We start from the raw sequence: 55203 nt of genomic DNA, 5'->3' as shown, positions 1-55203 counted from the left end.
ATCAAGAGCAGCACGGACCGCATCCTGTCGGTCATCGGCCTGATCGAGGACGTAGCGTTGCAGACCAATCTCTTGGCACTCAATGCCGGGGTGGAGGCCGCGCGGGCCGGCGAGGCCGGCCAGGGCTTCGCCGTGGTCGCGACGGAGGTGCGCGCGCTCGCCGGTCGCTCCTCCGATGCGGCGCAGGAGATCAGCGGCTTGATCAGCGACAGCGCCCGGCACGTGAAGGCCGGCGTGGACTTGATGGACAATGCCGGAGCGGTGCTGCGCGACGTGCTCGAGGCGGTGCGCAGGGCCTCCGACGCGATGGAGGGCATCGCCGCGAGCGTGGGCACGCAGTCCGGGGACATCGCCGATCTGAAATCGACCATGGGAGATCTCGACCGGCTGACGCAGGAGAATGCCGCCATGTTCGAGGAGACATCCGCCGCGACGACGGCCCTGACCGACGCCACCGACCTGCTGAGCCAGGTTGTCGCGGAGTTCAGGAACGGTCTTGGGCACGGGGAGACGGAGGGGGTCCGTCAAAACGCTGCCTAGAGACCGGACACCGCATCGAGGCGATCCCGGATGATGCGCTCACGATCGGGGAGCCATCTACCAAGGCTGCAAACAGAGAATGGGCGAACAGTCGGCTTGTTGAACCGACCAGTGACCTGAGCCCCGTATCGTCCCCCAGTTTGAGGTAGTGTCCGCTCCAACCTGACCTGCCACGGGATTTTTCCTCCACCGCCGATTAGAGTCCGCCCCAACTTGAGGACGGACAATGAAGCGAACGAGATTCACGGACGAGCAGATCATCGGCATCCTTGGCGAGCACGAGGCAGGCGCGAAGTGCGGCGATCTGTGCCGCAAGCACGGCATGTCGGAAGGCATCTTCTACAACTGGAAGGCCAAGTTCGGCGGTATGACGGTGTCGGAGGCCAAGCGGCTGAAGACACTCCAGGATGAGAACGCGAAGCTAAAGAAGCTGCTGGCCGAGCAGATGCTGGATCTGGCTGCGATGAAGGATCTTGTGGCAAAAAATGGTAGGGCCCGCCGTGAAACGCGGAGCGGTCGCATACCTTCGGACAGCCTGCGGTCTGTCGGAGCGGCGGGCCTGTCGGATCGTCGGAGCGGATCGCAAGATGGTCCGTTACCAGGCGCAGCGTGCGCCGGACACGGTGCTGCGCGGGCGGCTGCGGGAGCTGGCCAACGAACGCCGGCGGTTCGGCTACCGGCGGCTCTTCGTGCTGCTGCGCCGTGAGGGCGAGCCTTCCGGCATCAACCGGATCTATCGGCTCTACCGCGAGGAGGGGCTGACGGAGCGTAAGCGGAAGGCCCGGCGCAAGGCTGTCGGGACGCGAGCCCCGATCTTGGTCGAGGCGCGGCCCAATGCGCGCTGGTCGCTGGATTTCGTTCATGACCAGCTCGCCAACGGCCAGCGCTTCCGGGTGCTCAACGTGGTCGACGATGTCACCCGTGAATGTCTCGCGGCGATCCCCGACACCTCGATATCAGGGCGTCGTGTCGCCCGTGAACTGTCGGCCTTGATCGAGCGACGCGGCAAACCCGGCATGATTGTCAGCGACAACGGGACTGAACTGACCAATAACGCGGTCCTGCGATGGTGCTCCGAGCACCGGATCGAAAGGCACTACATCGCGCCGGGAAAGCCCATGCAGAACGGTTTCGTAGAGAGCTTCAACGGTCGGATGCGGGATGAACTGCTCAATGAGACCATGTTCCGGAACCTGGCTCACGCCCGTGCCGTTGTTGCGGCCTGGGCTGCCGACTACAACACCGAGCGCCCGCATTCGGCTTTGGACTACCAGACCCCGGCTGACTACGCGCGAGCCCTGACCACCGCAATCGCCCGCCCCGCTGCGCGAGATGAAAGCTCCGCGCGTCGGGCGATTGCTAACCCTGCGCCGAACGGCGTAAACAATAACCGGGCTCCGGTCGCGACCGGATGAAAGTCCCGTGGCAGGTCACGACCGCACGACCTTGGCGCTGGCTGGGCCGGTTTACCACGGACCGCTTCCTGCGCAGAGCCGCCGCTCGTCCAGCCGTCATCTGGCTTTAGGGATTGAGACGAGCCCTTGCTTGGACCATCCGTAGATCGTTGCGCGTGACACGCCCATCGTCTTTGCGATGTCTTCGGCACGGGTCCCTTGATCCAGTGCCGCCTGTGCCTTCCGGATATTCTCAGGCGTCGCGAAGCTTGGAGCGCTGACACCCGGGCGTTCGGACTTCGCGGAAATACGCAACCGGGCCGGGCCCTTGGCGTTTGTCGGATCAACAAGGTGAGGCTCAAGCCATACTGCCCACCTACGCAAGGCGTTCCCCACCCGAAGCTTCGAAGCTTCACTGTTGTAGTTACGACTGAAACGCATGCCGATCTCCTCGCCGATTTCGACACCTGTCCTGTGCGGGTCTTCGAGTAGAATTTCCCGCGTGGATTGCAAGGTAGGAGCTTTCATGGCTGCGTGCCGAAGTGTGTCTTCAGCAGATGCGTTGTCAGATACAAGCGAGTGAACTTTACCGTCACGGACCTCGATCAGCCCCAGTGCCACCAAGTCTGTGCGGCTTCGATTCTTGTTCTCAGCGTCCCAATCCGACGTGGGAACAGCCTCACGGGACATGGTGAATTCGAGCGATGCAAGAGCTGATGGCGGGGCGGTGCCAGCGATGAAGAGGCGTTCCGAGCGCGGACTTTGACCACCGTTCTCGCTAAGGATCCTCTGTAGCTCTTCTGAGGGCGCCCACCTGCTTCAACACAGCAAGGCGCCCCTGGCTGTCTGAATTAAGGAAATTGTCGATTACTGCTGAATCTACGCCAATTGAGCGAAGGGGAGTCCCTGCGGGGACCGCCATAGGGCGAGCACCACTTAGCCCATCGAGGGCAACGGGCTTGCGCAATACGTGGGGATAGACCGCAAGCGTCGCATCCCGACTCAAAGCGTTCTGCAGCCCCCGTGCTGCGAGGGTCCGGAGCAAAAGGCAGAACAGGTCCTTGTCGCGTGACTTCTTACCTTTCAAAAACCGGGCGGCTCGCTTTCCAATACCGCCGCTTGGTTCGACATCGTCGACCCGACCGAATTGGATCCATTCGGCGCGGGTCGTGAGTGTGGCGACTACCGCTGAAGCATCACAGGACGGGTTTGGCTGAACGAACCATCCTTTCTCTCTATCGACTAGCTGACCTTCCAGAATGCGCCCCGCATCCTCCACCACAATGGTCTGGGGTCCCATTTGCTTCCATCGACGCGTTCGCCTTCGAGTTTCGGTAGTAGAAGAGTCGCCACCATAGCTTGCCTCAATCTTGGCCGCGCCATGGACGTCTGGAATAGGCACACTCGTCGATGCGGCCGCTTCTAATTACGAACCGATACCAAACCCTCGCCGTGTTCGGTCGATTTCCTCTCTGGCATAAGTGTAGCTCGATCTTTCGAAAATAGAGTCAGGCTGGCAGTTTATGAATTGCAGGCCAATCGAAGCTTTCTTGATGGAGAATGACACCGACAGGGAAAAATCGTCACCTTCAAGTGGAATCATTTCCTCTCCGAAAGAGGCTGAAACCTCCAATTCGTATCCATCCACGAAATGGTTTGAAGTGGCGCGAAGCCAGACATTGGCAATATGCGGGTCCAAAGGTGGCGGTGCTTTGGCATCGTAATCGACTATAAAATCCGGTTCTTCCATGGGTAACGCGCTCACTGCTACAGTAGCTCAGTATCATCCTAACCAATGCAGCGGATCAAGGCTCCAACTCCGCCAAGCTCCGCGCGCACCTAATCGCAGGTTTGACTGGGCGCAAAGTAGCGCGCTCCTGCCTATGAATAGATACCTCGTTCGAGAAGCGCGACGGTTGCGTTCATACCGCCACAACGAAGTGCCAGCTTGATGCTCTTAGCAGTCATTCGAACGAAGCGCGGCGAATGTCCGCTCCCCGCCCTTCAGGGACCTTTGTGCATGACGCAGCGAACACTCTCCCCCCCTTTTCATGTCGGTAGTATCCCTATTGGGCCCCGACTTTGCGCATGTTTCATCCGCGTTTGCGGCGGATGACGACTTCGCTTCCAATCCCGAAACCGCTATCGAACCGCGTATCAAAACACGTTGGGCGTTTGAGCACACAGGAGGAGTACTTGCTGCGGAAACTCGCACTTTCAGTGGAGCCCGTTGACCGCGAAGCGCTCCCGTCGCTGTTTTCGCGCACGGCAACCCAGAACGGAACCGACACTCTCAACTTCGCCCTCGACCTCGGCACCACCTTTCGACGTATCCTGGAGCAGGACGAAGAGGCTGTCGGCCATGCAACTCGCCGAGCTGCTCTTCTGGACAGGTGAACGCATCGGAGACGTCCGGATGCGGTTTCGGGAGGAAGTCTTCGTCTCGCGGGCCCTACGAAATCCGATCATTCGGGGCTGTCCACACTGCATGCTTGAGCATGCAGCTGATCAACCTCATCCATTGCGGCACGTTGCCTTGCGGGGCGATTGGCTTTGCAGAGGTGTTGATATCTGTCACCAGCACCTCCATCCGCTGGTTCCCTTGTGATCCAGCTCGCGCCCCGTCGAACGGGATGATATTGGAGCGAGAGTGGCGAAAAATCCTGCCAGACCTGCGAGCAGGATCATTCGACTGCGTGCGCATTGATCCTATCGACTATGACCTTTGGCTTGATAGGCGTCTATCGCAGGGTATCGTTGCGGACGACACATGGCTGGCCTCACAGCCGGTTTTTCCGGCGATCACGCTCTGTGAGTTCATCGGTGCAGCCTTGCTGCGCAAACAGCGCGAGGCCCCGGACGATCGGTGCGCCAAGGCCACGGGCTTTGCGCCTTGGTCAGCGTCCTGATGTGTTCGGCTACCACGGGCTTGTGGTGGAAATCACCGAGGTTGCTGAGTACAAAGCGCAGTCCACCCCGCAGCGCAAGCCGTCGATCAACCAGGGAGAGATGACAGCAGCGGCCTTCGCCCGGTCGGCGGGCATTCGGGGGAAAGGTCAGTTCCTGGCTCTGATCGAAGGTGGTTACACGCCTGCGATGTTGGTTTTTGAATCCTACGACCAAGCGTCGGTAATGGCGCATGAGCCGCGACGACATCGCTACGTTTGAGGCCAACTATGCGACACCATCGATGCTGTCGGCCGAAACCGGTGCGCATTTGAACACGATTCGGGCCGTTCTGCAGAGCGAGAGGGTCCAGCCGTTCCGACCGAACGGCTTGGACGCCGGACCGGTCTATCTTCGAAACGCTGTTGAGCCGGTTGTGGCGCTCCTGAAACCTCAGGAAGGAAAGTGACCACTAGCCACGCGCTATTCTGAAATACCGTTCTATCCCAGTGCGCTAGAAGAAACCTTCGACACGGCACCCCAAGCCTCTTGACAGGGGGTGTGCTTGAAAATCGCCAAATCGTGCAAGCTTATGGTGCATTGGCATTTCTGAATGCTGCCTGGCGGTCCCACGAGGACTCGAACCCCGAACCTGCCGATTAGAAGTCGGCTGCTCTATCCAGTTGAGCTATGGGACCGCTCCTGCCGCTTTTCCCCCAAACGGGGCGGGCGCCGCAAGGGCGAAGCGTGATCGATCGCGCGGGAACGCCCCGCTCCCGGCCTTGTTGACCTAGCGACAAACCAAGGAGGACTTCCCATGCGTACCCTCGCGACAGCCGCCGGCATTGCCCTTCTGGCCACCGGTCCCACCCTCGCGCAGGACAGCGGCGACGAGATGACCGAACGCGCCATCGCCGCCGCCGAAGTGAGTAACCCGGACGGGGAGAATATCGGCTCCGTCTACGTTCAGGAGACCGAGTCGGGCACCGCCCACGTCACCATCGCCCTGACGTCCATTCCGGAAGGTGTCCACGGCGTGCACTTCCACGAAACCGGGGATTGCTCCGCGGAGGACTTCGGTTCGGCCGGCGGGCATATCGCGGGGGATGCCGAGCACGGAGTGCGCTCCGCGGGCGGTCCGCATCCGGGCGATATGCCCAATGTCACGGTCCAGTCGGATGGCATCGTGAACGTCGAGTACTTCAACGAGCGGCTCGATGTCATGGAGCACCTCATGGATGACGACGGTGCCGCCTTCATCGTCCACTCCGGCCCCGACGATTATGTGAGCCAGCCGAGCGGCGACGCCGGCGACCGCATCGCCTGCGGCGTGATCGAAACGGCGACCGTGGAAGACATGCCCCCCGAATGAACGAGGACAGATGTGCCGCTGACTGCCGGTCGCGGACGCTGCCTCGGCAATGGCCGGTCCGGACGCGCCGTATCCGGGCCGGCCATTTTCTTGCGGGCGCGGGGTGTTGCACCCGCCTGTCAGGCCGCGGGCGGTTGCACGTGGAACAGTCAGGGTCCGGCATTCCCTCGGTCATCTGCGGCCCCGGCGACTTGGCGAGGGCTCGCAAGGCCGACGAGTATGTCCTGCGCGCCGAACGCGGTCTTCCCCCCCGCCGGCCGCCTCCGATGCGGGGAAGGAGGCTGCGGGGTGCCCCAACGTTGTTCTCCGGCCGAAGCTGGACTACGGCTGGACCACATGGGGAATACGGACGCCTCCCGGCTGCCCCCCGCCCGCGATGAGGCGGGGGGAGACGACGACGCCCCCTGCCGGACGGACGAACTGATGGAAGGATCACGAAGATGAGCTCAGGACAGGACTTTTACATCGACGGAGCCTGGCAAGCTTTTCAGGGGTCCGAACGACTGACGGCGATCAACCCCGCCACCGAAGCGCCGGTGGCCGAGGTCGCCTCCGGACGCGCCGAGGACGTCGACGCCGCTGTCGCCGCGGCCCGCCGCGCGTTTCCGGAGTTCTCCCGCACCCCGGTCGAGGAACGCATCGCCCTGATCGAGCGCATCGCGGGTCTCATCGAGGAGCGGATGGACCAGTTCGTGGACGCGATCATCGCCGAGATGGGCGCCGCTCGTCCCTTTGCCGAAGCCTCGCAGGGGCCGAACGGCCTGGCGCACGTGAAGGTGCAGGCCGAGGTGCTGAAAAGCTACGAGTTCCTGAAGATGCAGGGCACCACGGCCATCGCCCGGCAGGCCATCGGGGTCTGCGCGCTGATTACCCCGTGGAACTGGCCGCTCTACCAGATCACCGCCAAGGTCGCCCCGGCGCTCGCCGCCGGCTGCACCATGGTGCTGAAGCCGAGCGAGCTGTCCCCGCTCAGCGCCGCGCTGTTCGCGCAGGTCGTGCACGATGCGGGCGTGCCGGAGGGTGTCTTCAACATGGTGACAGGCCGGGGGGAGGTCGTGGGCGCGGCGCTCTCCGAACATCCCGAGGTCGACATGGTCTCCATCACCGGCTCGACCCGCGCCGGCGTGCTCGTCGCCCAGGCGGCGGCCCCGACGGTGAAGCGCGTCGTGCAGGAGCTGGGCGGCAAGTCCCCGAACATTCTCCTCGATGATGCCGACTTCGAGACCGCGGTCTCGAAGGGCGTGGTCACGGGCTACCGCAATTGCGGCCAGTCATGCAGCGCGCCGACGCGGATGATCGTGCCGCGCGCCCGGCTGGGCGAGGTGGAGGAGATCGCGAAGCGCACCGCAACGGGCCTGAAGGTCGGCGATCCGACGGCTTCGGACACCGATCTCGGCCCCATCGCCAACAAGGCGCAATACGGCAAGGTTCTCGACCTGATCCAGGCGGGGATCGATGAGGGCGCCAAGCTCGTCTGCGGCGGCACCGAGCGGCCCGAGGGACTGAACAACGGGTACTTCGTGGCCCCGACGGTCTTCTCGAACGTCGACATGTCGATGCGGATCGCGCGCGAGGAGATCTTCGGGCCTGTACTCTCGATCCTTGCCTATGACAGCGAGGAAGAGGCGATCGCCATCGCCAACGACACCCGCTACGGCCTCGGCGCGCATGTCCAGTCAGGCGATCAGGAGCGCGCCCGCCGCGTCGCCGCCCAGATCCGCGCGGGCCAGGTGCACCTCAATTACCCCGCCTGGGACGGCCATGCCCCCTTCGGCGGCTACAAGCAGTCCGGCAACGGCCGCGAATACGGCGTGTTCGGCCTGGAGGAGTATCTCGAGGTGAAGTCCATCGTCGGCTACTGACGCGCCGCTGCGACGGGCCGGGCGAGGGCGCTGCCTCCGCCCCTCCCCCGGGATATCTTGCGGAACAACAAAGAAAGGCGGCGGGCCGGCGGGCGCGCCGCCTTTTTTCATGTGCCCCTTTTCCGATCCTGATTGGCCTTGACCCTCCAGTCGCTGGAACCCCTATGTCGGCCTCGCCATGATTTGGGAGACGAGCCATGACTACCTCTGGGACGATCCGCTTCGGCGTCGACGGGATGTCCTGCGGCTCCTGCGTCGGCCGCGTCGAGAAGCGCCTTCTCGCCCTGCCGGGCGTCACCGGTGCAGAGGTCAACCTCGCGACCGAAAGCGCGGCCCTGCACCACGATGGCAGCATCGACACGCACGAGGTGGAGGCCGCGCTCGCCGAGGCGGGGTATCCGATGCGGCTGACGGAGACGGTCCTGTCGGTCGAGGGGATGAGCTGCGCCTCCTGTGTCGGCCGCGTGGAGCGCATGCTCGTCGGCTTGCCGGGCGTTGCGTCCGCCGAGGTCGATCTTCCGGGGGGCCGGGCGGTCGTCCGCCATACGGAAGATAGCGGCGCGCCGGACATTGCCCGGAGCCTGACCGCCGCCGGCTACCCCGCCACCGTCCGGGCGGATGCCGAGGCGGCGCGCACGCACGGTGAAGAGCGGCTGGCGGAGGAGGGACGCGCGCTCAGACGGCAGTTCATCATCGCCGCGGCGCTTGCCCTCCCCGTCGTCCTGCTCGAGATGGGCGGACACCTCGTCCCCGCCTTTCACGACATCATCGAGGGGACGATCGGGATGCGCGCCTCATGGCTCGTGCAATTCGTCCTCACGACGGGGATCCTCGTCGGGCCGGGGCGGCACTTCTACGTCAAAGGATATCCCGCCCTCTTCCGGGCGGCGCCGGACATGAACTCCCTCGTCGCGCTCGGAACGACGGCGGCCTATCTCTTCTCCTGCATCTGCCTCTTCGTCCCCGAGGCGATCCCGGCGCAGAGCCGGGCGGTCTATTTCGAAGCGGCCGCGGTGATCGTCGTGCTGATCCTGCTGGGCCGCGTCCTCGAGGCGCGGGCCAGGGGCCGCACGGGCGACGCGATCGCGCGCCTTGCGGGGCTGCGTGCGCGTACGGCGATCGTGGAGCGAGACGGCCGCGAGAGCGTGCGGCCCGTGGACGAGATCGTGCCGGGCGACATCGTACGCGTGCGCCCCGGGGAGACCGTCGCCACCGATGGGGACGTCGTCTCCGGCCGATCCTTCGTCGATGAGAGCATGATCACGGGCGAGCCTCTTCCGGTAGAGAAGGACGTCGGCGCCGCGGTCACCGGCGGAACCGTGAACGGCACCGGCGCCCTCCGGGTGCGCGCCAGCCGGGTGGGGTCGGACACGGTGCTGTCGCAGATCATCCGCATGGTCGAGGCGGCGCAGGGCGCGCGTCTGCCGATCCAGGGCCTCGTGAACCGCATCACGCTCTACTTCGTCCCGGCGATCCTTTCCGTCGCCGTCCTGACCGTTGCGCTCTGGCTCATCTTCGGCCCCGAGCCGCGGCTCGCCCATGCGCTCGTCGCCGGTGTCGCGGTGCTGATCATCGCCTGCCCCTGCGCCATGGGTCTTGCCACGCCGACGTCGATCACCGTGGGCGCGGGACGCGCGGCGGAGCTGGGCGTTCTCTTCCGCAAGGGGGACGCATTGCAGAGCCTGCAGTCCGCGTCGGTGGTCGCCTTCGACAAGACCGGAACGCTGACCGAAGGGCGCCCGACGCTGACCGCCTTCGAGGTGGCGCCCGGGCATGATCGCGCCGATCTGCTCGCCCGCATCGCGGGGATCGAGGCGCTGTCAGAGCATCCCGTCGCGCGGGCCATCGCCGGCGGGGCGGAGCGGGAGGGGCTGTCGCCGGTTCGGCCTGACGACTTCGCCTCCCTGACCGGTCTCGGCGTCTCAGGCACCTCGGGCGGGCACCGGATCCTGATCGGCGCGGGCCGCCTGATGGCACAGGAGGGGATCGACGTGTCGGCCTTCTCCGCCGCCGCGGACGCCATGGCCGAGGAGGGCCGGACAGTGCTCTTCGCCGCTAAGGACGGAGAGGCCGCGGCCCTTGTCGCCGTTTCGGATCCAATCAGGGATAGCGCCAGGCGGGCGGTGGCGGAGCTGCAGGCCCAGGGCCTCAGGGTGGCGATGATCACCGGCGATGGCCGCGCGACGGCAGATGCGGTCGCCGGGCGCCTCGGGATCGACGAGGTCGTGGCCGAGGTCATGCCGGACGGCAAGGTCGCGGCGGTCGAGGATCTGAGGCGGTTCGGACCCGTCGCCTTCGTCGGCGACGGGATCAATGATGCGCCGGCTTTGGCGACGGCAGATGTCGGCATCGCCATCGGCACGGGAACGGACGTCGCCATCGAAAGCGCGGACGTTGTGTTGATGGGCTCGGGCCTCTCCGCCGTCCCGAGCGCATTCGCGATCTCCCGCGCGACGATACGGAACATCCGGCAGAACCTGTTCTGGGCCTTCGCCTACAACATTGCCCTCGTTCCGATTGCGGCCGGCGTTCTCTACCCCGTCAGCGGCACCCTGCTGTCCCCCGTTCTGGCGGCGGGCGCGATGGCGCTGTCCTCGGTGTTCGTCCTGTCCAACGCGCTGCGCCTGAAGGGCGCGGTCAGGGAAAGGCCGACGGCACGAAGCGGTCGCCCGTCGGCCGGAGCGCATCGCCCCGCAGCGACGTAAGGGGCAGAAACGGCTCGGCAGTCGCCGGCCCGCCCCACATCCGGGCGCGGGCCGGGCTGTGACGTCACGGGCGGAGCATCACCTTTCCGGCGCGGCCCGGCGTCAGCGCGGCATCGAGGGCAACGCCGAGATCGTCCAGGCCGAACGTGCCGCCGGTTTCCAGCTTGAGCTCGCCCTTCACTGCCAGTTCAACCAGCTCCCCGGTCAGAGCTCTGCGGCGCGCATCGTCCATTTCCTTGCTGACGCGCGCGCCCCAGAAGCCCTTCACCGTGATATGCTTCATGATGAGGGCGCCGGAGGAGAGCGGCATGGGAGCGCCGGTCGCCGTCCCGAAGACGACCAGTTCGCCGTCCTGCGAGAGAAGGTCGACGAGGTGCGCCGAGATGTCGCCTCCGACGCTGTCGATCGCCGAGAGGGCGGCACCGTCGCCGATCACGGCGCGGGCCTTGTCCGTCCAGTCCTCGTCCGACGTGGAGATGACGTTCGTGAGCCCCGCCTCCCGCAACTCATCGGCCGCTTCGGTGCGGCGCACGAGATTGAGAAGGTTGATCCCGCGCGCCTTGGCCAGAACCGCCATGATCCGACCGACGGCCCCGTTCGCGGCGGTCTGGATGATCCAGTCGCCCTTCCCGGCCTTCAGCGTCTCCAGAAGCGAGATGGCGGAGAACGGCATCGCGATGAGCTGCGCGCCGAGTTCGTCCGAGATCGCGTCCGGCAGAGGCAGGAGCCCTCCGGCCGGCGCTATGAAGAACTCCGCCCAGGATCCATGGACGCCGGCAACACTTACGCGCCGGCCGAGGAGCCCCTCGTCTACGCCATCGCCCACCGCATCGACCACACCGGCAGCTTCGGAGCCGCCGATCGCGCCGGGCAGCGGCGGCTTGTAGCCGTAATTGCCGCGGATCGTCCAAAGATCGTGGTTGTGGATCGGGGACAGGATCGTCCGGATGCGGACCTCGCCCTGCCCCGGCTCCGGTGTCTCGACGTCGCGCGTTTTCAGAACGTCGGCGGGCTCGCCGAATGTGTCGTGTACAGCAGCTTTCATGGTGGTCCTCGCAATGTGTCGCGCCCGGTCCGGGGCGAATGTCCAGTGCGTGCCGGGCCGCTTCGAAGGCCGGGCACCGTTCGGGGGGAGAACGCGACGCATCCCGCCCTCCTTTATCTGAGGGTCAGATAAGATGGGCTGCGGGGCTCTTCCATGGCGAGCGCCGCAACGGAAGATGCGGCGCAAGATGCGAGGGCGGCAGTGGCGAGCTCAGCTTGCCGCGGCGACCGCAAGGTCGGCGAGCCGTCGCACCGCGCCATGCGTGGCGGCAACCGCGATGAAGCGCGCGTTGTGGCAGAACTTCGCGCCCTCGACGCCGGAGGCCTCCTCGAGCGCCGCATCGGTCAGGCCGGCCCATGCTTCCGGCAGGTCCGCGCGGGATTCGAAGGTATCGCCGCTCTTGCGGATCGTGGTCAGCACCCAGTCGTCGCCCCGGGGATGGACGACAAAGAGCAGGTGGTCCGCGCCGGCAGTTTCGATGGCGGAGCGGAACGGCATTCCCATCGGCAGCTCCAGCACGCGGGACTCCCCCGCCGCCTCGATCGCCGCCCTGACGATGCCCTCGGCGCGCCGTTTCGCCGCGCGCCCCTCGATGGCCGCCTCGACGAAGGCCCGCGCCACGGGAAGCGCTGCGAGGAAAGCGCGGTCGTCGGCGCTTTCGCTGCGGTCGTCGAAGACCGGCTTCAGGGATTCCAGGAGGACGGGCAGCGTCAGCCCGGCCAGGGGACCCGCAGCCGAGGGCTCCATCGCGCCGTTGTCCATCAGGTCGATGGGAACGACGAAGCTGTCGTCGAAGCCCGCGTGGATGACCTCGATATCGCCTTCGGGGACGCCAAGGGCGCTCAGGTAGTCCCGCCCGTAGCTGGCCCAGATCAGGCCGAAGGAGCTGTAGGGCCGCCCGTCCTCACGCAAGGGGGCGGGGCGCTGGTGGTGATCGAAGATCCGGGCCTCTGCGTCGAACGCCCGGCCGACGTCGTAGACGATCCGCCCCTCCCCCGGCGCGATCCATGCAGGGTCCCGCGTTCGAACGAGCTCCGCCTCCGGAAACAGCCGCGTCAGGATGACCGAGGACAGAAGCTCGTCGGCGTGGAAGCTGCCCGAATGGGTCACGAGATGTGTAATGGTCATGGCGCCCCCAAAGCGTATGCGCGAGCCGTCCCGGGGCGAGCACGCAGGAAAACGAGACAGACGCCTCGCACGCAGACGATACGCGCTACGGGCAAGGTTCGCCACCGGCAGGTGCCGCGCGGCTTCGCGCGAGAGAGCGGTTTTTTTAAACCCCGCGGGGCGCGCCGAGGACCGCTCGCTCCCCCCTCCCCTCGCCCCGTCAGCTTCCGCGGCGCTTCGAGCGCTTGTTGCCACCGCGGGAGCCGGCGCGGCCGGCGGTGGACCGACCCGACGCCTTGCGGGCCTCTTCCATCGCCTCTTCCACGGCGGTCTGGCGCGCGAGGGGATCCTCGCCCACGACGAGATCCACCGTTTCCAGCCGCTTGACCTCGTCGCGGAGGCGGGCGGCCTCCTCGAACTCGAGATTTTCGGCCGCCTTGCGCATCTTCTCCCTCAGGCCATCGAGATGGGCCTGCAGGTTCGCCCCGACCAGCGGCTTGTCCACCTTGGCGGTCACCCGGTTCATGTCAGTGTCGCCCTGATAGAGGCCGGACAGCACGTCCTCGACGTTCTTGCGGATCGTGGCGGGCGTAATGCCATGTTCCTCGTTGTAGGCGACCTGCTTCTCGCGGCGGCGGTCGGTCTCCCGCATCGCCCGTTCCATGGAGCCCGTGATCCGGTCGGCATACATGATGACGCGCCCGTCCGCGTTCCGCGCCGCCCGCCCGATGGTCTGGATGAGGGACGTCTCCGAGCGGAGGAACCCTTCCTTGTCCGCGTCGAGGATGGCGACGAGACCGCATTCGGGGATGTCGAGACCCTCGCGGAGCAGGTTGATCCCGACGAGAACGTCAAAGGCGCCGAGACGCAGGTCCCGCAGGATCTCGATCCGCTCGATCGTGTCGATATCGCTGTGCATGTACCGCACGCGGATGCCCTGCTCGTGGAGATACTCCGTCAGATCCTCCGCCATGCGCTTGGTCAGGACCGTCGCCAGCGTCCTGTAGCCGGCCTGGGAGACCCGGCGGATCTCGTCGAGCAGATCGTCCACCTGCATCTCGACCGGGCGCACCTCGACGGGCGGGTCCAGAAGGCCGGTCGGGCGAATGACCTGCTCGGCGAAGACCCCGCCCGACTGCTCGAGCTCCCAGGCTGCCGGGGTCGCCGAGACGAAGACCGATTGCGGGCGCATCGCATCCCATTCCTCGAACTTGAGCGGGCGGTTGTCCATGCAGGAGGGCAGCCGGAAACCATGCTCGGCGAGGGTGAACTTGCGCCGGTAGTCGCCTTTGTACATCGCGCCGATCTGGGGCACCGAGACATGGCTCTCGTCGCAGAAGACGATGGCGTTGTCCGGAATGAACTCGAACAGCGTCGGAGGCGGCTCGCCGGGGGCGCGGCCCGTCAGGTACCTGGAGTAGTTCTCGATGCCGTTGCACGAGCCCGTCGCCTCCAGCATCTCCAGATCGAAGTTCGTGCGCTGCTCCAGCCGCTGCGCCTCGAGCAGCTTGCCCTCGGCCACGAGCTGGTCGAGCCGCATCCGCAGCTCCTTCTTGATCGAGATCGCCGCCTGCCTGAGCGTCGGGCGGGGGGTGACGTAGTGGCTGTTGGCGTAGATGCGGACCCGCTCGAAAGTGTCGGTCTTGGCGCCGGTCAGGGGGTCGAACTCGGTGATCGCCTCCAGCTCCTCCCCGAAGAAGGAGAGCCGCCACGCGCTGTCCTCGAGGTGCGCCGGCCAGATCTCGACCACGTCCCCGCGAACCCTGAAGGAGCCGCGCTGGAAGGCCTGGTCGTTGCGCCGGTACTGCTGCGCGATCAGGTCCGCCATGATCTTGCGCTGATCGTATTCGCGGCCCGTGTAGAGATCGAGCGTCATCGCCCCGTAGGTCTCCACCGACCCGATACCGTAGATGCAGGACACCGAGGAGACGATGATCACGTCATCACGCTCCAGAAGCGCACGGGTCGCCGAGTGGCGCATCCGGTCGATCTGCTCGTTGATCTGCGATTCCTTCTCGATATACGTGTCCGAGCGCGGGACGTAGGCCTCCGGCTGGTAGTAATCGTAGTACGACACGAAGTACTCGACCGCGTTGTCCGGGAAGAACTGCTTGAATTCGCCGTAGAGCTGCGCCGCCAGTGTCTTGTTGTGCGCCATGATGATGGCGGGACGCTGGGTCTCCTCGATCACCTTGGCCATCGTGAAGGTCTTGCCGGTCCCGGTCGCACCGAGGAGGACCTGATCCCGCTCGCCGCCCGTCACGCCGCCCGCCAGTTCCTTGATCGCCGCGGGCTGATCCCCCGCCGCGGCGAACTCGGTGTGCATCGTGAAGCGCTTGCCGCCCTCGAGTTTCTCGCGCGCCCGGACATCGGCCGGGGCGGCATGGGTCAGAACGGGCATCTGTTCGGGGGAATTGTTATGCATCTGTCACTCCGGGCCGGTGCCTGACATGTGCACCCGCACGCGTCCGGTTCAAGGGAAGAGCGGGCGACGAAGAGTGCACGCGACGCGGGGTGCGGCGCGCGACTGCGTTGCAAAAGCCTTTCGAGATTGGCAGAGAAGGAAAGCGAGTCAGCCCAAGGATACAGTCCCATGCGCGCCCGGATCTACCAGCCTTCCCGCACCGCCACCCAATCGGGCACCGCCCGCGCCAGGGGCTGGGTCCTCGATTTCGGCAGCGAGGAGCGCGACATCGACCCGCTGATGGGCTGGACGTCGTCCTCCGACACGCAGAGCCAGGTTCGTCTGCACTTCGACACCAAGGAAGCGGCGATGGAGTATGCCCGCGAGAAAGGCATCGATTTTGCCGTGGTCGACCCCAAGAAGCGCCGCACCAACGTCCGCGCCCGCGGCTACGGCGAAAACTTCGCCACCGACCGCCGCGGCGCCTGGACGCACTGAGGGTGTAAGACACACTGAAGTTTTTCCCGTGGAAGACCAAGTTTTTCCCGTGATCTACATGTAGGGCGCCCACCGGGCGCTCTTTCCATATTTAGACCGCGTTAGGTCAGGTCTTTTGCAGTGCGTGATCCCGCCCGCCCCGATCAAACGAGCAGCTGCGATGGCACGTAAGGCTTTTGACTAGGCGAACCTCGTGGAGCTCGGCACGAACACGCTCGCGGATCTGCTGCTCGAAACAGTCAAGTGCGATGCCGCCCGCCAGCGCCGGGTGCCCTGTCCGCCATCATTGGCGGAGCTTACCCAGCCGCTTGAAGCCCGCATCGCACCGGACGATCCGAGCAGCGCTTCAAGCGGCACCTCTGCCCCACCGCCCTGCGATGCCATCTCAGGCTCTTGCCGGACTTCGAGGACATCGAGGCCGAATAGGTCGCGCGCCGGCTCGTACTTGCACACGAGCCGATCGAACAGCCTCTGGTCTATTGCCTGAAGGCGCCCGGCCTGCCGCTCGCAGCCGAGCTCACCAACACCCGCAGCGACGAAATCGACGGCGACGCCTATGGAATTTTCACCCCGCTCGCCGAGACCTTGGCGACAGGCCATCCGCATGCCGCCGTCCTGATGTGGCGCTCGATGATCGACTTCGCCCTCGTTCGAGCCCGATCGGGACCCTACGGCCGCGCCGCGCGGCACCTGGCCTTCTGGCAGTGGGTTCGCGCGGAATGATCTATCGCTGCGAAAACATGGCGAACCAACTCTAGCTTTGAAGCTCATCTGGGCCCGGCCGTCGGCCGCTTTGCGCAGGAAGTGAACCTTGCAAGTTCCGTCCTCTGCAGCGCTCAAGATGCCTTCGATGCTGCGGCGCCGAGTGCAGCAGCTGACATTAGCCGCAGATGCATCATCCGCGACGGCCTGACGGGCACCAGCGCGGTCAAAGCTGCCGGCTACGGGCGCCCGATCTACGCCGCTCTAGCAACGGAAAGAGGCAGGAAGGGCGGGAAGCGGAAGTTTGCTGCGGTCGCGAAGGCACCCAGTTGCATGGTGGAAGCGGACATTCAGCCGGGAACCGAGGCCGAAACCCGCCTGAGAGACACAAAGGGCGGGAGCGACGACCGCTGGCGTCTGCCGAGTGTTCGGCTCGTTGCACTGCCGCAGGTCCGCTTCGAGCCGATTCCGTTTCAGGCGATGGCACTTGCGGCGCGTATGTCCTTGCCAGGAGGCGCGTCGAAAAGGCGGCCGTACTCCCGGGTGAACTGGGTCACGCTGGCGTAGCCGACTGTGTGGGCTGCCTGTGCGATTTTCGCGCCCTCGGCCAGCATGAGCCGCCGCGCTTCGATCAGGCGGAGCTGTTTCTGGAACTGGAGCGGCGACAGAGTCGTGATGGCGCGAAAGTGCTTGTGAAACGCGGGTTCACTCATTGCGGCGGCCTCCGCGAGTTCCTCGACCCTGATCGGACGGGCGTACTCCCGCCGCAGGATATCGACCGCGCGCGCAATCCGCCCTGCATGGCTGTCCGGCACACCGAGCGCAGCGATGGCCGGGCCATGAACCCCCATGAGAAGCCAGTAATGCAGCTCACGCAGCAGGCCGTCGGCAAGCACTGACAGGGCCTCGGGCCGATCCAGCAGCCGCGCAAGGCGAAGGGAGGCATCGATGACCCCTGTGTCGATCGGCTCCACCCTCACGGGCGGCGCGTCACCGGGCCGCACGGAGACGGCCGGGCGCAACGCACGTAGGATCGCCGGATCGAGTTCGAGCACCAGCGCATAGTAGGGTGCCGCGATACTGGCGCGGGTAATCCGGCTGACCGTCGGAATATCCGCCGCGACGACCATCGCCTCCCCCGGCGCGTATTCGAAGCTCGCTCCCAGCGTGGTCACGCGCTTCCTCCCCTGCAGCAGCATTGCGATCACCGGCTTCTGGACGGCAACCATCAGATCTCCCGGGTGCAGGGCGCGCACCACGGACAGGCCCCGGGCCGGGGTCGGCGCCGACCCGTCGGTCCCGGAACTGGCGTCAGCGAACCGGCGGCAATGGGTGAGCAACTGAGCAAAGGGGGAACTGCTTTGGGCAATTGTCATGTCGTAAAATATGGCTGAGACTGGACCCTCGGGGAAGGGTGAAATGGGAACAGGCAAGAGGCAGCGAGGTTCAGGCAACCACGAGCGTCGGCGCTCTTCTATTTCAGAGTGACACCATGACACCCTGAAAGGACAGTCTCATGAGCAATATCGCTCTCGTCACCGGCGCCAATCGCGGCCTCGGTCGCACCACCGCTCTCGCCATCGCCGAAAGAGGCGGCGACGTCATCGTCACCTATCGATCGAACGCCGGGCAAGCAGAGGAGATCGTGACCCTCATCCTGGAGATGGGGCGCCGGGCCGTGGCGCTGCCCCTCGACGTTGCCGACACCGCAAGCTTTCCAGCCTTCGCCGAGAGTTTGCGCGCGGAGCTGCTCAGCACCTGGGGCCGCGACAGCTTCGATCACCTCGTCAACAATGCCGGGCATGGCGAGTTCGCCCTGATCGAGGAGACCACCGAAGCACAGTTCGATGGCCTGTTCGCGGTCCATGTGAAAGGCGTCTTCTTTCTCGCCCAGGCGCTTCTGCCGCTGCTGGCCGACGGCGGGCGGATCGTGAACGTCTCGTCCGGCCTGACGCGGGTCTCCTTCCCCGGCTTCGCGGCCTATTCGGCGGCAAAGGCGGCGGTCGAGATGCTCACGGTTTACATGGCGCGGGAGTTCGGTGCGCGGGGCATTGCGGTGAACACGGTCGCGCCAGGCGCCATCGAAACGGATTTCGGTGGCGGGCTGGTCCGCGACAGCGCCGAGGTGAACGCTCAGTTCGCGGGGATGACGGCGCTCGGCCGGGTCGGGCTGCCGGATGACATCGGACCGATGATCGCCAGCCTTCTGCGCGACGATAACCGCTGGGTGACCGCACAGCGCATCGAGGTGTCGGGCGGCCAGACGATTTGATCGCGCAAGGTGATGAGCGACGCGCCAGTTCCATTGGCGCGCCGCCTCACCGATCGATCCGGAGCGCAGGAGTGGATTGAGATGCGCTGCGTTTTGTCTGGTTCGTCTCACAGCAGACGTGCGACGACGCGGTGGAGGCTCCCGAGGTTCTGCGGGGCCTCCCGTCGCTGACGAGGGCTCAGAGCTGACTTTGATTTCGTCAGCCAGGTTGCCCCCTCCGGCGTCGACCTGCCTTTCGTGCCTGGCGCAAAGGATGACCGGGGCCATCCCTTCCGCGACTTTCAGGCCCTTAACCAGCACTCAATCCTGAGCAGGCTTCGCGTACTACGCAGTAGTAACACGCCCCAAAGCAGAGGCAGGGCCATCCAGCACGTCGCTGGCTGTCCGCCATGCCCCCTCTTCAAGACCGAGCGCGTCGCGCAGCCAGGCGAGCGTCATGCGCTTGGTGGCTTCGAGGACGTCGGGCATCTCGGCCTCGGTTTCCTTCGCGTCGAGCGAGGCAATGCCGCCCAGCCCGTGGCCGACACCATGCATCGTCAAGAGCGCCTTGGCGCCGGGACCATCGTGGAAGGAATCGGCGAACCAGTCGGGCCCGCGGGTGGTGAAATGCGGCTGATCGGCATCGCCGCAGACCACGAGGGTACGCGTTGTGAGGGTCGAAAAATCAACCTCGAAGAAGGGCAAACGCTCTGCGCTCTCTGGAGTCAGTTCGCTCCCGCCACGGCCGGGCGCGGTCAACAGGATACCCGCAGAGATGCGCGGATCGCGGAAGTCCTCTCCCTTCACGCTGGTGCCCAGCAACAGGCTGACCGTGTGGCCGCCAAGCGAATGGCCTACGGCCGCGACCCGAGCCGGATCCAGCCGCCCCGAGAGTGCCGGTGCCTGCTGCATGATCTCGTCCAGGCGGTCGAGGATGGTCTTCATCTCGGCCACCCGCTCGCGCCAGAAGAAAGGCGCCCCCTCGGCGTCCGAGGGCAAGCCGGCAACATGGGAGCTGGCATGGGTGGGCTGGATCACCGCAAAACCGCGCTCGGCCCAAAACTGCGCAAGATGGGCGTATCCATCCTTCGATGCGATGTAGTTCGACGGACCGTGCCCGTGCGACAGCAGGACGATCGGGATGTCCGCGCCCCTCCCCGGCGCCGTGATGCGCAGTTCAAGCGGTTGGCGCCCCTCCATCGGAAGGGTGACGGGGGTATAGGCCACGGTCGGCGTCGCATCGGGCGCGGGAATATGGCGGGAAAGATCGATCAGATTGTTCATGGGACACAAACTCCTCGTCAAAAAGGGAGGGCGCCGCCCCGGTTCGGGATCACGGCGTCTGAACTCCGATTGACGAGAAGATGGACGGCTTGGTCTGGATTTTCTATAATTGTTTATCCAGTAATAATTAGCGTATGTCCGAAACGATGAGCGATCCACTCACAGATGTCGTCAGCCTGCTGAAACCCGTCCCGTCGATCTCCAAGCGGGTGACGGGGGGCGGAGGCTGGAGGGTGGAACGCACGGAAATGGGCACCCCCTTCTACTGCGCCATCGTTTCGGGCGGGTGCCTGCTGACGCCATCGGCACGTGATCCGATCCGGCTGGAGGCTGGTGATTTCGTGCTGGTGCCCGAGATCTTCGATTTCGTGATGACGGGCCTCGTGCCGCCCGAGCCGCAGGCAACGCCCCGGTGGCAGGAGATCAGCCCCGGCGTCATACGGCAGGGTGATCCCGAAGCCCCCACAGACGTGATCATGCTGGTCGGCCACTGTTCCTTTGCCTCGCGCGATCGGTCGCTGCTCGTGTCGCTGCTGCCTGATATCGTGCATGTCCAGGGCCAGCCCCGGCTGATGCAGCTGGTGCAGATGATCGATGAGGAGACGCGCAGCGGCCGGGTGGCTCGCGACATGGTCCTTGGGCGCCTGCTGGAGCTGCTGCTGATCGAGGCGCTTCGCTCGACCGGCGACACCATCGCATCGCCCGGAATGCTGCGTGGACTGGCCGATCCCCAGCTTTCGATCGCATTGCGTGAGATCCATACGGATCCCGGACGACCGCATTCGGTCGCCGCATTGGCAAAATCCGCCGCGATGTCGCGATCGACGTTCTACGAGAGGTTTCATCGCGAACTCGGCGCGGCCCCCATGGAGTATGTCACCAATTGGCGCATGGCCTTGGCGAGGGACATGTTGACAAGGAAGACGGCCCCGATCGCCGAGATCGCACGCGAAGTCGGCTACGGGTCAGCGAGTGCATTCAGCGTGGCATTCGCCCGTCATACAGGGAGGCCACCGGGAGCCTTCGCCAACGCCCAAGGGTGACCTGCCAAATCGCTCCGCAGGGCAACCCACTTCGGCCACCATTCATGGGCGGCATATCCTGGCCGGCCAAGCTTACGGCCTCTCAAGCCGTCTCAAGATGCCCGCTTTTCCGGTCGGCGACCAGGGTACAGACCCTTTCGGGGTCGAGGCGCTTGAGGCTGTCGCGGCGCCTCGCGCCTGTCCTTGAGCTCGTGGGCTACCCGGCGTCTCCCGCCTTCAGCCCCTCGATCGCACTGCGCATGGTGGACACGAAAAGATCGAGGTCGTCGTTGTTCAAATGACCGAGGGCCATCGCATTGACGTCTCGAGCAGCGGCCTGCGCCGGGCCGCGTAGGTCGCGAGCCTGCGCCGTAAGGTGAATTGTCCTGGCCCTTGCGTCCGTCGCGTGGGCGCGGCGTTCGATAAGCCCGTCCCGCTCCATCCTCGCGAGAGTGTTGGCCATGGTCGCCTGCTCGACATCGAGACGTTCGAACAAGTCGCGCTGCGTCAGACCGTCCTCCTCCCACAGCACGAGCAACGTCATGAACTGCGCAGGCGCGAGACCCAGCGGACGGATACGTTCATGCAGGCGCTGCGCAAAGAGCCGAGCCATATGGTTGGCGAGATAGCCCGCGGAACGGGCGCGATCGAAAGTGTCGGTGGCCATGGCGGACGAATAGATCTTGCATAGCATGCTGTCCATATCTAACTCATAACATAGTATGCTATTCAAATGGAGGCCAGCATGTCCCGTACCTCTCTCGTCGCACTGCACGGCATTTCCGGCGCCGTGGCTCTTCTCACCATCGCAACCTTTTGGGTGTCGGCGCTGACTGCGGAATTCGTCCTTGCCACCCCTGGCGTCGTGGCCGTTCGGACGGCGATCCTCTATGCGCTACCGGTGCTCGTGGTCGCCATGATGGCCGCAGGTGCCACCGGCACGCGCCTCGCCGGGCGGTCCAAGGCGCCCGTCATCCGCGCCAAGCGCAGACGCACCATCATCACGGCGGCCAACGGCCTTCTCATCCTCGTCCCCTCGGCGGTGTTCCTGGGGCTGCGGGCACGAGCCGGACTTTTTGACGCGACTTTTGCTACCGTGCAGATCGTCGAGCTGGCCGCCGGCGCAGTGAACATCGCCCTGCTTTCGCTGAACATGAAGGCCGGAATGGCGATGCGGGCGCGACGTGTCCGGGCCGGAAAGACCACGGCATGAGAGCAGTTTTCGCCTATCTGGCCGTCCTCGGATCGGCCTCGTTCACAGGCACGATGCTTTGCATCGCCATCGCCTTCGGCGGCTACTGGACCAGTTTGCAGCCGGACGACTTCCTCGCGTGGTTCGCCGCGAACAGCGGATTTATCGCGCGGACCATACCGGTCGTGGCGGGACCCGCGTTGCTGGGACTTGTCGGGTCGCTCTGGCTGGCGCGGCGGGAACGGGGGGCGCAGGGTGCATGGGCGATCGCCACCGCCGCAATGCTCGGACTGGCGCTCGTCACAGGGCTCTACCACTTGCCAGCGAACGCGGCACTCGCCAACGGAGAGATCCCGCCAGAAGCCGTGTCGGCGACGTTGCGGACATGGCTGACCCTCCATGCCCTCCGCATCGCGCTCGGTCTCACGGCGAGCGCCTTCGCGCTTGGCGCGGCTCGGCTTGAGTAAGGCGTTCACGATGAGCGGTGCGCAGTCTTGCTCTGCCCCGAATGCGGACCTTAGAACAATTGTCGCGAAAAGCAGCTTTGCCCCGCAGAGCGGACCTTGGCCTCCCAGCATATGCAGCAGGTCATGGAAGACCGCTTCGGGGAAGCTTCATCGCAGCGCTGATCGTGTCCCGTCCAAGGTCCGAAAAGGGCCGCCCCAGACGTGGCCAGCGCTTGGCGTGAGGGTCGGCCCTGGGCCGTTCGCTGCGTCCCTGACGGACGTCAGTGGTGCGCAGTCAGTGGATGTTCGGAACGTGGGCCAGACCGCGCAAGCGGCGCCATGCGCGGCGCGCTCTCAGTTTCCATGAGCAAAGCAGTAGCTATTGAGACAGCTGAAGTCAGCTTTATGCTCTCTGCCAGCACCTTGCCACTCACCTAGGTGACCGGACCGTTTGCCCTGCCAACACCCAGGATCGGACCTGTTGGAAGATTGGTGGGCGAGCCCCCGGCGGGTTCCAGCGTGATCTCGTAGAGTTGCTGCGCTTCCGGTGCCGTGAGGCCTTGGGTTGCCAACGTGCCCGAGGTCCCGTCGGACAGCAGACCAAGGGACACCGGTGGGCCGGCATCGTCGGGTTTCGTCCAAACCTGCATGACCTGTCCGCCGGGCACGTCGGGCTTCTCCAGAAGCGTGATCCGGGTCGTATTGTCCGGCGCGCTTTCGACCAGCGCGACGGCATCGCCGCTGGGGTTCAGGAGCAGTGTCACAACCACGGGGTTCGCAGGCGTAATCAGGGACCAGCCCGCAACAAAGGCCATGAGCACGGTGGCCGCGACAGCGCCATAGGTCGCCCGGCGCCAGCGTGTCAGCCGCGCCCGCGCCTCACCAAAGTCCACGACACCTGACGATCCTTCTCCGCCCGACATGGCTCCGTCAGATGCGGTCGCTCGGCTCGCGCCTGTGCTGTCAGGTGTATCGAGGCGATCGAAGAGACGGCTCCAGAAACCGTCGGGCAAGGGTATTGGTGCCGCTGTGTCATCCAGGGGGGCGAACCTCTGGCGTACGTGCTCCAGCCGGGCGGCGAGTTCGGGATCTTCAGCGGCCATGCGGTCAAGTCGTGCGCGATCGCTGTCCGAGGCAAGCCCGAGCACGACCTCGTCAATCAGGGTCTCCAGAGAACGCTCCGTCATGACAGACACTCCCTCAGCTTGATCAGTCCGCGCCGCACGCGCGCCTTCACGGTCCCCAATGGGCTGTCGAGGCGACCGGCAATCTCGCCGTGGCTGTGACCCATCACATAGGACGCCAGGATCGCATCCCGAGTCGGCGGGTCCAGACGATCGAGGCACTGGCGCAGGCCGGTGGTCTCGTCCAGCCCGCCGTAGGCGCTAGCGAGAACTTGGGGCAATGGCGTCGTGTCGACGTCGGCGGCGTCGGTGCTCACTTCGCGCTCTTCGCGACGCAACATGGTCAGGCAACGATTGCGCAGGATCGTGTAGAGCCATCCTCTGGCGCTGCCGCGGTCGGGGTCGAACTGGCCGGCACGACGCCACACCAGGACGAACGCATCCTGCACCGCGTCCTCGGCCAGGTCGGCGCGCCGCAACATGCGACGAGCAACCCCCTGCATGCGGCCACCCTCGGCATCGACCAATGTCTTCAATGCCGTGCGATCCCCGGACGCACAGGCGACGATCAGCGCAGCGTAGTCCATTTCGATGATCGTCTCTCCCCTGCAGCAGGCGCTGCTTTGCACGCTCACCGGGCAAAGCGCTAGAGATAAGGGGCAGGCGCTGTCAAACCGGATGGCCGGATCAGGGGCCGCCGTCCCTTGATCGGGACGGCGGGTGATGAGGCACAGTCGTTTACATCTTGTCTGTGGTCATGAAGGTGATGTCGCGGATCACGTTGTCGCCCGCCCCTTCGATGTCCCAGCTTTCGGTGATCGCGCCATCTTCCAGCGACACGGTGTGCAGCTGACCGGCGGCAACCAGCCAAGCGGTGTTGGTGCCTTCCGCATCGGTCGCGATGTCGAAGGCATAGGTGTCGGAGCCGTCGATACCCAGCTTGCCCACGGCGGCCAGCGTGCCGTCGTTCGGCGAGGTCTGCTGGATCAGCGCGACGATGGTGCTGTCGATGTCGTACATCGCAGTCGCCTCGGGCTTGCCGTAGCTGTTGATATAGGCGGCAGCGACAATCGCAGGCGCTTCGCCGGCGTGCATGTCCTGTTCTTCGAAGGCCAGCGAACCGTCCACGGTCACGGCGCCGCTTTCGATATCGACGCGGTGGTTGGTAGTGCCCGACATGAAGCGCAGCTTGTCCGCCATCGGGTTGAAGTCCACGATCACCGGGGCGCCGTCCATCACCGGAAGCTCGGTATCCATCGTGGAAATCACGGTGGCCGCGCCGGTCATCGGGTCGATCTCGACAATGTCGAAGGTGTCGGTCACGCCGATCAGTTGACCGTTGGAGGGACGCAAGTCGATGCCCAGCAGGCGCTCGACGCCGGTGACTTCCATGCTGTCGCCCACGGTGGCCGTGCCCGCATCGATCATGTGCAGCATCTTGTCGCCGCTCAGGGCAACGGCCTTAAGACCGTGGTCGTCCGCCTGGGCAACGGTTGCGGTCAGGGCCAGCAGGCCGAGGGTCGCGGTTGCAGTCTTCATCATCTTCAATCTCCTCATCGGGCTCCGGCGCGGGGTATTCCGCGGCCTCGCTACCCCCCATGACTTTCGTCGGAGGCCATTTGGATGCATAAGGTCGACAATTTTTTCATTTTTCTTTTAAGGCCCGCACAGTGCGATGGCAGAGCGGCCCACACCGCTCTGCCACATGGATCATTCGACCGCTGGATCAGCTTGCGACAAGGCGCCTGCGGCCGAGGTAAAGGGCGATCTCGACGGCGGCGAGGATCAGCATCGACAGGCCGACCAGCGGGAAGAAGATCCCCGCCGCCACGGCCATCACCAGCAAGGTGCGGGGAATGCGCCAGTCTACGGGAACAGGCGGTACGCCCAAAGCGCCTTGCGGACGGCGCTTCCACCACATCAGGGCAGCCGAGATGCAGAGCATGACCATCGCCGCGCACGCCAGGAGCAGAACGATCTGGTTCACCAGCCCCCATTCCTGCCCCATGTGGACGCTGATCCCCCATTCGGCCCAACGACCCAGGGTGCCGAGGTCTTCGAGCCCGGCATCATAGAGCACAGCGCCGCTGTATTGATCGATGTGGATCACCCGTTCGTAGGTTATGTCGTCAGGATAGACAGAGGCCGTGAAAACCCCGGTCGGCCCGCCCGGCATGGAAATCGCGTAGCCGGGCACGATGCCGCGCGCCTCGGCCTCGGCCACGGCGGTATCGAGGAGATCCGGCACCCCGGAAGGCCCTGCGCCCATGTCGCCGTGATGGCCCGCGTGGGTGCCGTCCGATTCCGGGACCGGCTGGCGTTCCATGATCCACGGTGCGCGGTCCACGACATCCTCCGTCGGCACGGTGGAAAGCGGCACGCCGGACCAGTAGCCGTCGGGCATCCCCAGCCCCAGGTCATAGGCGGTGTCATAAAACTTGGCGCCCCAGATGCCCGACCAAGGCAGGCCGGTCAGCGCTAGGAAGACGATGAAGACGCCGGTGTAGATGCCCGTCACCGCGTGCAGATCGCGCCACCAGGGCCGGCCCCGCCGTCCCTTCGCACGGGCGGCCTTGATCCGCGTCGTGCCCACGTTCTTGCGACCGCGCGGCAGCCAAAGGTAGATGCCGGTCCCGACAAGCAGGATCATCCAGCCAGCAGCGGCCTCGATCAGGCGGTTGCCCAGCCAGCCGACGTATTCCAGCGAATGAAGCTTGCGCACCACGTACATCGCCGGGCTGCCGGCCGCACCACTATCCCAAAGCGTGCCGAGCACTGTGCCGTCATGGGGGTCCACGTAGATCGTGTTGCGCAGCCCGTCCGCGCCGAGGATGTCGACTTCGGCACTGCGGTCCAGCGCGGGGGCCGGCGTGTAGGCCTTGGCAGAGCCCGGATGCGCAACGAGTGCTGCCGCGACGATCTGAGACGGCTGGAGTGTCGTTTCACTCGGCTCGACGAAACGAACTGCGTGGTGCGCGGTGTTGTTGATCTCATCCTTGAAGAGATAGATCCCACCGGTCACGGCAAGGATCAGGACAAATGGCAGGACCACCAGCCCTGCGATGAAATGCCAGCGCCAGACAGCGCGATAAAGTGCGGCCTCCGCCGCACGGGAAGAAGTTTCAGTCACTGGGTCATGTCTACTTTGCCCGCCGCCCATGTCATGAGAGGCATGTCCGGCATGACGGGCATGAAAAGGCGCCCCGCACAGCCTTGTGCAGGGAATGGAATGTCAGGTTTTCATGCCAGCTGCGGCGGCGCCCGCGTGGAATGGCCCACATTGCGCCCCTGCGCCGCCCGTTGCAGCGCCTCTCCCGCCAGCCAGTTATCCTGGGGAAGGAAGGCGCGTTCCAGCAGGGCGAAGGCTGCGCGCGGTAAATTGGGTAGCCCATGACAGAGGGGACAGTGATGTTCGTGCCCGTGGTGGCTTTCACTGCACAGCTCGCCGATCGGCGCGCCATAGGTAATTTCGTGAACCACACGCGCATGGCTGGCGCCATCCGGCGCCATCATGGCCGCCGAAACAATGCTCGAACATGCAAGGCACAGGCCCAGCAGGAGAGCGAAGACTGTCGGAACCCGCACGGTCATCAGTGCCGTTTGACATGGTTTCATGGCTGCCGACATAGGCAAGTGTGACGCATCTCTCTCGCATGAGGGACGGCTGACGGGGACTAAATGCGCGGCAGAGGTGCTGCGCAGCTGTGGCGTGCGACACCGGTGTCTGTTTGCCCGCTATAGGTCGGAACCGGTCATCCGCCGCGCCCGGCACGAAGGTCCGCGAAGGGCCGTTCGCGATGGTCGGGCAGTCAGAGATTCCGGAAGTTCGCCGCGGATGCGACGGTTGCGCGTCATTCGGGCAAGAGCGGACATTCAGGCCGTAGCAGACCGAAGCTCACATAAAGCGCAGCATCGCTCACTTGCTTATGTCGACCCAATCAACCTCTTTGGCTTCTTTCGAAGCCTGGAATGCCAACAGGCTCGGCAGAACCAGTGTAGGAATCTTGGCTTCCCGGCTCTCGGTGTAGTAGCCGGGCTTGTGGAGCAAATTAACTGTGCCCACGAACTCGCCACGGTAGAATATCGGAAGATTCACGACCGACCCAAGGCCCAAACTTTCAATCTTTGCGTGGTCGGCCAGGACGTCAGCGAATTCCGCGACCGAATTGGCAACGAAGGTCTTGCGCTCGGCGATGACCAGTTCGGTCCAGCGTGTCGGTAGGATCTCTTTCAAGCCGGAGGTCGGGTAGTTTTCCTCGTCGTTGGAATAGACCCGCGCGGCGACCCAAGTGGTGCCGGAAGCTTTCTGGAAAACCGAGCAGGAAAAGAGGATGTGCCCGATCTTGGCCTGAGAGAACTCTTCCAGGGCTGGAAAGAGGCTGGTCCAGCCTTCCGCGGCGACGACATCTGTGAACTGGTTCAGGGGGTCGGCGGCATCAAGCAAAGGTCAGAAGCTCCCTAGGATAGGATGTCAGGCAGTCGTAGCCGTCATCGGTGATGAGGATGTCGTCCTCGATCCGGATGCCGATCTCGCCTTCGCGGTAAAGGCCAGGTTCGACCGTGAAGACCATGCCTGGCTTCTGCGGGGCGCCGTTCATCCGCGCGACCTGCGGCGCTTCGTGGACCTCCCGGCCAAGGCCGTGGCCCGTCTTGTGAAGGATCAGCTCGGAATGGCCCGCGGCGGACAGAGCATCGCTCGCCGCGGCATCCACGTCGCCTATCGTGTTCCCGGGCCGTGCGGCCGCCTTGCCGGCAGCATTTGCTGCCAGAACGGCTTCGTAGATCCGGGCATGCTCGTCCGACGCATGCTCGCAGAAAACGGTGCGGGTGATATCGGCATGCATGTCTCCGAAGCTCGCCCCGAAATCGATCAGAAGGACTTCGCCGGGCCGCACGACGCGATCGCTCGGGGTCCCGTGGGGGTTAGCCGCTTCGCCTCCGGAAAGGACAATGGGGTCAAATGCGAAGCCGGTGGCGCCATGGTCCAGCATTACCGATTTGAGGCGGACGGCGATATCGACCTCGCTGCGGCCACCGATGCCGCCGTCATGGACTTCGGCCAAGGCAGTTTCGCTGATCCGAATGGCGCGGCGCAGCTCCGAAATCTCGGCGGCGTCCTTGAGGAGCCGAAGGTCCGTCAGGGCGGGATCGGCATCGAGGATCGCTTCCGCGTCCCAGTGGCGCCGCAGGGCGAAATACTCGGCTGCGCGCATTCTCAGTCCCTCGACCCCCAGTGGCACGTCCATGCCGACTGCCTTGGCAAGCGCCGCGATCGCGTTCGAGGGGCCCTCCGCATCGTTCCAGTAAAAGGTCTCGGCCTCCGGCATGGCGGCGGCCCATTTCTGGCGTTCGAGCGAGGGCATGACGGCAAGTCTGCGGCCCTCCCGCGTCAGCACGAAAAGCGTCGTCCGTTCCATGAGGTGCAGATGAACGCCGGTCAGGTAGGCGAAATTCGGTCCGGGCACGAAGGCCAGCGCTCCGAGACCGGCATCGGCGATGATCGACCTGGCGCGCATCGTACGAGCCGAAAGGTGCGTCATCCGCTGTCCCCTTCTCGCACGGTGTCCGGACCAAGCGTCATCTCGTGCCCGAAGCGCGGACCGAGGCCACGCTGGATCACCTCGACTTCGAACAGGATTGCGTCGCGGGTCGCGGCATCGCTTGCGTCCGGCTCACCCGCCAGCACGGCGTCCGCGATTGACCGGAGACGGCGGATCGCCTCAGACCGGTCTTCGCTGGAGAGATGCGGGAAAAAATAGAGGAGCTTCGTGCGGACGGAGGCGTCTTGGGCTTCCAGGAAATACTTCGCGAGGAAGCGGTTCCGCGCCAGGGATGCAACCGTGCGGAAGAAGTCCAGCTGCACGTGGAACGCGGCCTCGTCCTCGCCCTTTTCCAAGGCGGCCGAATAGTTGGCGACATAAGCGTCGAAGGTGCTTCTGTCCGCCTGCCGCTGCAGTGTGGCCGCCCGAACTATCCCGCGTGCCAGCAGGATTAGCGTGTCGGTGAAGGCTGCCATGTTGTGCAGGGAAAGCGGCGCAACGATGGTCGTCCGGTTTTGTAGAAACTGGACGAACCCTTCGTTCGACAAAAGCAGCAAGGCCTCCCGAATCGGGGTGCGCGACACCTCGAACTGCTGCGCCAGAGCAACCTCGTCGAGGGCGGAACCTGGCTCGATGCGGAGCCACTGGATGTCGTCGCGCAGCCTCTCGTGCACGAGCAATGCCCCCCGCTTCTTTTTGGCGGGCGCCTGTTCCTGCGCTGCTTTTTTTGCCGTTGGCTGAGCCATCTCGCATCCTGCATTAAGTTTGCATAATTTTATGTTGCATTAAGTTTGCATAATCTGCAACGTCGGAGTCGAACCGAATAGCCAAAAAAAGATCAGGGAGACCCACAATGACGTTCTTGAGGACGACTCTTCTCGCCGGCGCAGCCACTGCCGCACTCGCGGGCTCCGCTTGTGCCGAGGGCACGATCGCCTATTTCGCCTCGACCTCTCAGAATGGTTTCAACCTGGCGACCTTCGAGGGCGTGCAGGAGGTGGCGGCCGCTCGTGGATACGAGGCCGAAATGATCGATGGTCAGTTCGACGCGACAGTCCAATACGGCCAGATCGAAGACGCCCTTGCCTCTGGCAAGTATGTCGGGATGATCGTCGCGCCCAACGACTCTGTTGGGGTCGCGGGTGCCTTCGAACAGGTTGTCGCCGAAGGCATCCCTGTCGGTGCAGTCCTTTTCCCCATCGGCCCGGACCTCAACACGCTGGAGCCGCAGGTCGACGGCATCACGGTGACCGCCGCCTCCCTGCCCGTGCCGGGTGCCACTTCGCAGGCCGAGGACGTGGTCGAGCATTGCGCTGACAAGGACCCCTGCAACGTCGTCATCATCATCGGCGCAAAGATTTTCCCCTTCGACAACCTGCGCCTCGAAACGTTCCAACAGGTCCTTGGTGAAGAAGAGAACATCGACGTCGTCGCGGTCGGCGAAGGTTGGTACGCGCCTGATCCCAGCTTGCAGGCGATGACCGACATCCTGCAGGCGAACCCGGATGTGGACGTTGTGCTGTCCAATGCGGATCAGCATCTCGTCGGCGTTGAAATCGCTCTCGAAGCCGCCGGGATTGATATCTCCGACGTCTACCTCTCGGGCGGCGGGGCAGCGGCCATCGCCATCGACGCAATCCGCGAAGGACGCTGGAACGCGACGTTGGCCTATTTCCCCAAGACCATGGGTGCCCTCGCGATGGAGCAGATTGCAAACGCGATCGAAGGCAAGCCGGTCAACGGGATGATCAACATGGATGAGTCCGGCCCCATCGAAGCGATGATCGATGCCGAGGTCCTTGAAGCCAATCCGGACTTTGCCGGCGAGTGGGAACAGTAAGCACGAAACCGGACAGCGCGACATTCGTGCCGCGCTGACCTGTCAGTCGAAAGGGCCGCCACAGTGAACAAAAACTACCGCGTATCCGCCGACATCGGCGGCACATTCACCGACATAGTCTACCAGGACGTCGAAACCGGGCGCTGCGGCGCCACCAAGGTTCTATCGACCCCCGACAACCCCGCGCTGGCCGTCCTTCAGGGCATCGATACGGTGCTCGATGACGGCGACGGGTTGGCCTTCTTCGTGCATGGCACGACCGTCGGCCTCAACGCCCTGCTGACCCGCCGCGGGTCCAAGGTGGCGCTGGTGACCAACGAGAATTTCCGCGACATCTACACGATCCAGGGCAACGACAGGGGAGAGATCTTTTCCATTCGCTGGAACAAGCCCGAGCCGCTCGTGTCGCTGGAACACACGTACACGGTCGGCGGCCGCATCGCCGCCTCCGGCGAAGAGCTTGAGCCGCTGTGCACCTCCGACCTCGATGCGGTGGTCGACGCCTACAAGGCCGAGAAATACGAGGCCATCGCAGTCTCGCTGCTGTTTTCCTTCAATAATGCCGCGCATGAGCTTGCCGTGCGGGACTACCTGCAAGAGCGGCTGCCCGACGTGCAGATTGTCCTGTCGCACCAGGTTTCGCCCGAGTGGCGCGAATTCGAACGGACGTCCACAACCGTCACCGACGCATACCTCGCGCCGGTCGTGCGCAAGTACATCCGCACGCTGCTTGACGAGATGAACGACAAGCTGCCGGACGACGGCACGCTGCACGTGATGGAATCCAACGGCGGCGTGATGACCGCGGCCACGGCTTCGGAAACGCCGCTGCAGACGCTGCTGTCAGGGCCCGTCGGCGGCGCCATCGGGGGCAAGGCCCTTTCGGCGCTGACCGGGCGCAACAACCTGATCTGCGTGGACATGGGCGGCACGTCTTTCGATGCCTCGCTGGTTATCGACGGCCTGCCGTCTGCCTCCAACGAAGCCATGCTGGAAGGCCTGCCGATCCAGATGTCGGTGGTCGATATCCACGTCATCGGCGCGGGCGGCGGCTCGGTCGCCTGGAAGGAAGCGGGCGCGGCGCGCGTTGGCCCGCAATCGGCGGGCTCCACCCCAGGCCCCGTCTGCTACGGCCGGGGCGGCACGGAGCCCACGGTGTCGGACGCCAACCTGGTTCTCGGCCGGCTCGACGGCGCTAACTTCTCGGGCGGGGATATGGCGCTCGACCGGGATGCGGCGGCGGCGGCGCTCGCGAAGCTGGGCCAGGACTTCGGCATGGATGCCGAGCAGATGGCGCATGGCGTGATTGACATCGTCAACGCCAAGATGGCCGACGCGATCCGCACCATAACCATCCAGCGCGGCATCGACCCGCGCGAATTCTCCCTCGTCGCCTTCGGTGGGGCAGGTCCCGCCCAGGCGGCGGCGTTGGCAGAAGAGCTCGAGATCTCCGAGGTCATCATTCCAGTCCATCCCGGCGCCTTTTCGGCCTGGGGCATGCTCCAGACGGATGTCCGCCACGACTTCAAGGAAACCCACTACAACTTCCTGGACCTGGTCGACGCTGGAGATCTCGAAACCGCCTTTGCGCGGCTTCAGGACAAGGGCCGCGATTTCCTGGTCGCGGAAGGCATCGAGACGGGGCGCATCAGCTACGAGCGGGCGATCGACTTCCGCTATCACGGACAGGAATACGTGCTGACCATCCAGCTGGATGACGGCCCCATGGACATGGACAAGATCCGCGCCGATTTCGACGCCGCCTATGAACGGCAATATGGCCACAACAGCCCCGAAAACCGGGTCGAGATGGCCAACATCCGTCTCGCGGCGCTCGGTCAGCTTGAACGGCCCGAGAATGCGCCGCCGGAACGCGAAACGGCGCGCCCGGCACGCGAACGGGATGTCTGGTTCGCCGGCTCCGCCCGACCGACCGCGATCATCGACCGCAACAGCATCGGCGAAGGAGACCGCATCAGCGGCCCCGCAATCATCGAAGAGGTCACTTCGACCACGCTCCTGCCCCCGGGGTGGACAGCACAGTTGATCGAAGGCGGCCACATGAGCCTTGTGAAGGAGGGCCAGGCATGAGCTCCGCAGACCCGATCACAACAGAAGTCGTCCGCAATTTCGTCATTTCCTGTGCGCAGGACATGAATGCCTCGCTCTGGCGCTCGGCCCATTCGGCGATCATCTATGAAGGCAAGGACAGCGCCGTGGCGCTCATGGACGAGCACGGCAACATGCTGGGCCAGTCCACCGGCGTGCCCCTCTTCATCGGTGCGATCGACGTCTGTGTCCGCCAGGTGAAGGACTACTACGGGGATGACATCCACGAGGGTGACATCTTCATCATGAACGACAGCTACATGCAGGGCACGCACCTGCATGACGTCACCGCCATCGGCCCCATCTTCCACGAAGGAGAACTCGTCGGCTTCGGCGCGGCGCGGGCGCACTGGAACGACATCGGGGCGATGGATCCCGGCTCGACCATGTCCTCGACCAACATCTACCAGGAAGGCTTGCGTCTCGGGCCGACCCGGATCGTGAGCCAGGGCAAGCGCATCCGCGAATGGTATGACCACCTGAAGCTCAACACCCGTCTGGAGGGCGCCACAATCGGCGACCTGGGCGCGCAGATCGCGGCGATCCGTACGGGCGAACGCCGGCTCGGCCAGCTTCTGTCCAAGATCGGCACTGACACCTATCGCGCCGCCTGCCAGAACATCTTCGAACAGGCCCGTCTCCTCGACCGCGAGGCAATTGCGGCGATCAAGGACGGCACCTGGAGCCGCGAAGGTTTCCTCGACAACGACGGTGTCGACGACGAGCCGGTGAAGGTCGCCCTGACTCTGACCGTGAAAGGCGAGGAGCTGATCGTCGATCTGACCGGCACGTCCGGTCCGGTCGCGGGATCCGTCAATTGCGGGGCGAGCCAGACGGAGTCGCTCCTGCGCCTCGCATACAAGACGATGATCTCTCCCGAGCGGGCGATCACTGGCGGCTCCTTCGAGACGATGAATGTGATCCTGCCGGACGAATGCATGTTCAACGCCCGCGAACCGGCCGCCTGCGAGTGGTACTTCACCGGACTTGGCCTTCTGGCGGATCTCTTCATCTCGTGCCTGAGCGAAGCGATGCCGGAGCGCTCGACAGCCGCCCATTACGGCGACTCGATGGTCGTGGGCTTCTTCTCCGTCGATCCCAAGCGGGGCCAGTGGATCTCGATAGAGCCGACGGCCGGTGGCTGGGGCGGCCGGGCCGACAGCGACGGGGAGAGTGCGCTCATCAACCTCGTCAACGGCGGCTTCCGCAATATCCCAGCCGAGGTGATGGAGACGAAGTTCCCCGTGCGCCTGGAAGAGTTCTCGCTTCGCGCCGACAGCGCCGGGCCGGGCAGGAACCGTGGCGGCCTCGGCGTCAAGCGGCGTTACCGGATGCTCGATGATAATCACGGGGCGCTTTGGTTCGAACGTTCGAAGACCCCGGCCTGGGGTTTGAACGGCGGCAAGGAGGGCAAGGGGCCGGAAATCACCATCACCTTCCCCGACGGTGAAGTGGAGCACGGGCTTAAAATGCGCGCCCGCGCCCTGCCCACCAACACCGTGATCGAATGTCAGACCGGCGGCGGCGGCGGCAACGGCGACCCGGCGCAACGGCACTTCGAAGCGGTCGTGCGGGACGTCCGCCAGGGCCTCGTCAGTCGCGAGGCGGCGCATCGGGAGTACGGCGTGGTCATTCGCGACGACGGAACCGTCGACGAGGCGGCCTCGGTCGCACGATGACCGACGCGCCAGTCATATCGGTCCGAGGCGTCGGCGTCCGCTTCGGCGACGTGACGGTGCTCTCCGGGGTGGACCTCGATATCCGCCCCGGGGAGGTGCACGGCCTGATCGGTGAGAACGGTGCCGGTAAGTCGACGCTCGGCAAGGTACTTGGCGGCTACTACGGCGCGAGCGAGGGCGAGATCTTCATCGACGACCGCAAGCAGGCACGTTGGGATACGCCGACCGCACTGCAAAACGGCGTCGCCATCATGCACCAGGAGCTTCAGCTGGTGCCCGGCCTGACCGTGGCCCAGAACGTCTACCTCGGCATCGAGGAGAACCGTCGCGGCGTGCTGCGCGGAACCGAGGGCAAGCGCCTCGAACGCCTGATGGCCGAATGCGGCCTGCAACTCGACCCCGATGCCGTGACCTCGGACCTCACCATCGCCGAGCAGCAGAAGATCGAGATCCTGCGCGCGTTGGCCCGGGAGGCGCGGGTGATCGTCATGGACGAACCCACGGCCTCGCTCTCCAAGACGGAGGTCGACCAGCTGCACCGCATCATGCGCGCGCTGCGCGACGAGGGCCGGTCGGTCATCTACGTGACGCATTTTCTTAACGATATTCTCGACGTGACCGATCGCGTCACCGTGCTGCGCAACGGCACGATGGTGCATACGCACGACACAAGGGACGAGACCAAGGGAACGCTTGTCTCGGCCATGCTGGGCGGCGTGAAGTCCGAAACTCTCTACCCGCCCAAGGCGCGCACCCCCGGCAAGGTCGTGCTGTCCGTGCGTGACCTCACCTCTTCAAGGGGCGCGCGGGTCGACAGGCTCAATCTGCGCGCCGGGGAAGTCGTGGGTTTAGCGGGCCTCGTCGGGGCCGGTCGGACGGAGATTGCCCGCGCCATCGTCGGCGCGGATCACGCCACCGGCACGGTCGAGTTGGACGGCGCCCCGCTGGCGGTGCGCACGATCCGCGACGCGACCGAGGCCGGCATCGTCATGGTCCCCGAGGACCGTCGCGGCCAGGGCCTGGTCATGTCACAGACCGTCGCTGCCAACGTATCCCTGCCACATCTCGCCAACATCGCCCGCTCGGGCGTGGTCCGGCGGGGCGAGGAACGGAGCCTCGCCCGACGTGTCATCGAACGGTTCGGGGTGCGCCCCGCTGCGGTTGACGGCGATATCTCGAACTATTCCGGGGGCAACCAGCAGAAGGTCCTGATCGGCAAATGGCTCGCAGGCAATCCGCGGGTCGTGATCCTCGATGAGCCGAGCCGTGGCGTCGATGTCGGCGCGCGTGAAGCGATCCACCAGGAGATCGCGCGGCTCGCCTCCGAAGGCGTGGCGGTCCTGGTGATATCGAGCGAAATCGAGGAGGTGCTGGGGCTCGCGACGCGGGTCTACCTCGTCGACAGCGGGCGGCTTGTGGATGAGATCGACCCCGACGAGGTCGGCGAGGCCGAGGTGCTGGCCGCGCTCTTCAAACACCAGACAACCAAGGACTCCGCGGCATGACACGCGCACAGACACAGAAATTCCTTCAATCCTATGCCGTGCTCATCCTGATCGGGCTGCTGATCGTCGTGCTGTCGCTGATGTCGGACAGTTTCCTGACCGCACGCAACCTTCTCAACATTCTCAACCAGAACGCTCCGCTGGCAATCATCGCCTCTGCCATGACGCTGGTCATCGTTGTGGGCGGGTTCGACCTGTCCGTCGGCGCGACCTTCGCCATGGGCTCGGTCGCGGCCGCCTGGCTGGCGGTCAACGTCGATCCCTACCTTGGCCTCGCGCTCGCGCCCTTCGTAGGCCTCGCCTTCGGCGTCGCCAACGGGCTGGCGATCACGCAACTGCGGGTGCATTCCTTCCTCGCCACCATCGCGACAGCCCTCATTTTCCGGGGCATAGCGGTCGCCGTGTCGGACGGCCGCCTGATCTCGGCCCGGCTGGACGAGTTCACATGGCTCGGTCGGGGACAGTTCCTGGGCGTCTTCAACGCCATCTGGATCATGGCCATCTTCGCGCTGCTGCTGACGTTCCTTCTGACCAGCACGACCTTTGGGCGCCGCGTCTATTCGGTCGGCGGGAACGAACAGGCCGCGATCCTTTCCGGCATCCGCACCAACCGCGTCAAGATCGCGGCCTTCGCGATCACCGGGTTCGCCGCCGGCCTTGCGTCGATCATCACGACCTCCCGCGTCGCACTCGGACAGGCCTCCGTCGGGCAGGGCATGGAGCTTGAGGCGATCGCCGCGGTGATCCTCGGCGGCACGAGCATCTACGGCGGCCAGGGCGCGGTGTGGCGATCGCTTGCCGGGGTGTTCCTGCTGGCCCTGGTCAACAATGGCTTCAACATCCTCAACATCGATCCGTTCTTCCGCGACCTCACGATGGGTCTGATCATCCTCGCGGCGGTCGGGATCTCTGCCATGGGAAATCGGCGCTGAGAGCGGCGCCGTGATCGGAAATAGAGACGAGAAGCTAACATCGGCATCCAACAGATGCCGATGTTAGCCAGAGCCGCAGCGCTGCCGCTACTTTGCAAATTCTGCGTGGAGGGCTCTATATCAGGGCTCAATCTTGCGCATCAACGCGCCGCGGCACCAGGGCCTCCACGACGGATTTCATGTCGATATAACCTGATGTTTCGCCATTGCTCTTCACCCTGAAGGCACGGTCCATGTTGCCCTCGGCCAGCGCGATGATGCTCTCCAGGTTATCGCTTGGAGCGACCTCCCCGTCGACCAGACCGTCCGGCTCTCGATCCGTCATCACCGAACGGACGCGCAGAACGCGAGCGCGATTAATATCGGCGACGAACTCTTCGATGTACGGGTCTGCAGGATTCAGCAAGATTTCCTGCGGCTGGCCCTGCTGCACCACTGCGCCGTCTTTCAGGATCACCAGATGATCGGCAAGCTTCAGTGCTTCATCAAGATCGTGGGTGATGAAGATGATCGTCTTCTGCAGTTCGTCCTGCAGCTCGAGCAGTAGGTTTTGCATGTCCGTGCGGATCAGCGGATCCAAAGCGGAAAACGCCTCGTCCATCAACATGATGTCCGAGTTTGACGCCAGGGCCCGCGCAATACCGACGCGCTGCTGCATGCCGCCCGAGAGCTGGTGGGGATACTGTTCGCCCTGCCCGACCAGTCCGACCCGGTCGAGCCACTTGTTGGCCTGGTCCTCGTAGTCGCGGCGCGCCTTGCCGCGTGTGGCCAGCGCCATGCCTGCGTTTTCTAGGACCGTACGGTGCGGCAACAGAGCGAAGTTCTGGAACACCATCGACATGGATTCGCGGCGCAGGGTGCGCATCTGCGCATCGTTCCACGACAGGATGTCCTCGCCGTTGACGAGCACCTCGCCGGCCGTGGGTTCGATCAGCCGGTTGAGGTGCCGGATCAGCGTCGACTTGCCCGAGCCCGAAAGGCCCATGATGACGGTGATCTCGCCTTCTTTCATGTCGACGTTGATGTCCTGCAGGCCCAGCACATGGCTCGTCTGGTCCAGCAGCTCGGCCTTCGTCATCCCTTCGCGGACCTTGGCGAGGGCCCCCTCGGGGTCCGCACCGAAGATCTTGTAAAGGTGCCTGATCGAGACTTTCACGTTCTTCTTGGTCATGTCCGTCTCCTTAGCGGCTGGTCTGGCTGGCATCGATGCGTGCAAGCGAGGCTTTGGTCACGCGGTCGAGCGCAATGGCCAGAACCACGATGCCGAGACCGGCGATCAGACCGACACCCAGCTCGAGATTGCGGATGCCGCGCAGCACCAGGATGCCAAGGCCCGGGGCCGAGACCATCGAAGCGATGACCACCATGGCGAGACTCATCATGATCGTCTGGTTCACGCCGGCCATGATGTTGGGCAGTGCCAGCGGGATCTGAACGCCAAAGAGCTTCTGGCTTTTGGTCATGCCGAAGGCGTCGGCCGCTTCGATCACGTCCGGGTTGACCAGCCGGATACCGAGGTTGGTCAAGCGCACAACCGGGACGATCGCGTACAGGATGACTGCGATGCCGTAGAGCTTGGGCTCCGTCACCGAGAACAGGAAGATCAGCGGGATCAGGTAAACGAATGGCGGCAGGGTCTGCAGCATATCCAGCACCGGCGTCAGCACGCCCTGCAGGCGATCACTGCGTGACATGGCGATCCCTATGGGCACTCCGAGCAAGACGCATATGAAGGCGCAGACGAAAATGATCGCGAGGGTCTGCATCGCGACCTCGTAGTGGTCGACAAAGGCGAGGCCCGCGAGCACCAGCGCCACGAAGCCCACGACCTTCCATGACCGGCCCACCATCCAGGTGATCACGAGAAGTATCGGAATCATGGCCCACCAGGGCGTTTCCGTCATCACCCAGAGCATGTTCTCAAGCGCCCAGCTCAGCGGTTGCGTCAGCGGATCGACGACCACGCGCAGCGCATCGCGAATGCCGAGAAAGCCGGTTTCCAGCCCAAGCGTCAGATCGCGTGACTGCGGAATGGCCGAGCAGGCCTCGTGCAGAGCATCGAGCGAAGGAAATGGAAAATCCCGCAACGAGGTGTCGGCATCGGCGCCGCTTGATTTGGCCAGCAGGTCGGCCATTGACATCGGTGCGCCGGAGTCCTGCGTGCCGCACCAATCCCTCAGGCCAAGGGTGTCGAAGAAGCCATCATAGGTTGCCATATGAGCATCGGGGCCGTTGCAGGCCCTCCTTCTTGTGGAAAAAACCAAAAACGGGGCCGATTACCCGGCCCCGTTGAGAATCTGCGCCCCGAAGGGCTGAGCACTCGATTACTGGACGAGTGCCGAGAGGTTTTCGCGCGCCTCGTCGCTGACCCAGTTGGTCCAGGTGTCAGACGCGGTCGACAGGAAGTAGACGGCGACTTCCTCGTTCGAGGCGTTGTTCTCGTCCTTCCATGCCAGCAGGCCCGACATCTGGTCGGTCGCGAAGGTCATTTTGGTGAAGAACTCGGTCAACTCAGGGTTCTCTTCGGCGAACTCGGTGGTGACGGAAGTCAGGATCGGCGCTGCGGGAAAGTCCGAAACCTGCGGGTCGGGGGCGTCGGCGTTCTGCAGCGGAGCGAAGGCCTCCTCGTCATAGCCGCCCAGGTCCACCTTGGTCATGTCGTACTTGCCGAGCGGGACAGTCGGACCCCAGTAGTAGCCGAACCAGGGCTCACCGCCGGTCACGGCAGCGCCCATCGACGTCGCGAGCGTCTCGCCAGAGCCGTGGTTGAAGACCTCGATGCCATGACCTTCGAGATCCAGCGCGCGCGAGAGGTTATCCGACACAACGCGGCAACCCCAGCCATCGGGGCAGTTGTTGAAGCGGCTGCCGACCAGCTCGGGGTTCGCGAGGATACCGTCGATGGTCGTCAGCTCGGGGTGCTCTTCGGCAAGAGAGGTGGGGATCCACCAGCCCTCGACACCGCCCGGCTCAAGTACCGAGGTCAGGCGCTTGATGGTGCCGCCCTCTTCGAGCTTGAGATAGGCTTCGCCGCCCGAGTTGAGCCAAAGGTTGGTCACAACGTCCGGCTCGCCGTTCTCAGCGACCGAAGTGATCGCGGGGATGGTGTCGGACTGCACCAAGGTGACATCGCAGCCATAACCGTGCTCAAGCAGGAACTTGGCGATGTTCGTGGTCACCTCGGCAGCGGCCCAACCCATCTGGGCGATCGAAACTTCGCCGCACTGGCCTGCTTCGTCCTGAGCCTGCGCCTGGGTGGCGAGCGGCAGTACCAGGGTGGCAACGAGCGCAGTGGATGCGAGCTTCATAGTACGCATGAGGTTCTCCTTTGAGACGTTCATTTGAATGCGAAAGGACAGCGCACGCCATGAAAGATGGCATGTTCAGAACATGCCAAGCGTTCATTTTTGCGTTTCTTTTCAGCATTTCTGCCGGAGATAACAGGCCCGGCGTCGAACCGCAAACGGACGAGCGCAAGTGCGAACCTCCGGGCCCGCGCTCGCCCCTGATGACCGGAGCAGTGGCGGTCGGCCATCGTAGCTTCGCCGTGCGTCCTCTGTTCTCCTGACCGACCGCTTCTGGCCCTGCCCAGGGCGGTGAAGCGGTTCATCACCGCCGCACGGATCTGGACCTCGGCAACCTGGCGCCACGCCACGGCCGGCGGCGTCGTGGCAGGCGCGCGTGTCGCAGGCACCGTCGGCAGTGAGCGTCGCGATGTCCTGCTCAGGGTCGATCTGCTTCAGGAGCTCCGGCAGCATCGGCGCGTCGCCGACATTGCTCGAGATGACGGCTTGCAATGTAAAACGATCATTTTACATTTCAGCTCATGGATACCAAGGGAGGTTCTCCATGGACACGACCAGCAAGCTCACCGCCGCAGCTGAGCGGCTCTTCGACCGGCACGGCTACGTGGCCACCGGAATGGATCGGCTGACCGCTGCCGCGGGGATGTCGAGCCGAACACTCTACAAGCATGCCGGCAGCAAGGCGCAACTCATGGCACGGGTGCTGACGGAGCGGGACCAACGCTTCATGGCTCGGTTGGAGGTACAGAGCGTCGACGCTCTGTTCGCGGCGCTCGAAGACTGGGTGCGGGTCGAGGGAACGCGAGGGTGCCTGTTCCTTCGATCACGCGCGGAAACCGGGGGCGACACGCCCGAGATTGCAGAGGCTGTCGCAGCACACAAGGCATCGTTCCACAGGCGGATCGCGGAGGTTGTCGTCGCAGACCTCGGACGCGAAAATTCTGTCCTGACGGAGCAGGTGCTGGTTCTCCTGGAGGGCGCGACCCACGCAGCGGTCTACAGGGGTGCGGATGCCGTGTCCGCCGCGCGCGCGGCGGCGGCCATCCTGATCGAGAGAGCTCGACCATGAGCCCCGCTCTTCGCCTCGCCGCGACAGGCTTTGGCCTGATCGCGGTCTGCTACGGCTTCGCCCGTTTCGCCTTCGGACTGTTCCTGCCGCAGATCGACGGCGATCTGAGCCTCGGCCCCTCGCTCAGCGGCATCATCTCCGGCGGCGCGTTTGCCGGCTACTGCATCGCCATTATCGCGTCTGCGGTGCTGACCGAACGGATCGGCGCGCGCGCGGTCGCCGTCGGGGCGGCCATCGTCGCCGCAATCGGCATGGCGGGGATCGCCCTCGCCCCATCGCCACTCGTTCTTGCCATCGCCGTCGTGGTGGCGGGATCGAGCACGGGCCTCGCCTCTCCACCAATGGCCGCCGCCGTGGCCGCCGCGGTTCAGAAAAGCCGCCAGGATCTTACCAACACCGTCATCAACGCGGGGACGAGCGCGGGGGTGGCCCTGTCGGGACCGATCGCCCTGGCAATTGCCGAGCAGTGGCGGCTGGCATTCGGAGTGTTCGCCGCCGTGGCACTGGTGTTCGCGGTCGCGGCCGCTGTTTCCCTTCCGGCGTCCCGTGGCGGTCAAAACGCTGGCGGTCTGCCTCCGATGAATGGCCCTGTACTGCGCCTGATCTCCGCCTCGTTCCTCATGGGAGCGGCGAGCACTGCGGTCTGGTCCTTCGGCGGCCAGCTCGTGTCGCAGCAACTGGGATGGGGGCCGACCGGAACCGGGATCCTCTGGACCTGCATCGGCGTGGGCGGCATCGCCGGGGCATTGGCCGGAACGCTCATTCGCCGGTTGGGTCTCGACCCCGTTCACTGGGCTTTCCTGGGGCTGATGGCCGCGGGTATTCTCGCAGTCGGATCGGGCATTGCAACACCCACGCTCGCCCTGATCGGAGGGACTCTCTTCGGCGCATCGTACGTGATGCTGACGGGGGTCTACCTCGTCTGGGGCATCAACGCGTTGCCGAACCGTCCCGCAACCGGGCTCATGATCGGGTTCCTGACCATCGCCATCGGCCAGACCGCCGGCGCACCGATCTTCGGGTTCGTCATGGCGGGGCCCGGGGCGGGTTCAGCAGTGGTATGCTTCGCCGCCGTCGCGCTCCTTGCCGGCGCCTTTCGATCAGGAAGCCCGACCGAGAGCGCGCATGCTTAGCCTTGGAAAAGCAACGGGGTCCTGTCGTCTGGCGGAGCACCATGCAAAACAGCGCCTTCCTCGAGAGGCAGCTCTGGATAGCGGCGAGGGAAATATCAATCACTGGCACATCAGGTGCGGGTCGTAGCGCTACAAGAGCACACAACGCCCAAGCTTAACGCGAAGGGAACCGTACGGTACTTCGCTTGGGACTACGCCCCTGGTCAGCCCAAGAATACCTGAGGAGAACCTGCGAGTTATCTGGAAAAATGGTGCCCGGGGGCGGAATCGAACCACCGACACGAGGATTTTCAATCCACTGCTCTACCCCTGAGCTACCCGGGCACGGGTGAGCGGCGACCGCTCGGGGCTTGGGTCTGATACCGCCCGTCTCGGGGCAAGTCCAGTGGGGTGAAGCGGAAAAAATGCGCTCCGACTTGCGCCTCTGACCTCCCCTTGCGTCAGGCTCCGTCGCCCTCGTCGGGGTCCGGTGCGCCGTCCTCGTCATCGGCGGGCGTGACGGGGACGCGGTAGGCTTCGTGCAGCCATTTGCCGAGGTCCACATCCGCGCAGCGGCGGGAGCAGAAAGGGCGGTAGTCGGGATGGGTGGGCTTGCTGCAGATCGGGCAGGTCATGCGGCCTCCGTCATCACCTCCGCCGGCAGCGGGAGGCGTTCGCGCTTGCGGGTAAGTTCGAGATGGCCGAGCGTCGTCCAGCCAACGAAGGTGGTCTCCACCGGATCCGCCCGCAAGGCGGCGCGGAGGGACTGCTCGATCGACTTGCGGTCCCGCTTCGGCGCGGGTGCGAGGTCGACGACCACCTGACCGCCGAGGCCGAGACATCGCAGGATCCGCGGCAGGGCGCGGACGGCGGCGATGTTGGCCTTGAGGCCGGCGGCAGGACTGGTGTCCCCGCCGGTATCAACATCGCAGGCGACGAGGGCACGGGTTTCCTCGACCATCAGCGTGCCGCCACCCGGCAGCGGGCAGGCCTTGGCGAGAGCCGCGATGGCATCGAGAACGCCCCGGTCGGCGAAGGCGGAGGGACCATCGTCCACCTCGTCCGGGACGGGCCAGTCGCGCCAGGCGGCGGCATGGGCGTCCGGGCCGTCCACCAGCAACTCGGGCTCCGAGCCGTCGTCGGCCAGGACATCCGCCGCGAGGGCGCACATGGCATGGATGTCCTCCGCCACCTCAACCTCGTCGGCCCCTTCGGCGGCGGACCGCAGGATCAGACCCGCGCCGTCCGGCAGGTCTATCTCCGCCGCGATCTCGGCGAGGGCGACACGCGCCTCTTCGTCCCGGATCGCGCGGGAGATGTTGATGCCGGGAGCGCCGGGTGTGACGATGGCGAAGCGGGATTTGAACAGAAGGCGCAGCGTGACCGGGATCGCCTTGCCGGGCTCCGAATGGCCGGTGACCTGCACCTGAAGCGGTTGTCCGGGCGCGATGCCCTTCGCCTGCTTCAGAAACCCGCGGCGACCACCCGGCAGGGCGAGGAAGATCCCTCCCTGCCCCTTCATCGGCCGGTCCGCGATCCCGCGAAGGATCGCGCCGGGTCTCGCGACCGGATCCGTCCCGTCGATCAGGAGATCATCGAGAACGCCGTCCACCATGCGAGCGGCTGCGGCGCGGCCGGCGAGCGTGCCGAGGATAACACTCGTGCCCTTCATGATGTGCTCCAGACTGGGTAACCGAAGGAGGAAAGGAGCGCCGCCGTCTCCGCCAGAGGCAGGCCGACGATGGCGGAGTGGCTGCCCTCCATCCACGGGATGAAGGCCCCGGCGGGGCCTTGGATGGAATAGCCGCCAGCCTTGTCCTGCCAGTCCCCCGTCGCGAGGTAGCCGTTCACCTCGACGTCGCTGAGCCGCTTGAACTTTACCGAGGAGACCACGCTCCGCGCGCGCAGCGCCTCGCCCCTGCGCACGGCCAGGGCCGTGACGACGCGGTGCCGACGCCCCGAGAGGGCGTGCAGGAACTCGGCCGCCTCTCCGGCGTCGCGGGGTTTGCCCATGATCCGGCGGCCAAGGGCCACGGTGGTATCGGCAGAGAGCACGAGTTCGTCAGGCGCGGCCGCAACGGCCAGCGCCTTTTCCCGTGCCATGCGTTCGCAATAGGGTCGTGGCAGCTCCCCGCGCGCGGGCGTCTCGTCGATATCGGGCGGGCGGACGTCATCGGGGCGGATGCCCAGGACCGCGAGCAGCTCGAGCCGCCGCGGAGAGCCCGAGCCGAGAATCAGGCGCATGGCCCCTGGCTCGGTCGGCACGGTCTCACTTGAAGCGATAGTTGATCCGCCCCTTGGTCAGATCGTAGGGGGTCATCTCGACCTGTACGCGGTCGCCAGCGAGGACGCGGATGCGGTTCTTCCGCATCTTTCCCGCCGTATGCGCGATGATCTCATGGCCGTTGTCCAGCTCGACCCTGAATGTCGCATTCGGCAGGAGTTCCTTCACGACGCCGGGGAATTCGAGCATTTCTTCCTTGGCCATGGTCACTCCGTGATTGCCGCCCCCAAATTGGAGCGCGTCGCGTAAATGCGCGCGTTCAGCGCATTGTTCAAGGGCTTTGATGGGGCTGCAACGCGTCAATCCGGTCCGGCGTTCCGAACCGCGCCGCGATCCGGTGCGCGATCTGATCCCGTGTCTGCCGGTAGGCGGCGAGCTTCTGCTCCCGCGTCTCGCCAAGGCCGGTGGGCTCGAGAACGGGCCAGTATTCGACATCGAGATGGAAGACCCGCGTCAGTTCCAGCGCATGCCGCTGACTGGCCGGGGACAGCGTCACGATCAGCTCGAAGCTCGACAGATCGTCCCCCCAATCCTGCATCATCTCGAAGCTGCGCGCCCGATGACGGGACAGCTCGACGCCGATTTCGGCCGACACGGCGATGGCAAAGGGGTCGATCTCCAGATCGCAGCGCACGCCGGCGGACTGGATGTAGGTGCGGTTGCCGAGCACCTGCTTGGCCATTCCCTCCGCCATCGGGGAGCGTACCGCGTTGTGATCGCAGCAAAAGAGCACGGAGGACGGAAGCGCCCCGGTCACATCGCGCTTCCGTGGTGCAGGACGCAGATCAGAGTGAAGAGGCGCCGCGCAGTGGCCTTGTCCACCTCCGCCTTCCCGGCGAGACGGTCCTGGAGGATGCGGGCGCCCTCGTCATGGATGCCGCGGCGGGCCATGTCGATCGCTTCGATCTGGCTCGGCGGCATCCGCTTCACCGCCTCGAAATAGCTCTCGCAGATCTGGAAATAGTCCTTCACCACCTGCCTGAACGGGCCAAGGGAGAGGTGGAACTCGCCCGCGGCCTCCGCGGCAGAAGTGCTCAGCGAAAAGACGAGGCGCCGTTCGCGGATCGCCAGATCGAGCTTGTAGGGCCCCTCCGGCCGCGCACGCCCGTCCTCCCGCTCCGGCAGGGCGAAGGTGTTCTCCTCCAGCAGATCGAAAATCGCGACGCGCCGCTCCTGCTCGATTTCGGGCGTGGGCGGAGGCAGGTTCGCATCGTCGATCTCGACGTCGCTGAGATAGGACGGCATCGCGCGCTCCATCGGGGTCAGGGCACCGAGAATAACGCCCCTCCCCCGCTTTACCAGAGCCCGCGCGAGGACGGCGGCCTCAGCCCTCCTCGTTCAGCCTCCGCAGCCGGGCCGTGACGCTGAGGCCGTGTGCTTCGAGGCTTTCGGCGCGTGCGAGCCGCTCCGCCGCCGGCCCGATCCTCGCCAGCGCGCCCGGCGTCATCTGCGCCAGTGTCGTGCGCTTGAGGAAGTCGAGCACCGACAGGCCCGAGGAGAACCGCGCCGAGCGCGCCGTGGGCAGGACGTGGTTCGGTCCGCCGACATAGTCGCCGATCGCCTCCGGCGTCCAAGCGCCGAGGAAGATCGCGCCGGCGTGACGGATCTTTCTCGACAGCGCCTCGGGGTCGGCGACGCAGAGTTCGAGGTGCTCCGGCGCGATCCGGTCCGAAAGCGCGGCCGCCTCCTGCAGCGACCGGGCCGTGATGACGGCTCCGAACTCCGCCCAGCTCTTGCCGGCGATCTTGCGCCGCTCCAGGGTCTGCAGATGCCGGTCCACCGCCGCGGCGACGCGCGAGCCGAGGTCGGGATCGGTGGTGATCAGGATGGACTGGGCGCTCTCGTCGTGCTCCGCCTGGCTCAAGAGGTCGAGCGCGATCCAGTCGGGGTCCCCGGTCTCGTCGGCTATGACGAGAATCTCGGAGGGCCCGGCGATCATGTCGATTCCGACGCGCCCGAACACCCGCCGCTTGGCCGCGGCGACGAAGGCGTTTCCGGGACCGGTGATCTTGTCCACCGGCGGGATCGTGGGGGTCCCGTATGCGAGGGCCGCGATCGCCTGCGCACCGCCGATGCGGTAGATCTCGTCCACCCCGGCGATCCGCGCCGCCAGCATCACGAGAGGGTTCACGGCGCCGTCCGGCGTGGGCACCGCGATCACCAGCCGCTCGACGCCCGCGACCCGGGCCGGGATCGCGTTCATCAGGACGGACGAGGGGTAGGAGGCGAGACCGCCCGGCACGTAGAGCCCTGCCGCCGCAACCGGCGTCCAGCGCCAGCCGAGCGTCGCGCCCTCGGGATCGGTCCACTGCGCATCCTCGGGCATCTGCCGCGCGTGGTAGGCCCGGATCCGCTCCGCCGCCTGCCGGAGCGCGCGCTCCTCGTCCTTCGGCACCGCCGCGATCGCCGCCTCGACCTCCGCCTCGGAGATCCGCAGGGTTTCGGGGGTGAGGCGCAGCCGATCGAAGCGCTCGGTCAGCTCGATCAGTGCCGCATCGCCGCGGGCCCGCACGTCGGAGATGATCGCGGCGACCGCCTCGTCCACATCGACCGAATCCTCGCGCTTTGCGGACAGAAGATCGGCAAAGGCGGCCTCGAAATCGTCGGACCGGGTGTCGAGAAACTGGGGCACGGAGAAGCGGCCTCCCTTGGACATCGAAAGGCGCCGAAGACCGGCGCCCATACGTCTGATCCCGCGTCGCGAGCGCGGCGGGGCATGCGCCCGATAGCCTGCCGGCGATGGGGCATCAAGCGAGGAGACGGCCATTTCCACATTGTCCGGGCACCGGGCTCCCCATGTGGAGCTGCCTCCTTCTCGCCCGGAAATTGATGCAGGCATGCACCACAGCTTCCGCAAATTCGCCGGAGTGACGTGGTTAATTAGTTGAAAGGTTTGATGATCGGGCAGAACGGGGGCAGAAATTGGGCATAAATGAGGCAACCTCTCTGATCAGAGCCTGGTTCGCCCAGAATGCGGATGCGGCCATGTATCGCCTCCGCCCGAGGCAAGGAATTGCGCAGATGATCGGCAGTCTGACCGGCGCCGCCGTGCGCGCCATCTTTGCGGCCCTCCTGGTGGCGACGCCGTCCCTCATCCTGCCCTCCGCGTCCGGAGCGCACGAGATCGTTGCACTGATCGCGCTCGGGGCCGCGGCAATCACCTTCTGCGAGTACTTCTCCCACAGCCCCTGCCTCATCGAGTTCCGGGACGCCCCGCCCTTCAACCGCATCCGGTTCCTGTCGCTCTTCGTCACCCTCTTCGTGCTGGCGGTGATGTTCGCCGGAGAGGGCGAGGGAAGTACCCTGTCCCTGCTGATCCGTGCCGTCGGGCTTGCAGCCGGGACAGCGCTCGACTTTCCGTTCAGCCCCGTGCGCCTCGTGGTGGCGGTCGTACCCGAGGAAGCCGGCATGCCGCTCGCCGTCTCCATCCGGGCCGCCGCGGGACTGGCCTATGCGATCTCCATCGTCGCCATCGTCTTCTTCGTGCTGATCCTGCGGCTCCAGCGCTGGCCGTCCAGCGCAGGGGCGTTCAACGTGTGGATCAACCTGCCGACATTCGATCCGACCACTGGCAACGACATCGTGGCGCGGCTCAATCGCGATGCGCGCATTAACGTCGCCTTAGGGTTTCTCCTGCCATTCCTGATCCCGTCCGCTGCCGGCGGAATCACCGCGCTGTTCGGGCTTCGGGCGCTGTCCGAGCCGCATTCCGTCGTCTGGCTGGTTTCGACATGGTCCTTCCTGCCCCTATCGCTCTTCATGCGCGGCATCGCCATGGGCCGGGTCGCGAGCATGATCGCGGAGAAACGCCGCCGTACGGAGCGGGACGCGCCCGTGTCCGCCGGGCTTGCGCTGAGCTGATCGCCCTGCTGCTGGCGGCTCTCGTCGCCGGCCCCCTCCGGGCCGACGCGCCCCTCGTTCCGCAGAAGGCGGACGGCGTGGTCCGTCTCGCGACCTATCATGCGGAGCTGACGCGCCGCGGCCCCGGTCTCCTTCTCGGCGACATCCTCAAGGGCGATCCGCAAGTGGGCGCGGTCGCCGCGCTCGTCGCGGCCGCCCGGCCGGACATCCTCCTTCTGACGGGCGTCGACCATGATGGCGCCGGCCACACGCTCTCCGCACTGGCGGATGTGATCGGCGAGGCCGGCCCGCGCTACCCCCACCGGTTTGCCCTGCGCCCCAATTCCGGCCTCCGAACCGGGCTGGACATGGACGGCGACGGGCGAACCGGAGGCGCGCGAGACGCGCACGGATACGGCCGGTTCCCGGGCGCCGGCGGCCTTGCCCTTCTCTCCCGCTGGCCGCTGGGAGATGTGACGGACCTCTCTGCACTTCTCTGGCGGGACGTGCCCGGCGCGGTTCTGCCGGTTCATCCCGGCGGCGAGCCGTTCCCTTCGGAAGAGGCGCAGGCGATCTGGCGCCTCTCCTCCACCGGCCACTGGATCGTCCCGATCCGCCTGCCCGGCCCGCCGGAGCGGCATCTGACGATCCTTGCCTACGCCGCGACGCCCCCTGTCTTCGACGGCCCGGAGGATGCGAACGGGCTGCGAAGCGCGGCCGAGACCGGCCTCTGGCGGTCGTTGCTAGACGGAGCTCTCGACGTGCCGCCGCCGGAGCCGCCCTTCGCGATCCTCGGCCGCGCCAATCTCGACCCCTCGCGCGGAGACGGCCGGAGGGAGGCGATCCGCGCCCTTCTGTCGGACCCGCGCCTGAAAGACCCCGAGCCACTGGGCGAGAGCGGCGCCCCCGCGACAGCCGATTTCACCGATCCCACCCCGGGCGACATGCGGCTCGACTACGTCCTGCCCTCTGCCGATCTCGGCATCCGAGCATCCGGCGTCCTGTGGCCGGAAGCGGAGGGGCTGGATCTGGTCGAAGCCGCCTCTCGCGGACGGCTGGTCTGGACGGACGTGGAGGTTGAACCGCGAGCGAAACGCTGAGGCATTCCGCGCTCGCCAGCCGGCGACGGCCTCCGAGATCCGCCGAGCAGGATGAGAGACGTCGGGATCCCGCGACCCCGGCGTCTCAGGCCTCCCCGGTCTCGATCATGCCCGCGCGGAGAGCATGGCGGCCGCCTTCGAATTCCGCGCCGAGGAACGCATTGACGATATCGAGGGCCAGCCCCTCGCCGATGACGCGGGCGCCGAGGGAGAGCATGTTGGCATCGTTGTGCTGCCGGATCATGCGGGCCGAGAACGTATCCGAGCAGACGCCGCAGCGGATGCCGGCAACCTTGTTCGCCGCCATCATGATCCCCTGCCCCGTGCCGCACAGGACGATTCCGAGACGAGCGTCACCGGAGGCGACGCGCTCCGCGGCGGCCCTGCCGTGGATGGGGTAATGCGTGCTCTCGGGCGTGGTCGGGCCAATGTCGATGACCTCCCACCCCGCCGCCTCGACATGGGCGGCGATGGTGCGGCGAAGCTCGATGGCGGCGTGGTCGCTGGACAGGACGATGCGGGGTCGAGGTGTCATGAGGGGGTCGCCTTCTTGAATGCCTTTGCGGCTCCATACGCCAGGGCGGAGCGAACGGCAAAGGACGCGCTCTCGGGCGCGGCTGCAGGGAGGGGGGCGCAGCTTGACCGGGAGGCGGGGGCGGGCTACGCCCCGCGGCGATCCGTCCTGACCATCCAAGGAGACTGCCCATGCCGTCCGATCCGACCCTTCTGATCCTGCCGGGCGACGGCATCGGGCCCGAGGTCATGGCCGAGGTGCGCAAGGTCATCGAGTGGTTCGGCGCCAATGGCGGCCCCTCCTTCACCGTCGAGGAAGACCTCGTCGGTGGCGCGTCCTACGACGCGCATGGCACGCCGCTGACCGATGCGGCGATGGAGCGGGCACAGAACGCGGATGCGGTTCTCCTGGGCGCCGTCGGCGGGCCGGCCTACGACTCGCTCGACTTCTCCGTGAAGCCCGAGCGGGGGCTCCTGCGCCTGCGCAAGGAGATGGATCTCTTCGCCAACCTGCGCCCGGCGCAGTGCTTCGAGGCCCTTGCGGACTTTTCCTCCCTCAAGCGTGAGGTGGTCGCCGGGCTCGACCTGATGATCGTACGCGAGCTGACCTCCGGCATCTATTTCGGCGAGCCGCGCGGCATCGTGCGCGAGGGCAACGAGCGCGTCGGGATCAACACGCAGCGCTACACCGAGAGCGAGATTGCCCGCGTCGCGCGCTCCGCCTTCGAGCTGGCGCGAAAGCGGGATGGCCGGGTCTGCTCCATGGAGAAGGCCAACGTGATGGAAAGCGGCATCCTGTGGCGCGAGGTGGTTCAGGAGATCCACGACGCCGAGTACCAGGATGTCGAGCTGTCCCACATGTACGCCGATGCCGGCGCCATGCAGATCTGCCGGAACCCCAAGCAGTTCGACGTCATCGTCACGGACAACCTGTTCGGGGACATCCTCTCCGACGCGGCGGCAATGCTGACGGGCTCTCTCGGGATGCTGCCGTCCGCCTCCCTCGGCGTGCCGATGGAGAACGGCCGGCCGAAGGCGCTCTACGAGCCGGTGCACGGCTCCGCGCCCGATATCGCCGGTCAGGGCAAGGCGAACCCGATCGCCTGCATCCTCTCCTTCGCGATGGCGCTGCGCTATTCCTTCAACCGGGGCGACGAGGCAACCCGGCTCGAGACCGCCGTGGAGAAGGTCCTGGCCGACGGGCTGCGCACGGCCGACCTCATGGGCCCCGAAGACGGCACGCCGGTTTCCACCTCGCAGATGGGCGACGCCATCGTCACCGCGCTCGCGGCGGCCTGAGCCGGACAGACGGCACTACTGCTCTGGAAAAACGCGCCGCGAGGAGACCTCCTCGCGGCGCGTTCGCATGTCTGGGGGACGCTTGTCCCTCCGCTCAGGCGGCGGTGCCTTCGTCGCTGCCGGCAACGCGAAGACCGTCCTTCACCGCGCTGTTCTCGTGAACGAGAGTGCGGGTCGGGAAGGGGATCTCGACGCCGGCCGCATCCAGGGCTTCCTTCACGGCGCGGGTCATGTCCCCCTGGAACGCGAAGGCATCCGCATTCGCGCACCAGACCCGCACCAGGAAGTCCACGGAGCTGTCGTTAAGGTTCGTCACCTTGATGAAGGGGTCCGGCTCCGCATGGGCGCGGGGATCGGCCATGATCGTGTCGAGGATCACCTTCTCGGCGGTGGCGAGGTTCGCCCCGTAGCCGACGCCGAACGTCCATTCCACCCGGCGCACGTCATAGGCCGAGTAGTTGGTGATCGTGTTCCCCCAGACCTCGGAATTGGGGATGATGATCTGCACGTTCGCGATCGAGGCCAGCTCGGTATAGTTCAGCGAGATGTCCTTCACCGTCCCCGTCTGGCCGTTCACGACGACGAAATCGCCGGTCTTGATCGGCCGGAAGAAGATCAGCATCACGCCGGCGGCGACGTTCGACAGCGTGCCCTGAAGCGCCAGGCCGATGGCGAGACCGGCGGCACCGAGTGCGGCGACGACTGAGGTCGTCTGCATCCCGAAGCGGTTGAGCACGAAGATGAAGGTGAAGACGAGGATCGTGTAGCGCACGATGGCGCCGAGGAAGTTGAAGAGCGTTTCGTCGAACCGCTCCTTGAGGCCGAGGTTGCGCACGCGCCGTCCGAGCCACGCCGCAAGCGCCCAGCCGATGACGAGGACGAGCACGGCCGAAAGAAGGTTGCCGAGGATGCCTGCGAGGAACTGGACCGACAGGATCTCCCCCACCGATACGCCGTTCGCGATTTCCGCACTCATAAAGTTGTCCATGTCACTCCGCCAGCTTGTCCATCTCGGTCGCGAGGCGGATGTCGAGCTCGGTCAGACCGTTCGCGCTGTGGGTCGCGAGGGTCACTTCGACCTTGCGGTAGACGTTCCGCCATTCGGGGTGGTGGTCCAATTTTTCGGCCATGAGCGCAACCGACGTCATCCAGCCGAACGCGGCGCGGAAATCGGCGAAGCGGAAGATCTTCTCGATGGCCTCGCGGTCTTCGGCGAGCGTCCAGCCGGCATCAATGAGCGGCTCCAGCGCTGTGCGATCCGTCAGTCGCTCCGGCTTCATTCCTCGGACCCCGTTTTCCTGAAGGGGCCGAAGCTGGTCAGGATCTCGATGTCCTCGTCCACCGCGCGGGCCTCCCCCTCGAGAAACTGCTCGACGGCGTTGCGGAAACCCGGATCCCCGATCCAGTGGAGCGAATGGGTGGGCGCCGGCAGGTAGCCGCGGGCCAGCTTGTGCTCCCCTTGCGCGCCCGCCTCGACCCGGGCGAGACCACGCTCGATGGCCCAGTCGATCGCCTGATAGTAGCATGCTTCGAAATGCAACGCCGGGTGGTGCTCGGTGGCGCCCCAGTAGCGGCCGTAGAGGCAGTCCCGCCCGATGACATTGAGCGCGCCGGCGACGTTGCGGCCCTCCCGCTCGGCGAGGATCAGCAGGATGTCGTCCCGGAGCGTCTCGTGCGCGATCTCGAAGAAGGCGCGGGTGAGGTAGGGCGTCCCCCATTTCCGGGCGCCGGTATCCTGGTAGAAGCGCCAGACGTCGTCCCAGTCCGAGGGGCGGATCTCCTCTCCCGTTCGGAGCCGGATCTCCCCGCCGAAGCCCTGCGCCTGTGCGCGCTCCTTGCGGATGTTCTTGCGCTTGCGGCTGGACAGGTCGGCGAGGAACGCGTCGAAGTCCGAGTAGCCGCGATTGACCCAGTGGAACTGCGTGCCGGTGCGGTGAAGAAGGCCCATCTGCGCGCCTGCCAGCGCCTCGCCCTCGGTGCAGAACGTGGCATGGAGCGTGGTGATGTCGTTCCGCGAGGCGAGCTGCACGGCGCCCTCGACCAGCGCAGCCATGCCGGCGCTCTCCCAGCCGGGTCGCGTGAGGAAGCGACGGCCGGTGGCGGGAGTGAAGGGCACGGCGATCTGCAGCTTGGGATAGTATCGCCCGCCGGCGCGCTCGTAGGCATGGGCCCACGAATGGTCGAAGATGTATTCGCCCTGGGAATGGCCCTTTGCATAGAGCGGCGCGGCGGCGACGATCTCGCCGCCCGATTGCACGGTCAGGTACATCGGCTGCCAGCCGGTGCCCGGACCGACAGACCCGCTTTCCTCGATGGCCGACAGGAAGCGGTGCGTGGTGAACGGATCGAGCGGGCGGCCGCTCTCCGCCGCTTCGGGGCAGGCACAGGCGTCCCAGTCGCTCGCGGGGATGACCGCGATGCTGTCATGCGCCGTGACGGACAGGGGCGCGTCGGGATCGGGAGGCTGGGCTGAACTCATGTGCGGCGCGGATGATGGCGCGGCCTCGCCGGGTTTCAACCCGGCGCGTAGCCTTCGAAGGTCACATTGTCCGCAAGCTGCCGCGCTTCGGCCTCCTCCGCGGGACTGCGGATGGTCCAGCAGAGGATCGGCAATCCGGCCTCGCGAAGCGGCGAGAGGGCGGGAGAGGCAAGGTCCGTCCGGTCGTGGCTGACGAAGGAGATCCCGAGCCGCTCCGCATCCTCGATCCGCGCCAGGGCGGCCAGACGGCCCGGGGGCGTCAGCGTCCACTCCTCCGGCTCGAACGCGCAGGTGGTCAGGCCGATGGTCGCGTCCGGCAAGGCCTCTGACAGCGCCTCCACGCTGGCGGGATTGAAGGACATGAAGGCGATCGGGCCGTCATACGCCGCCGCATCCGCCGCCGCGGCCCGCTCGAGAGTCCCGTCCACCGCGCCGAGGCGGCAGGACTGGTCCTTGATCTCGACAAGGAGGGGCACACGTCCCGCCACCTCCTCCAGCACCTCGGCGAAGGTCGGAACGCCCTCCCCGTCCCCGCCGAGAAGCGGCAGGCGGGACAGCTCCCCGGAGCCGCGCGCCCGGACCGCGCCTGTCCCCCCCGTCAGCCGGGACAGATCGTAGTCGTGAAAGACCATCGCCCGCCCGTCCGAGGCGCATTGAAGGTCGATCTCGATCCCGTAGCCGGCCGCGACCGCGGCGCGAATGGCCGAGCCTGAGTTCTCCGGGCGCCCCGCCCCATGCAGCGCGCGGTGAGCGATGGGGCGGG

General features: G+C 65.5%; 57 protein-coding genes, 2 tRNA genes and 2 pseudogenes (2 of these 61 running past the window's edge). 27 read left to right on the top strand and 34 right to left on the bottom strand.

The features are described 5' to 3' along the window. Positions 1 to 540, top strand: the 3' end of a protein-coding gene (locus DQG15_RS17420; RefSeq protein ID WP_116087549.1) for a methyl-accepting chemotaxis protein. The gene continues 1020 nt to the left of window position 1, outside the view; 540 of the gene's 1560 nt are visible here — the last part of the coding sequence; its start codon lies beyond the left edge, outside the window; it ends in the stop codon at positions 538 to 540. Positions 541 to 766: 226 nt separating this feature from the next. Next, positions 767 to 1955 (top strand): IS3 family transposase gene (locus DQG15_RS17415; RefSeq protein ID WP_116087547.1). Its coding sequence is split into 2 segments (ribosomal slippage): positions 767 to 1020 and positions 1019 to 1955, totalling 1191 coding nucleotides; the frame shifts between segments, so codons are not numbered across the junction. A 96-nt stretch (positions 1956 to 2051) separates the two neighbouring features. On the opposite strand, the gene DQG15_RS18300 is transcribed toward DQG15_RS17415, so the two are convergent. Beyond that, positions 2052 to 2558 carry a hypothetical protein gene (locus tag DQG15_RS18300; RefSeq protein WP_232830914.1) on the bottom strand — a complete coding sequence of 169 codons (507 nt, stop codon included), beginning with the start codon at positions 2556 to 2558 and terminating at the stop codon, positions 2052 to 2054. 802 nt (positions 2559 to 3360) lie between these two features. After that, the gene (locus DQG15_RS18295) at positions 3361 to 3684 is read right to left on the bottom strand and encodes a hypothetical protein (protein WP_157969040.1); all 324 of its coding nucleotides are present in this window, start codon (positions 3682 to 3684) and stop codon (positions 3361 to 3363) included. A 446-nt stretch (positions 3685 to 4130) separates the two neighbouring features. On the opposite strand from DQG15_RS18295, the gene DQG15_RS18455 reads away from it, so the two are divergent. From DQG15_RS18455 to DQG15_RS18285, 5 genes are read left to right on the top strand one after another with little or no spacing between them, the layout of a single operon-like run. Further along, positions 4131 to 4331 carry a hypothetical protein gene (locus DQG15_RS18455; protein WP_198665196.1) on the top strand — a complete coding sequence of 67 codons (201 nt, stop codon included), beginning with the start codon at positions 4131 to 4133 and terminating at the stop codon, positions 4329 to 4331. Further along, positions 4297 to 4542: a TniQ family protein gene (locus DQG15_RS18865; RefSeq protein WP_116087545.1), complete on the top strand. Its 246-nt coding sequence runs from the start codon at positions 4297 to 4299 to the stop codon at positions 4540 to 4542. Before DQG15_RS18455 ends, DQG15_RS18865 begins: the two co-directional genes overlap by 35 nt. Continuing rightward, the gene (locus tag DQG15_RS18450) at positions 4433 to 4843 is read left to right on the top strand and encodes a hypothetical protein (RefSeq protein ID WP_198665195.1); all 411 of its coding nucleotides are present in this window, start codon (positions 4433 to 4435) and stop codon (positions 4841 to 4843) included. The genes DQG15_RS18865 and DQG15_RS18450 overlap by 110 nt, the downstream gene beginning before the upstream one ends. Next, positions 4821 to 5102, top strand: a complete 282-nt coding sequence (locus tag DQG15_RS17400) for a hypothetical protein (protein WP_157969038.1) — start codon at positions 4821 to 4823, stop codon at positions 5100 to 5102. The genes DQG15_RS18450 and DQG15_RS17400 overlap by 23 nt, the downstream gene beginning before the upstream one ends. Next, a complete protein-coding gene (locus DQG15_RS18285; RefSeq protein WP_157969037.1) occupies positions 5074 to 5289 on the top strand; it encodes a hypothetical protein in 216 nt (71 codons plus the stop codon). The genes DQG15_RS17400 and DQG15_RS18285 overlap by 29 nt, the downstream gene beginning before the upstream one ends. Before the next feature lie 152 nt (positions 5290 to 5441). Here DQG15_RS18285 and DQG15_RS17395 read toward each other — a convergent pair. Then, a tRNA-Arg gene (locus DQG15_RS17395) sits at positions 5442 to 5518 on the bottom strand. Between the two features lie 119 nt (positions 5519 to 5637). Between DQG15_RS17395 and DQG15_RS17390 the strand changes: the two genes are divergently transcribed. The 3 genes from DQG15_RS17390 (at position 5638) to DQG15_RS17380 (ending at position 10759) form a co-directional block, all read left to right on the top strand. Then, positions 5638 to 6192 carry a superoxide dismutase family protein gene (locus tag DQG15_RS17390; protein WP_116087539.1) on the top strand — a complete coding sequence of 185 codons (555 nt, stop codon included), beginning with the start codon at positions 5638 to 5640 and terminating at the stop codon, positions 6190 to 6192. Positions 6193 to 6632: 440 nt separating this feature from the next. Next, positions 6633 to 8054, top strand: coding sequence for an aldehyde dehydrogenase family protein (locus DQG15_RS17385; RefSeq protein WP_116087537.1), 1422 nt, complete (start codon positions 6633 to 6635; stop codon positions 8052 to 8054). Positions 8055 to 8251: 197 nt separating this feature from the next. Further along, positions 8252 to 10759, top strand: coding sequence for a heavy metal translocating P-type ATPase (locus DQG15_RS17380; RefSeq protein WP_116087535.1), 2508 nt, complete (start codon positions 8252 to 8254; stop codon positions 10757 to 10759). A 64-nt stretch (positions 10760 to 10823) separates the two neighbouring features. Here DQG15_RS17380 and DQG15_RS17375 read toward each other — a convergent pair whose 3' ends face one another. The 3 genes from DQG15_RS17375 to uvrB form a co-directional block, all read right to left on the bottom strand. Further along, positions 10824 to 11804, bottom strand: coding sequence for a zinc-binding dehydrogenase (locus tag DQG15_RS17375; RefSeq protein ID WP_116087533.1), 981 nt, complete (start codon positions 11802 to 11804; stop codon positions 10824 to 10826). Positions 11805 to 12014: 210 nt separating this feature from the next. Then, positions 12015 to 12932, bottom strand: coding sequence for an MYG1 family protein (locus tag DQG15_RS17370; RefSeq protein ID WP_116087531.1), 918 nt, complete (start codon positions 12930 to 12932; stop codon positions 12015 to 12017). 199 nt (positions 12933 to 13131) lie between these two features. After that, complete coding sequence (gene uvrB / locus DQG15_RS17365; protein ID WP_116087529.1) at positions 13132 to 15336, bottom strand: excinuclease ABC subunit UvrB; 2205 nt, start codon at positions 15334 to 15336, stop codon at positions 13132 to 13134. A gap of 168 nt (positions 15337 to 15504) precedes the next feature. On the opposite strand from uvrB, the gene DQG15_RS17360 reads away from it, so the two are divergent. Further along, the gene (locus tag DQG15_RS17360; RefSeq protein WP_116087527.1) at positions 15505 to 15813 is read left to right on the top strand and encodes an ETC complex I subunit; all 309 of its coding nucleotides are present in this window, start codon (positions 15505 to 15507) and stop codon (positions 15811 to 15813) included. 393 nt (positions 15814 to 16206) lie between these two features. Beyond that, positions 16207 to 16536: pseudogene (locus DQG15_RS18860) on the top strand (DUF6880 family protein). Between the two features lie 452 nt (positions 16537 to 16988). Here DQG15_RS18860 and DQG15_RS17350 read toward each other — a convergent pair. Further along, the gene (locus DQG15_RS17350; protein ID WP_116087523.1) at positions 16989 to 17891 is read right to left on the bottom strand and encodes an AraC family transcriptional regulator; all 903 of its coding nucleotides are present in this window, start codon (positions 17889 to 17891) and stop codon (positions 16989 to 16991) included. Between the two features lie 140 nt (positions 17892 to 18031). Between DQG15_RS17350 and DQG15_RS17345 the strand changes: the two genes are divergently transcribed. After that, positions 18032 to 18787, top strand: coding sequence for an SDR family NAD(P)-dependent oxidoreductase (locus tag DQG15_RS17345; RefSeq protein ID WP_116087521.1), 756 nt, complete (start codon positions 18032 to 18034; stop codon positions 18785 to 18787). 324 nt (positions 18788 to 19111) lie between these two features. Here DQG15_RS17345 and DQG15_RS17340 read toward each other — a convergent pair whose 3' ends face one another. Then, on the bottom strand, positions 19112 to 20050 hold the full coding sequence (locus DQG15_RS17340) for an alpha/beta fold hydrolase (RefSeq protein ID WP_116087519.1): 939 nt from the start codon (positions 20048 to 20050) through the stop codon (positions 19112 to 19114). 146 nt (positions 20051 to 20196) lie between these two features. Between DQG15_RS17340 and DQG15_RS17335 the strand changes: the two genes are divergently transcribed. After that, complete coding sequence (locus DQG15_RS17335; RefSeq protein WP_232830912.1) at positions 20197 to 21093, top strand: AraC family transcriptional regulator; 897 nt, start codon at positions 20197 to 20199, stop codon at positions 21091 to 21093. 196 nt (positions 21094 to 21289) lie between these two features. Here DQG15_RS17335 and DQG15_RS17330 read toward each other — a convergent pair whose 3' ends face one another. Further along, positions 21290 to 21739: a MarR family winged helix-turn-helix transcriptional regulator gene (locus tag DQG15_RS17330; protein ID WP_116087718.1), complete on the bottom strand. Its 450-nt coding sequence runs from the start codon at positions 21737 to 21739 to the stop codon at positions 21290 to 21292. A 78-nt stretch (positions 21740 to 21817) separates the two neighbouring features. Between DQG15_RS17330 and DQG15_RS17325 the strand changes: the two genes are divergently transcribed. Beyond that, positions 21818 to 22285, top strand: a complete 468-nt coding sequence (locus DQG15_RS17325; protein ID WP_116087515.1) for a hypothetical protein — start codon at positions 21818 to 21820, stop codon at positions 22283 to 22285. After that, on the top strand, positions 22282 to 22731 hold the full coding sequence (locus DQG15_RS17320; RefSeq protein ID WP_116087513.1) for an anthrone oxygenase family protein: 450 nt from the start codon (positions 22282 to 22284) through the stop codon (positions 22729 to 22731). The genes DQG15_RS17325 and DQG15_RS17320 overlap by 4 nt, the downstream gene beginning before the upstream one ends. 413 nt (positions 22732 to 23144) lie before the next feature. Here the strand turns inward: DQG15_RS17320 and DQG15_RS17315 are convergent, their stop codons facing one another. The 8 genes from DQG15_RS17315 to DQG15_RS17285 all read right to left on the bottom strand — a co-directional run bounded on the left by DQG15_RS17315 (position 23145) and on the right by DQG15_RS17285 (position 30120). Then, positions 23145 to 23897, bottom strand: coding sequence for an anti-sigma factor domain-containing protein (locus DQG15_RS17315; RefSeq protein WP_116087510.1), 753 nt, complete (start codon positions 23895 to 23897; stop codon positions 23145 to 23147). Next, positions 23894 to 24421 (bottom strand): sigma-70 family RNA polymerase sigma factor, encoded by a 528-nt coding sequence (locus tag DQG15_RS17310; RefSeq protein WP_116087508.1) that lies wholly within the window; start codon positions 24419 to 24421, stop codon positions 23894 to 23896. The genes DQG15_RS17315 and DQG15_RS17310 overlap by 4 nt, the downstream gene beginning before the upstream one ends. A 151-nt stretch (positions 24422 to 24572) precedes the next feature. Beyond that, on the bottom strand, positions 24573 to 25376 hold the full coding sequence (locus tag DQG15_RS17305) for a DUF4394 domain-containing protein (protein ID WP_116087494.1): 804 nt from the start codon (positions 25374 to 25376) through the stop codon (positions 24573 to 24575). A 184-nt stretch (positions 25377 to 25560) separates the two neighbouring features. Next, positions 25561 to 26964: a PepSY domain-containing protein gene (locus tag DQG15_RS17300; RefSeq protein WP_232830911.1), complete on the bottom strand. Its 1404-nt coding sequence runs from the start codon at positions 26962 to 26964 to the stop codon at positions 25561 to 25563. A 110-nt stretch (positions 26965 to 27074) separates the two neighbouring features. Beyond that, positions 27075 to 27425: a hypothetical protein gene (locus DQG15_RS18275; RefSeq protein WP_157969035.1), complete on the bottom strand. Its 351-nt coding sequence runs from the start codon at positions 27423 to 27425 to the stop codon at positions 27075 to 27077. A gap of 325 nt (positions 27426 to 27750) precedes the next feature. Next, complete coding sequence (locus tag DQG15_RS17295; protein ID WP_116087490.1) at positions 27751 to 28278, bottom strand: GAF domain-containing protein; 528 nt, start codon at positions 28276 to 28278, stop codon at positions 27751 to 27753. Next, a complete protein-coding gene (locus tag DQG15_RS17290) occupies positions 28271 to 29374 on the bottom strand; it encodes a Xaa-Pro peptidase family protein (RefSeq protein ID WP_116087488.1) in 1104 nt (367 codons plus the stop codon). The genes DQG15_RS17295 and DQG15_RS17290 overlap by 8 nt, the downstream gene beginning before the upstream one ends. Further along, a complete protein-coding gene (locus DQG15_RS17285) occupies positions 29371 to 30120 on the bottom strand; it encodes a GntR family transcriptional regulator (protein ID WP_116087486.1) in 750 nt (249 codons plus the stop codon). Before DQG15_RS17285 ends, DQG15_RS17290 begins: the two co-directional genes overlap by 4 nt. Positions 30121 to 30227: 107 nt before the next feature. On the opposite strand from DQG15_RS17285, the gene DQG15_RS17280 reads away from it, so the two are divergent. The 5 genes from DQG15_RS17280 to DQG15_RS17260 all read left to right on the top strand — a co-directional run bounded on the left by DQG15_RS17280 (position 30228) and on the right by DQG15_RS17260 (position 37439). Beyond that, positions 30228 to 31214: a sugar ABC transporter substrate-binding protein gene (locus tag DQG15_RS17280; protein ID WP_116087484.1), complete on the top strand. Its 987-nt coding sequence runs from the start codon at positions 30228 to 30230 to the stop codon at positions 31212 to 31214. A 63-nt stretch (positions 31215 to 31277) separates the two neighbouring features. Beyond that, entirely contained in the window at positions 31278 to 33305 is a 2028-nt protein-coding gene (locus tag DQG15_RS17275) for a hydantoinase/oxoprolinase family protein (protein WP_116087482.1), read from the top strand. After that, complete coding sequence (locus DQG15_RS17270; RefSeq protein WP_116087480.1) at positions 33302 to 35002, top strand: hydantoinase B/oxoprolinase family protein; 1701 nt, start codon at positions 33302 to 33304, stop codon at positions 35000 to 35002. The genes DQG15_RS17275 and DQG15_RS17270 overlap by 4 nt, the downstream gene beginning before the upstream one ends. After that, entirely contained in the window at positions 34999 to 36507 is a 1509-nt protein-coding gene (locus DQG15_RS17265; RefSeq protein WP_116087478.1) for a sugar ABC transporter ATP-binding protein, read from the top strand. The genes DQG15_RS17270 and DQG15_RS17265 overlap by 4 nt, the downstream gene beginning before the upstream one ends. After that, entirely contained in the window at positions 36504 to 37439 is a 936-nt protein-coding gene (locus DQG15_RS17260; protein WP_116087476.1) for an ABC transporter permease, read from the top strand. Before DQG15_RS17265 ends, DQG15_RS17260 begins: the two co-directional genes overlap by 4 nt. 127 nt (positions 37440 to 37566) lie before the next feature. Here the strand turns inward: DQG15_RS17260 and DQG15_RS17255 are convergent, their stop codons facing one another. The 3 genes from DQG15_RS17255 to DQG15_RS17245 all read right to left on the bottom strand — a co-directional run bounded on the left by DQG15_RS17255 (position 37567) and on the right by DQG15_RS17245 (position 40756). Further along, positions 37567 to 38610, bottom strand: a complete 1044-nt coding sequence (locus tag DQG15_RS17255) for a glycine betaine/L-proline ABC transporter ATP-binding protein (RefSeq protein ID WP_116087474.1) — start codon at positions 38608 to 38610, stop codon at positions 37567 to 37569. A 10-nt stretch (positions 38611 to 38620) separates the two neighbouring features. Then, on the bottom strand, positions 38621 to 39655 hold the full coding sequence (locus DQG15_RS17250; protein WP_116087472.1) for a proline/glycine betaine ABC transporter permease: 1035 nt from the start codon (positions 39653 to 39655) through the stop codon (positions 38621 to 38623). Positions 39656 to 39763: 108 nt separating this feature from the next. Further along, positions 39764 to 40756, bottom strand: a complete 993-nt coding sequence (locus DQG15_RS17245; RefSeq protein ID WP_116087470.1) for an ABC transporter substrate-binding protein — start codon at positions 40754 to 40756, stop codon at positions 39764 to 39766. A gap of 50 nt (positions 40757 to 40806) precedes the next feature. Here DQG15_RS17245 and DQG15_RS18445 point away from each other — a divergent pair, with 50 nt between their 5' ends. Next, positions 40807 to 41007: a hypothetical protein gene (locus DQG15_RS18445; protein ID WP_198665194.1), complete on the top strand. Its 201-nt coding sequence runs from the start codon at positions 40807 to 40809 to the stop codon at positions 41005 to 41007. A gap of 76 nt (positions 41008 to 41083) precedes the next feature. On the opposite strand, the pseudogene DQG15_RS17240 reads toward DQG15_RS18445, so the two are convergent. Continuing rightward, a pseudogene (locus DQG15_RS17240) lies at positions 41084 to 41227 on the bottom strand (IS5/IS1182 family transposase); the annotation flags it as partial. Between the two features lie 61 nt (positions 41228 to 41288). Here DQG15_RS17240 and DQG15_RS17235 point away from each other — a divergent pair. Further along, the gene (locus tag DQG15_RS17235) at positions 41289 to 41813 is read left to right on the top strand and encodes a TetR/AcrR family transcriptional regulator (protein WP_116087468.1); all 525 of its coding nucleotides are present in this window, start codon (positions 41289 to 41291) and stop codon (positions 41811 to 41813) included. After that, complete coding sequence (locus tag DQG15_RS17230; RefSeq protein WP_116087466.1) at positions 41810 to 42946, top strand: MFS transporter; 1137 nt, start codon at positions 41810 to 41812, stop codon at positions 42944 to 42946. Before DQG15_RS17235 ends, DQG15_RS17230 begins: the two co-directional genes overlap by 4 nt. Positions 42947 to 43195: 249 nt before the next feature. Here DQG15_RS17230 and DQG15_RS17225 read toward each other — a convergent pair. The 8 genes from DQG15_RS17225 to hisD all read right to left on the bottom strand — a co-directional run bounded on the left by DQG15_RS17225 (position 43196) and on the right by hisD (position 47841). After that, positions 43196 to 43270: transfer RNA gene (locus DQG15_RS17225), tRNA-Phe, on the bottom strand. Between the two features lie 116 nt (positions 43271 to 43386). Further along, entirely contained in the window at positions 43387 to 43560 is a 174-nt protein-coding gene (locus tag DQG15_RS17220; protein WP_116087464.1) for a DNA gyrase inhibitor YacG, read from the bottom strand. Then, a complete protein-coding gene (locus tag DQG15_RS17215; protein ID WP_116087462.1) occupies positions 43557 to 44597 on the bottom strand; it encodes a ribonuclease E/G in 1041 nt (346 codons plus the stop codon). The genes DQG15_RS17220 and DQG15_RS17215 overlap by 4 nt, the downstream gene beginning before the upstream one ends. Next, entirely contained in the window at positions 44594 to 45169 is a 576-nt protein-coding gene (locus DQG15_RS17210; protein ID WP_116087460.1) for a nucleoside triphosphate pyrophosphatase, read from the bottom strand. Before DQG15_RS17210 ends, DQG15_RS17215 begins: the two co-directional genes overlap by 4 nt. Positions 45170 to 45194: 25 nt before the next feature. Beyond that, positions 45195 to 45413 (bottom strand): translation initiation factor IF-1, encoded by a 219-nt coding sequence (infA, locus tag DQG15_RS17205; RefSeq protein ID WP_043918791.1) that lies wholly within the window; start codon positions 45411 to 45413, stop codon positions 45195 to 45197. A 67-nt stretch (positions 45414 to 45480) separates the two neighbouring features. Beyond that, the gene (locus tag DQG15_RS17200; protein WP_116087458.1) at positions 45481 to 45966 is read right to left on the bottom strand and encodes a low molecular weight phosphatase family protein; all 486 of its coding nucleotides are present in this window, start codon (positions 45964 to 45966) and stop codon (positions 45481 to 45483) included. Further along, positions 45963 to 46454, bottom strand: a complete 492-nt coding sequence (locus DQG15_RS17195; protein ID WP_116087716.1) for a UPF0262 family protein — start codon at positions 46452 to 46454, stop codon at positions 45963 to 45965. The genes DQG15_RS17200 and DQG15_RS17195 overlap by 4 nt, the downstream gene beginning before the upstream one ends. Before the next feature lie 79 nt (positions 46455 to 46533). Beyond that, the gene (hisD, locus tag DQG15_RS17190) at positions 46534 to 47841 is read right to left on the bottom strand and encodes a histidinol dehydrogenase (protein WP_116087714.1); all 1308 of its coding nucleotides are present in this window, start codon (positions 47839 to 47841) and stop codon (positions 46534 to 46536) included. A gap of 389 nt (positions 47842 to 48230) precedes the next feature. On the opposite strand from hisD, the gene DQG15_RS18685 reads away from it, so the two are divergent. Both DQG15_RS18685 and DQG15_RS17180 read left to right on the top strand, forming a co-directional pair. Beyond that, positions 48231 to 49070, top strand: a complete 840-nt coding sequence (locus DQG15_RS18685; protein ID WP_232830910.1) for a hypothetical protein — start codon at positions 48231 to 48233, stop codon at positions 49068 to 49070. Positions 49071 to 49147: 77 nt separating this feature from the next. Next, positions 49148 to 50149 (top strand): endonuclease/exonuclease/phosphatase family protein, encoded by a 1002-nt coding sequence (locus tag DQG15_RS17180; protein ID WP_232830909.1) that lies wholly within the window; start codon positions 49148 to 49150, stop codon positions 50147 to 50149. Positions 50150 to 50234: 85 nt separating this feature from the next. On the opposite strand, the gene rpiB is transcribed toward DQG15_RS17180, so the two are convergent. Continuing rightward, the gene (gene rpiB, locus DQG15_RS17175) at positions 50235 to 50684 is read right to left on the bottom strand and encodes a ribose 5-phosphate isomerase B (RefSeq protein WP_116087454.1); all 450 of its coding nucleotides are present in this window, start codon (positions 50682 to 50684) and stop codon (positions 50235 to 50237) included. A 170-nt stretch (positions 50685 to 50854) separates the two neighbouring features. Here rpiB and leuB point away from each other — a divergent pair, with 170 nt between their 5' ends. Beyond that, entirely contained in the window at positions 50855 to 51961 is a 1107-nt protein-coding gene (gene leuB / locus DQG15_RS17170; protein WP_116087452.1) for a 3-isopropylmalate dehydrogenase, read from the top strand. 94 nt (positions 51962 to 52055) lie between these two features. Here the strand turns inward: leuB and DQG15_RS17165 are convergent, their stop codons facing one another. The 4 genes in view from DQG15_RS17165 to DQG15_RS17150 are tightly spaced (at most 35 nt apart) and all read right to left on the bottom strand, a layout consistent with a single transcriptional unit that may run on beyond the window. After that, complete coding sequence (locus DQG15_RS17165; protein ID WP_116087450.1) at positions 52056 to 52949, bottom strand: mechanosensitive ion channel family protein; 894 nt, start codon at positions 52947 to 52949, stop codon at positions 52056 to 52058. A gap of 1 nt (position 52950) precedes the next feature. Further along, complete coding sequence (locus tag DQG15_RS17160; RefSeq protein WP_116087448.1) at positions 52951 to 53241, bottom strand: 4a-hydroxytetrahydrobiopterin dehydratase; 291 nt, start codon at positions 53239 to 53241, stop codon at positions 52951 to 52953. Further along, positions 53238 to 54440: a GNAT family N-acetyltransferase gene (locus DQG15_RS17155; protein WP_116087445.1), complete on the bottom strand. Its 1203-nt coding sequence runs from the start codon at positions 54438 to 54440 to the stop codon at positions 53238 to 53240. The genes DQG15_RS17160 and DQG15_RS17155 overlap by 4 nt, the downstream gene beginning before the upstream one ends. A 35-nt stretch (positions 54441 to 54475) precedes the next feature. After that, positions 54476 to 55203, bottom strand: partial view of a glycerophosphodiester phosphodiesterase family protein gene (locus DQG15_RS17150; RefSeq protein ID WP_116087443.1) — the 3' portion only. It continues 25 nt past the right edge of the window; the window shows 728 of its 753 coding nt (coding positions 26-753); its start codon lies off the right edge, out of view; its stop codon occupies positions 54476 to 54478.

The organism is Tropicimonas sp. IMCC34011, assembly GCF_003390865.1.
Classification (GTDB): Bacteria; Pseudomonadota; Alphaproteobacteria; order Rhodobacterales; family Rhodobacteraceae; genus Tropicimonas_B.
This window is presented reverse-complemented; position numbering and strand designations above follow the sequence as displayed.

Coding starts and splice junctions, on each gene's coding strand:
- DQG15_RS18295 (WP_157969040.1), bottom strand. CDS start 3,684: ATGGAAGAACCGGATTTTATAGTCGATTACGATGCCAAAGCACCGCCA.
- DQG15_RS18865 (WP_116087545.1), top strand. CDS start 4,297: ATGCAACTCGCCGAGCTGCTCTTCTGGACAGGTGAACGCATCGGAGAC.
- DQG15_RS18450 (WP_198665195.1), top strand. CDS start 4,433: ATGCAGCTGATCAACCTCATCCATTGCGGCACGTTGCCTTGCGGGGCG.
- DQG15_RS18285 (WP_157969037.1), top strand. CDS start 5,074: ATGAGCCGCGACGACATCGCTACGTTTGAGGCCAACTATGCGACACCA.
- DQG15_RS17390 (WP_116087539.1), top strand. CDS start 5,638: ATGCGTACCCTCGCGACAGCCGCCGGCATTGCCCTTCTGGCCACCGGT.
- DQG15_RS17385 (WP_116087537.1), top strand. CDS start 6,633: ATGAGCTCAGGACAGGACTTTTACATCGACGGAGCCTGGCAAGCTTTT.
- DQG15_RS17380 (WP_116087535.1), top strand. CDS start 8,252: ATGACTACCTCTGGGACGATCCGCTTCGGCGTCGACGGGATGTCCTGC.
- DQG15_RS17375 (WP_116087533.1), bottom strand. CDS start 11,804: ATGAAAGCTGCTGTACACGACACATTCGGCGAGCCCGCCGACGTTCTG.
- DQG15_RS17370 (WP_116087531.1), bottom strand. CDS start 12,932: ATGACCATTACACATCTCGTGACCCATTCGGGCAGCTTCCACGCCGAC.
- uvrB (WP_116087529.1), bottom strand. CDS start 15,336: ATGCATAACAATTCCCCCGAACAGATGCCCGTTCTGACCCATGCCGCC.
- DQG15_RS17360 (WP_116087527.1), top strand. CDS start 15,505: ATGCGCGCCCGGATCTACCAGCCTTCCCGCACCGCCACCCAATCGGGC.
- DQG15_RS17350 (WP_116087523.1), bottom strand. CDS start 17,891: ATGACAATTGCCCAAAGCAGTTCCCCCTTTGCTCAGTTGCTCACCCAT.
- DQG15_RS17345 (WP_116087521.1), top strand. CDS start 18,032: ATGAGCAATATCGCTCTCGTCACCGGCGCCAATCGCGGCCTCGGTCGC.
- DQG15_RS17340 (WP_116087519.1), bottom strand. CDS start 20,050: ATGAACAATCTGATCGATCTTTCCCGCCATATTCCCGCGCCCGATGCG.
- DQG15_RS17335 (WP_232830912.1), top strand. CDS start 20,197: ATGAGCGATCCACTCACAGATGTCGTCAGCCTGCTGAAACCCGTCCCG.
- DQG15_RS17330 (WP_116087718.1), bottom strand. CDS start 21,739: ATGGCCACCGACACTTTCGATCGCGCCCGTTCCGCGGGCTATCTCGCC.
- DQG15_RS17325 (WP_116087515.1), top strand. CDS start 21,818: ATGTCCCGTACCTCTCTCGTCGCACTGCACGGCATTTCCGGCGCCGTG.
- DQG15_RS17320 (WP_116087513.1), top strand. CDS start 22,282: ATGAGAGCAGTTTTCGCCTATCTGGCCGTCCTCGGATCGGCCTCGTTC.
- DQG15_RS17315 (WP_116087510.1), bottom strand. CDS start 23,897: ATGACGGAGCGTTCTCTGGAGACCCTGATTGACGAGGTCGTGCTCGGG.
- DQG15_RS17310 (WP_116087508.1), bottom strand. CDS start 24,421: ATGGACTACGCTGCGCTGATCGTCGCCTGTGCGTCCGGGGATCGCACG.
- DQG15_RS17305 (WP_116087494.1), bottom strand. CDS start 25,376: ATGATGAAGACTGCAACCGCGACCCTCGGCCTGCTGGCCCTGACCGCA.
- DQG15_RS18275 (WP_157969035.1), bottom strand. CDS start 27,425: ATGACCGTGCGGGTTCCGACAGTCTTCGCTCTCCTGCTGGGCCTGTGC.
- DQG15_RS17290 (WP_116087488.1), bottom strand. CDS start 29,374: ATGACGCACCTTTCGGCTCGTACGATGCGCGCCAGGTCGATCATCGCC.
- DQG15_RS17285 (WP_116087486.1), bottom strand. CDS start 30,120: ATGGCTCAGCCAACGGCAAAAAAAGCAGCGCAGGAACAGGCGCCCGCC.
- DQG15_RS17280 (WP_116087484.1), top strand. CDS start 30,228: ATGACGTTCTTGAGGACGACTCTTCTCGCCGGCGCAGCCACTGCCGCA.
- DQG15_RS17270 (WP_116087480.1), top strand. CDS start 33,302: ATGAGCTCCGCAGACCCGATCACAACAGAAGTCGTCCGCAATTTCGTC.
- DQG15_RS17265 (WP_116087478.1), top strand. CDS start 34,999: ATGACCGACGCGCCAGTCATATCGGTCCGAGGCGTCGGCGTCCGCTTC.
- DQG15_RS17260 (WP_116087476.1), top strand. CDS start 36,504: ATGACACGCGCACAGACACAGAAATTCCTTCAATCCTATGCCGTGCTC.
- DQG15_RS17255 (WP_116087474.1), bottom strand. CDS start 38,610: ATGACCAAGAAGAACGTGAAAGTCTCGATCAGGCACCTTTACAAGATC.
- DQG15_RS17250 (WP_116087472.1), bottom strand. CDS start 39,655: ATGGCAACCTATGATGGCTTCTTCGACACCCTTGGCCTGAGGGATTGG.
- DQG15_RS17245 (WP_116087470.1), bottom strand. CDS start 40,756: ATGCGTACTATGAAGCTCGCATCCACTGCGCTCGTTGCCACCCTGGTA.
- DQG15_RS18445 (WP_198665194.1), top strand. CDS start 40,807: ATGAAAGATGGCATGTTCAGAACATGCCAAGCGTTCATTTTTGCGTTT.
- DQG15_RS17235 (WP_116087468.1), top strand. CDS start 41,289: ATGGACACGACCAGCAAGCTCACCGCCGCAGCTGAGCGGCTCTTCGAC.
- DQG15_RS17230 (WP_116087466.1), top strand. CDS start 41,810: ATGAGCCCCGCTCTTCGCCTCGCCGCGACAGGCTTTGGCCTGATCGCG.
- DQG15_RS17220 (WP_116087464.1), bottom strand. CDS start 43,560: ATGACCTGCCCGATCTGCAGCAAGCCCACCCATCCCGACTACCGCCCT.
- DQG15_RS17215 (WP_116087462.1), bottom strand. CDS start 44,597: ATGAAGGGCACGAGTGTTATCCTCGGCACGCTCGCCGGCCGCGCCGCA.
- DQG15_RS17210 (WP_116087460.1), bottom strand. CDS start 45,169: ATGCGCCTGATTCTCGGCTCGGGCTCTCCGCGGCGGCTCGAGCTGCTC.
- infA (WP_043918791.1), bottom strand. CDS start 45,413: ATGGCCAAGGAAGAAATGCTCGAATTCCCCGGCGTCGTGAAGGAACTC.
- DQG15_RS17195 (WP_116087716.1), bottom strand. CDS start 46,454: ATGCCGTCCTATCTCAGCGACGTCGAGATCGACGATGCGAACCTGCCT.
- DQG15_RS18685 (WP_232830910.1), top strand. CDS start 48,231: ATGATCGGCAGTCTGACCGGCGCCGCCGTGCGCGCCATCTTTGCGGCC.
- rpiB (WP_116087454.1), bottom strand. CDS start 50,684: ATGACACCTCGACCCCGCATCGTCCTGTCCAGCGACCACGCCGCCATC.
- leuB (WP_116087452.1), top strand. CDS start 50,855: ATGCCGTCCGATCCGACCCTTCTGATCCTGCCGGGCGACGGCATCGGG.
- DQG15_RS17165 (WP_116087450.1), bottom strand. CDS start 52,949: ATGGACAACTTTATGAGTGCGGAAATCGCGAACGGCGTATCGGTGGGG.
- DQG15_RS17160 (WP_116087448.1), bottom strand. CDS start 53,241: ATGAAGCCGGAGCGACTGACGGATCGCACAGCGCTGGAGCCGCTCATT.
- DQG15_RS17155 (WP_116087445.1), bottom strand. CDS start 54,440: ATGAGTTCAGCCCAGCCTCCCGATCCCGACGCGCCCCTGTCCGTCACG.